At 65.7% G+C, this 57,671-nt stretch carries 48 protein-coding genes and 3 tRNA genes (1 of these 51 running past the window's edge); 26 read left to right on the top strand and 25 right to left on the bottom strand.

The annotated features are described in order from the left end of the window. The 4 genes from zwf to AC6A67_RS06725 all read left to right on the top strand — a co-directional run. A protein-coding gene (gene zwf, locus AC6A67_RS06740; RefSeq protein WP_498035785.1) for a glucose-6-phosphate dehydrogenase crosses the window boundary here: on the top strand, positions 1–51 show its end. The gene continues 1,467 nt to the left of window position 1, outside the view; 51 of the gene's 1,518 nt are visible here — the last part of the coding sequence; the start codon falls outside the window, past its left edge; it ends in the stop codon at positions 49–51. Positions 52–172: 121 nt separating this feature from the next. Next, a complete protein-coding gene (gene pgl / locus AC6A67_RS06735; RefSeq protein ID WP_498035784.1) occupies positions 173–940 on the top strand; it encodes a 6-phosphogluconolactonase in 768 nt (255 codons plus the stop codon). A gap of 17 nt (positions 941–957) precedes the next feature. Beyond that, positions 958–1,536 carry a gluconokinase gene (locus tag AC6A67_RS06730; protein WP_498035783.1) on the top strand — a complete coding sequence of 193 codons (579 nt, stop codon included), beginning with the start codon at positions 958–960 and terminating at the stop codon, positions 1,534–1,536. Between the two features lie 93 nt (positions 1,537–1,629). Continuing rightward, positions 1,630–2,418, top strand: a complete 789-nt coding sequence (locus tag AC6A67_RS06725) for a Cof-type HAD-IIB family hydrolase (protein ID WP_498035782.1) — start codon at positions 1,630–1,632, stop codon at positions 2,416–2,418. A gap of 121 nt (positions 2,419–2,539) precedes the next feature. Here the strand turns inward: AC6A67_RS06725 and AC6A67_RS06720 are convergent, their stop codons facing one another. Beyond that, complete coding sequence (locus AC6A67_RS06720) at positions 2,540–3,334, bottom strand: SDR family NAD(P)-dependent oxidoreductase (RefSeq protein WP_498035781.1); 795 nt, start codon at positions 3,332–3,334, stop codon at positions 2,540–2,542. 518 nt (positions 3,335–3,852) lie between these two features. Between AC6A67_RS06720 and AC6A67_RS06715 the strand changes: the two genes are divergently transcribed. From AC6A67_RS06715 to AC6A67_RS06700, 4 genes are all read left to right on the top strand, one after another. Next, entirely contained in the window at positions 3,853–4,827 is a 975-nt protein-coding gene (locus tag AC6A67_RS06715; RefSeq protein WP_498035794.1) for an ABC transporter substrate-binding protein, read from the top strand. Positions 4,828–5,072: 245 nt separating this feature from the next. Beyond that, positions 5,073–5,825: an ABC transporter permease gene (locus AC6A67_RS06710; RefSeq protein ID WP_498035780.1), complete on the top strand. Its 753-nt coding sequence runs from the start codon at positions 5,073–5,075 to the stop codon at positions 5,823–5,825. Continuing rightward, complete coding sequence (locus tag AC6A67_RS06705; RefSeq protein WP_498035779.1) at positions 5,813–6,565, top strand: ABC transporter ATP-binding protein; 753 nt, start codon at positions 5,813–5,815, stop codon at positions 6,563–6,565. Before AC6A67_RS06710 ends, AC6A67_RS06705 begins: the two co-directional genes overlap by 13 nt. A gap of 43 nt (positions 6,566–6,608) precedes the next feature. Next, positions 6,609–7,664 carry an ABC transporter substrate-binding protein gene (locus AC6A67_RS06700; RefSeq protein WP_498035778.1) on the top strand — a complete coding sequence of 352 codons (1,056 nt, stop codon included), beginning with the start codon at positions 6,609–6,611 and terminating at the stop codon, positions 7,662–7,664. 127 nt (positions 7,665–7,791) lie between these two features. Here the strand turns inward: AC6A67_RS06700 and AC6A67_RS06695 are convergent, their stop codons facing one another. Then, a complete protein-coding gene (locus AC6A67_RS06695) occupies positions 7,792–8,859 on the bottom strand; it encodes an IQM protein middle domain-containing protein (protein WP_498035777.1) in 1,068 nt (355 codons plus the stop codon). Positions 8,860–9,188: 329 nt separating this feature from the next. Here AC6A67_RS06695 and AC6A67_RS06690 point away from each other — a divergent pair, with 329 nt between their 5' ends. The 3 genes from AC6A67_RS06690 (at position 9,189) to AC6A67_RS06680 (ending at position 13,561) form a co-directional block, all read left to right on the top strand. Next, positions 9,189–10,340, top strand: coding sequence for an acyl-CoA dehydrogenase family protein (locus tag AC6A67_RS06690; protein ID WP_498035776.1), 1,152 nt, complete (start codon positions 9,189–9,191; stop codon positions 10,338–10,340). 413 nt (positions 10,341–10,753) lie between these two features. Then, complete coding sequence (locus tag AC6A67_RS06685; RefSeq protein ID WP_498035775.1) at positions 10,754–11,992, top strand: ABC transporter substrate-binding protein; 1,239 nt, start codon at positions 10,754–10,756, stop codon at positions 11,990–11,992. A gap of 282 nt (positions 11,993–12,274) precedes the next feature. Next, positions 12,275–13,561: an ABC transporter substrate-binding protein gene (locus AC6A67_RS06680; RefSeq protein ID WP_498035774.1), complete on the top strand. Its 1,287-nt coding sequence runs from the start codon at positions 12,275–12,277 to the stop codon at positions 13,559–13,561. Positions 13,562–13,825: 264 nt separating this feature from the next. Here AC6A67_RS06680 and AC6A67_RS06675 read toward each other — a convergent pair whose 3' ends face one another. The 4 genes from AC6A67_RS06675 to epmA form a co-directional block, all read right to left on the bottom strand. After that, a complete protein-coding gene (locus AC6A67_RS06675; RefSeq protein WP_498035773.1) occupies positions 13,826–14,704 on the bottom strand; it encodes a prephenate dehydrogenase/arogenate dehydrogenase family protein in 879 nt (292 codons plus the stop codon). 290 nt (positions 14,705–14,994) lie between these two features. After that, positions 14,995–15,555 carry a carboxymuconolactone decarboxylase family protein gene (locus AC6A67_RS06670; protein WP_498035772.1) on the bottom strand — a complete coding sequence of 187 codons (561 nt, stop codon included), beginning with the start codon at positions 15,553–15,555 and terminating at the stop codon, positions 14,995–14,997. Between the two features lie 195 nt (positions 15,556–15,750). Continuing rightward, the gene (locus AC6A67_RS06665) at positions 15,751–16,836 is read right to left on the bottom strand and encodes a lysine-2,3-aminomutase-like protein (RefSeq protein ID WP_498035771.1); all 1,086 of its coding nucleotides are present in this window, start codon (positions 16,834–16,836) and stop codon (positions 15,751–15,753) included. Positions 16,837–16,866: 30 nt separating this feature from the next. Further along, a complete protein-coding gene (gene epmA, locus AC6A67_RS06660; protein ID WP_498035770.1) occupies positions 16,867–17,970 on the bottom strand; it encodes an EF-P lysine aminoacylase EpmA in 1,104 nt (367 codons plus the stop codon). A gap of 456 nt (positions 17,971–18,426) precedes the next feature. On the opposite strand from epmA, the gene efp reads away from it, so the two are divergent. Continuing rightward, on the top strand, positions 18,427–18,993 hold the full coding sequence (efp, locus tag AC6A67_RS06655) for an elongation factor P (protein WP_498035769.1): 567 nt from the start codon (positions 18,427–18,429) through the stop codon (positions 18,991–18,993). A gap of 845 nt (positions 18,994–19,838) precedes the next feature. Here the strand turns inward: efp and AC6A67_RS06650 are convergent. Together AC6A67_RS06650 and AC6A67_RS06645 are read right to left on the bottom strand one after the other, a co-directional pair. After that, positions 19,839–21,329 carry a glycoside hydrolase family 15 protein gene (locus AC6A67_RS06650; RefSeq protein WP_498035768.1) on the bottom strand — a complete coding sequence of 497 codons (1,491 nt, stop codon included), beginning with the start codon at positions 21,327–21,329 and terminating at the stop codon, positions 19,839–19,841. 57 nt (positions 21,330–21,386) lie between these two features. Continuing rightward, positions 21,387–23,600 carry a glycoside hydrolase family 3 N-terminal domain-containing protein gene (locus AC6A67_RS06645; protein WP_498035767.1) on the bottom strand — a complete coding sequence of 738 codons (2,214 nt, stop codon included), beginning with the start codon at positions 23,598–23,600 and terminating at the stop codon, positions 21,387–21,389. Between the two features lie 692 nt (positions 23,601–24,292). On the opposite strand from AC6A67_RS06645, the gene AC6A67_RS06640 reads away from it, so the two are divergent. Beyond that, entirely contained in the window at positions 24,293–26,188 is a 1,896-nt protein-coding gene (locus AC6A67_RS06640; protein WP_498035766.1) for an ABC transporter ATP-binding protein/permease, read from the top strand. Between the two features lie 102 nt (positions 26,189–26,290). After that, entirely contained in the window at positions 26,291–27,562 is a 1,272-nt protein-coding gene (locus tag AC6A67_RS06635) for a glucoamylase family protein (protein ID WP_498035765.1), read from the top strand. 370 nt (positions 27,563–27,932) lie between these two features. Here the strand turns inward: AC6A67_RS06635 and AC6A67_RS06630 are convergent, their stop codons facing one another. The 3 genes from AC6A67_RS06630 to AC6A67_RS06620 all read right to left on the bottom strand — a co-directional run bounded on the left by AC6A67_RS06630 (position 27,933) and on the right by AC6A67_RS06620 (position 35,191). Beyond that, positions 27,933–31,283: a GH36-type glycosyl hydrolase domain-containing protein gene (locus tag AC6A67_RS06630; protein ID WP_498035764.1), complete on the bottom strand. Its 3,351-nt coding sequence runs from the start codon at positions 31,281–31,283 to the stop codon at positions 27,933–27,935. A 288-nt stretch (positions 31,284–31,571) separates the two neighbouring features. Then, positions 31,572–34,298 carry a bifunctional acetate--CoA ligase family protein/GNAT family N-acetyltransferase gene (locus AC6A67_RS06625; protein ID WP_498035763.1) on the bottom strand — a complete coding sequence of 909 codons (2,727 nt, stop codon included), beginning with the start codon at positions 34,296–34,298 and terminating at the stop codon, positions 31,572–31,574. A 404-nt stretch (positions 34,299–34,702) separates the two neighbouring features. Then, on the bottom strand, positions 34,703–35,191 hold the full coding sequence (locus tag AC6A67_RS06620) for a YaiI/YqxD family protein (protein ID WP_498035762.1): 489 nt from the start codon (positions 35,189–35,191) through the stop codon (positions 34,703–34,705). Between the two features lie 105 nt (positions 35,192–35,296). Between AC6A67_RS06620 and AC6A67_RS06615 the strand changes: the two genes are divergently transcribed. Then, on the top strand, positions 35,297–36,433 hold the full coding sequence (locus tag AC6A67_RS06615; protein WP_498035761.1) for an alkene reductase: 1,137 nt from the start codon (positions 35,297–35,299) through the stop codon (positions 36,431–36,433). A gap of 951 nt (positions 36,434–37,384) precedes the next feature. On the opposite strand, the gene AC6A67_RS06610 is transcribed toward AC6A67_RS06615, so the two are convergent. The 9 genes from AC6A67_RS06610 to AC6A67_RS06570 all read right to left on the bottom strand — a co-directional run bounded on the left by AC6A67_RS06610 (position 37,385) and on the right by AC6A67_RS06570 (position 44,393). After that, complete coding sequence (locus AC6A67_RS06610; RefSeq protein ID WP_498035760.1) at positions 37,385–37,783, bottom strand: DoxX family protein; 399 nt, start codon at positions 37,781–37,783, stop codon at positions 37,385–37,387. Positions 37,784–38,211: 428 nt separating this feature from the next. Continuing rightward, positions 38,212–39,252, bottom strand: coding sequence for a phosphotransferase family protein (locus tag AC6A67_RS06605; protein WP_498035759.1), 1,041 nt, complete (start codon positions 39,250–39,252; stop codon positions 38,212–38,214). A gap of 248 nt (positions 39,253–39,500) precedes the next feature. Next, a complete protein-coding gene (locus tag AC6A67_RS06600; protein ID WP_498035758.1) occupies positions 39,501–39,923 on the bottom strand; it encodes a YgiW/YdeI family stress tolerance OB fold protein in 423 nt (140 codons plus the stop codon). Between the two features lie 127 nt (positions 39,924–40,050). Further along, on the bottom strand, positions 40,051–40,785 hold the full coding sequence (gene arsH / locus AC6A67_RS06595) for an arsenical resistance protein ArsH (protein WP_498035793.1): 735 nt from the start codon (positions 40,783–40,785) through the stop codon (positions 40,051–40,053). Between the two features lie 22 nt (positions 40,786–40,807). Continuing rightward, complete coding sequence (arsB, locus tag AC6A67_RS06590) at positions 40,808–41,872, bottom strand: ACR3 family arsenite efflux transporter (protein ID WP_498035757.1); 1,065 nt, start codon at positions 41,870–41,872, stop codon at positions 40,808–40,810. 8 nt (positions 41,873–41,880) lie between these two features. Further along, the gene (arsC, locus tag AC6A67_RS06585; RefSeq protein WP_498035756.1) at positions 41,881–42,747 is read right to left on the bottom strand and encodes an arsenate reductase (glutaredoxin); all 867 of its coding nucleotides are present in this window, start codon (positions 42,745–42,747) and stop codon (positions 41,881–41,883) included. Continuing rightward, positions 42,740–43,096, bottom strand: coding sequence for an ArsR/SmtB family transcription factor (locus AC6A67_RS06580; protein WP_498035755.1), 357 nt, complete (start codon positions 43,094–43,096; stop codon positions 42,740–42,742). Before AC6A67_RS06580 ends, arsC begins: the two co-directional genes overlap by 8 nt. 117 nt (positions 43,097–43,213) lie before the next feature. Next, entirely contained in the window at positions 43,214–44,020 is an 807-nt protein-coding gene (locus AC6A67_RS06575; protein ID WP_498035754.1) for an ion channel, read from the bottom strand. A gap of 88 nt (positions 44,021–44,108) precedes the next feature. Continuing rightward, positions 44,109–44,393: a hypothetical protein gene (locus tag AC6A67_RS06570; RefSeq protein ID WP_498035753.1), complete on the bottom strand. Its 285-nt coding sequence runs from the start codon at positions 44,391–44,393 to the stop codon at positions 44,109–44,111. Positions 44,394–44,959: 566 nt separating this feature from the next. On the opposite strand from AC6A67_RS06570, the gene AC6A67_RS06565 reads away from it, so the two are divergent. Next, positions 44,960–45,406 (top strand): universal stress protein, encoded by a 447-nt coding sequence (locus tag AC6A67_RS06565; RefSeq protein ID WP_498035752.1) that lies wholly within the window; start codon positions 44,960–44,962, stop codon positions 45,404–45,406. Positions 45,407–45,927: 521 nt separating this feature from the next. Next, positions 45,928–47,247 (top strand): tyrosine-type recombinase/integrase, encoded by a 1,320-nt coding sequence (locus AC6A67_RS06560; RefSeq protein WP_498035751.1) that lies wholly within the window; start codon positions 45,928–45,930, stop codon positions 47,245–47,247. Between the two features lie 40 nt (positions 47,248–47,287). On the opposite strand, the gene AC6A67_RS06555 is transcribed toward AC6A67_RS06560, so the two are convergent. Then, positions 47,288–47,662, bottom strand: a complete 375-nt coding sequence (locus AC6A67_RS06555; RefSeq protein ID WP_498035750.1) for a hypothetical protein — start codon at positions 47,660–47,662, stop codon at positions 47,288–47,290. 783 nt (positions 47,663–48,445) lie between these two features. Here AC6A67_RS06555 and AC6A67_RS06550 point away from each other — a divergent pair. From AC6A67_RS06550 to AC6A67_RS06520, 7 genes are all read left to right on the top strand, one after another. Next, complete coding sequence (locus AC6A67_RS06550) at positions 48,446–48,640, top strand: hypothetical protein (protein WP_498035749.1); 195 nt, start codon at positions 48,446–48,448, stop codon at positions 48,638–48,640. A gap of 579 nt (positions 48,641–49,219) precedes the next feature. After that, positions 49,220–49,603 carry a hypothetical protein gene (locus AC6A67_RS06545; RefSeq protein ID WP_498035748.1) on the top strand — a complete coding sequence of 128 codons (384 nt, stop codon included), beginning with the start codon at positions 49,220–49,222 and terminating at the stop codon, positions 49,601–49,603. A 2-nt stretch (positions 49,604–49,605) separates the two neighbouring features. Then, the gene (locus AC6A67_RS06540; RefSeq protein WP_498035747.1) at positions 49,606–50,376 is read left to right on the top strand and encodes a virion core protein, T7 gp14 family; all 771 of its coding nucleotides are present in this window, start codon (positions 49,606–49,608) and stop codon (positions 50,374–50,376) included. A 100-nt stretch (positions 50,377–50,476) separates the two neighbouring features. Beyond that, positions 50,477–50,776 (top strand): hypothetical protein, encoded by a 300-nt coding sequence (locus AC6A67_RS06535; RefSeq protein ID WP_498035746.1) that lies wholly within the window; start codon positions 50,477–50,479, stop codon positions 50,774–50,776. Between the two features lie 63 nt (positions 50,777–50,839). Next, the gene (locus AC6A67_RS06530; protein ID WP_498035745.1) at positions 50,840–51,451 is read left to right on the top strand and encodes a BRO-N domain-containing protein; all 612 of its coding nucleotides are present in this window, start codon (positions 50,840–50,842) and stop codon (positions 51,449–51,451) included. A 193-nt stretch (positions 51,452–51,644) separates the two neighbouring features. Continuing rightward, positions 51,645–51,941 (top strand): hypothetical protein, encoded by a 297-nt coding sequence (locus tag AC6A67_RS06525; protein ID WP_498035744.1) that lies wholly within the window; start codon positions 51,645–51,647, stop codon positions 51,939–51,941. A gap of 52 nt (positions 51,942–51,993) precedes the next feature. Further along, entirely contained in the window at positions 51,994–52,497 is a 504-nt protein-coding gene (locus AC6A67_RS06520) for a hypothetical protein (RefSeq protein WP_498035743.1), read from the top strand. Between the two features lie 117 nt (positions 52,498–52,614). Here AC6A67_RS06520 and AC6A67_RS06515 read toward each other — a convergent pair. Together AC6A67_RS06515 and AC6A67_RS06510 are read right to left on the bottom strand one after the other, a co-directional pair. After that, positions 52,615–52,689 (bottom strand) — tRNA-Gln (locus AC6A67_RS06515). Between the two features lie 141 nt (positions 52,690–52,830). Beyond that, positions 52,831–53,055 carry a hypothetical protein gene (locus AC6A67_RS06510; RefSeq protein ID WP_498035742.1) on the bottom strand — a complete coding sequence of 75 codons (225 nt, stop codon included), beginning with the start codon at positions 53,053–53,055 and terminating at the stop codon, positions 52,831–52,833. 1,014 nt (positions 53,056–54,069) lie between these two features. Here AC6A67_RS06510 and AC6A67_RS06505 point away from each other — a divergent pair. Continuing rightward, positions 54,070–54,146 (top strand) — tRNA-Pro (locus AC6A67_RS06505). Between the two features lies 1 nt (position 54,147). Here the strand turns inward: AC6A67_RS06505 and AC6A67_RS06500 are convergent. Then, entirely contained in the window at positions 54,148–55,323 is a 1,176-nt protein-coding gene (locus AC6A67_RS06500) for a site-specific integrase (protein WP_498035741.1), read from the bottom strand. Between the two features lie 452 nt (positions 55,324–55,775). Continuing rightward, positions 55,776–55,850, bottom strand: a tRNA-Arg gene (locus AC6A67_RS06495). A gap of 722 nt (positions 55,851–56,572) precedes the next feature. Here AC6A67_RS06495 and AC6A67_RS06490 point away from each other — a divergent pair. Then, complete coding sequence (locus AC6A67_RS06490; RefSeq protein ID WP_498035740.1) at positions 56,573–56,812, top strand: helix-turn-helix transcriptional regulator; 240 nt, start codon at positions 56,573–56,575, stop codon at positions 56,810–56,812. Positions 56,813–57,671 lie beyond the last annotated feature (859 nt).

Raw genomic sequence — 57,671 nt, 5'->3', positions numbered from 1 at the left:
GCCAACCGGCTGATCGGCCGCGATGGCCGCGCCTGGCGGCCGCTGACCTGAGCCTGGCGGTCATCGGACTTGCGACGGCGCCCGGCGCTGCGCCGGTAGCGCCGCCGCCAGCGCCTTGGCGCCACTGCTAACCCGTCGAGACCGGCGCGACAGCGCCCGCAAGGAGGTCGCCTTGGCCATTGAAGAGACCATCGTCGCCGCCGATCAGGCTGGCCTCGCCGCCAGCGCCGCCGTGTGGCTGGTGGAGGCGCTCGCCGACGCAGAGGCGGCTGGCGCGCGCCGGCTGCGGGTCTGCCTGTCTGGCGGTTCGACCCCACGTCGCCTGTATGAATTGCTGGCGACGCCAGCCTGGGCCTCGCGCCTGCCCTGGCCGAAGATTGACTGGTATTTCGGCGACGATCGCTTCGTGCCGCATGACCACCCCGACAGCAACGCCCGTATGGCGCGCGAGGCGCTGTTCAACCATGCGCCGGTGGCGGCGGAGCAGCTGCGGCTGATCCCTTATGGGCCAGACATCGACCAATGCGCCGCAGATTATGAGGCGCTGCTGCGCCACGAGCTGGCCGTGGACGCCGCTGAAGATCCAGGCCGGCCGTTGTTCGACGCGATGATCTGCGGCCTCGGGCTCGATGGCCACACCGCCTCGCTGTTTCCAGGCAAACCGGCGTTGAGTGAGACTGACCGGCTGGTGGTCGCCGTGCCGGAGGCCGGGCAGACGCCGTTCGTGCCCCGCATCACCCTGACGTTTCCCGCCCTGAACAACGCCCGCTACAGCGCCTTTCTGGTGTCTGGCGCCGACAAGCGCCCGGTGCTGGCGCGCCTGCAGGCGGGCGCTGACCTGCCCGCCGCGCATATTGGCGCCAGGGAGACCCTGTCGTGGCTGCTCGACCGGGCGGCGGCGGGCGGGGCTGAGTTCGGCGGTCACGGCGCGCCCTCATGAGCGGGGCGCCGCCAGCGATGACGCGACAGGCCAAAGCTGGGGCGCAACCGGCTGCGATCGTCGTGATGGGCGTGTCGGGCGCGGGCAAGACCACCATCGGCCTTCTGCTGGCGGCGCGGCTCGGCTGGGCGTTTATCGACGCCGACGACCTGCATCCGCCGAATAATGTGGCGAAAATGGCCGCAGGCCATGCGCTGGACGACGCCGACCGCGCCCCATGGCTGGCGCAAGTGCGGCGGACAATCGACGGGGCCCGGGCAGAGGGTCGCCAGCTGGTCCTGGCCTGCTCGGCGCTGAAGCAGTGCTATCGACAACAGATTGCTGGCGCGGCGAAGGATGTCGCCATCCTGTGGCTGCATGGCGCGCCGGAATTGTTGCGCCAGCGGCTCGCCGTGCGCAGCGGCCATTTCATGGGCGCCGCCATGCTGGATGGTCAATTGGCGACGCTGCAGCCGCCTGGCCCGGATGAAGCGGTCATCGCTTTGGATGTTGCGCCCGCGCCGGAGGTGATTGTCGCCAGGGCCTTGGCGCAGCTGGCCACGCGTTTTCCGGGGCTGGCGCCTGCCGGGCACGACCGCCCCGCGCCTGAGCCATGAAAGGAGCCGCCTGTGAGCAACGGATCGCCTGAATCGCCTGTGCGCGCCTCTCCCCCCCTCCCGCGCCCCCGCCCTCAGCCATTGCGTTGGGTGGTGTCCGACGTCGACGGCACCATCGTCACCTCGACCAAGGAGGTGACGCCTGCCGTCAAGGCGGCGGCGGAGCGGCTCAGGGCGGCGGGCGTCGGCCTGACCATCGCCAGCAGCCGTCCGCCATGGGGCATGCGCCACGTCGCCGATGCGCTGGCGCTTGACGGCCCGATCGCCGGCTTCAACGGCGCGGTGATCGTCGATCGGGCCGGGGCGATCCTGCAGAAAACCGTGATCCCGGAGGCCGCGGCCCGCGCCGCCCTCGCGCTGCTCGCCGCCGAAGGCGTCAGCGCCTGGCTGTTCACCGACAGCCATTGGCTGATCCTCGACGCCGACGGGCCGCATGTGGCGCATGAGCGCCGCACCATCCGCTCTGATCCGGCGGTGGCGCCGGATTTTGAGCCGTGGATGACCGAGGCCTGCAAGATCGTCGGGGCCAGCGATGACTGGGATCATCTCGCCGCCGTGGCGCGACGCATGCAGGACGTGGTCGGACCCTTGGCCAATAGCGGCCTGTCGCAGAAATACTATCTCGACGTCACCCCGCCTGGCATCGACAAGGGCACGGCGGTGGCGTGGGCGGCGACGGCCAATGACGTGCCGCCGTCGCAGATCATGGCCATCGGCGACATGGACAATGACATCGCCATGTTCCGCGCCGCCGGCTTCGCCGTCGCCATGGGCAATGGCTCCGACGCCGCCAAACAGGCGGCCGACATGGTGACGGCCGGCAATAATGACGATGGCTTCGCCGTGGCCATCAACACTCTGCTCGACGCCGCCGCAGGCTGAGACGGCTGGCGACGCCCGCGCGCAGAGACGCCGCCAATGCGTAGCCCTGCCGGGCGCTGGGAAAGTCGCTGTAGCGATGCGGCGACCCTGAGCGGCGCAGCGTCAGGGCCGCAAACACCACCTAGCGCAGATGCATCCGCCCGGCGAAGGGCAGCGACGCCGACAGGCCGCCATCGACCGGGAAAGCATGGCCATTGACGTAGGAGGCGTCGTCGCTGGCGAGGAAGGTGGCCATGGCGGCGATCTCATGCGGCTGGCCGGGACGGCGTAGCGGGTTGAGCTGGCCGATTTTTTCCTCGGTGCCGCGCTCGCGCGCGCCTTCAAAGATCGGCTGGGTCATGCCGGTCTCGATCAGCCCCGGGCAGATAGCGTTGACGCGCACCCCTGTGCCGGTCAGCGAAGCGGCGGAGGTCTGCACCAGCGACACCACCCCGGCCTTGGAGGCGCTGTAGGGATTGCCGCCGGCATTGGCGCGCAGGCCCGCCACCGAGGCGGTGCAGATGATCGAGCCGGCCCCGGCCTTCACCATATGCGGCGCGCCATGCTTGATGGCCAGAAACGGACCGATGAGGTTGACGCGCAGGATCTCCTGCCACTGCGCCACGGTCTGCTCGAACAGCGGCACGATGCCGCCGCTGATCCCAGCATTGGCGAACACCACGTCGAGGCCGCCGAGCTGGGCGACGGCGCTGGCGGTGTAGTCCATCACCGAGGCCTCATCGCCGCTATCCCCGGCGAGCGCCGCGATATCCAGACCCTCCGCGCTGGCCAGCGCCGCCGTCTCCTCCACCGCAGCGGCGTTGCGGTCGACGGCGACCACCCGCGCCCCTTCGCGGGCGAAGCGCAGGGCGCTCGCCCTGCCGATGCCGCTGCCTGCGCCTGTGACGATGGCGCGTTTGCCCTTCAGTAATGCCATGGCGTTCTCCCTGCCCCGCGCCGCATGGACGCAAGGGTCGTTGTGGTCGCAAGGGTCGTTGTGGTCGGGACAGCCGCCCGACCGCGCTACGCCGGTCCGGGCGTCATTGCCCTGGCGCGACGCCGCCTCATACCAGGATGCGAAGATGCTGACGCATCCGCATCCAGACATGCTCAGGCGCCGCACGGGCTTAGCCAGAACCCGATGAGTGAAGCTCATCGGGTTCTGCAATCAGGGCATGAAGCCGCCCGCCATCAAACGCCACGGCTTGTGGCCCGGCAACCGCGCCTTTCGACGGGAGCCCGAACCACCCTTATTCACATTTTTGCGCGTATTTTATTTATTTACCCTTACAAGGATGATGAAATATGCTAGCTGGACGCATCCCATGGAGGAGTTTGCGCATGCGCCCGAACCAGCAGCAGTCAGTCACCACCCGTCACAGCCTGTCCGGCGTGTTCAGCAGGCTGGCCCCGACTGGCCACAAGTTTGCAGCGGCGGCGGTCCTCGCGCCATTCATGTTTGCGTCAGCCGCCGAGGCGGAGACGCCGGTGCGCATCGGTTACATTCCGGTGATCGGCGCCGCGCCGATCGTGGTGGCCGACAAGGAAGGCTGGCTGAAGGATGCGGGCGTCAAGCCGGCGTTCACGGTGTTTGAGTCTGGCCCCAACATGATCCAGGCGCTCGCCTCCGGCACCATCGACGTCTATGTCGCGGGCATCGCGCCGCTGGCCGTGGCCCGCGCCAAGGGCATTGACGTCAAGGTCGTCTCGGCCACCGCAATCGAAGAGATGACGGTGATGGCTGGCCCGAAGCTCGCTCCGTATTTCGAAGGCGGCAAGAAGCCCGCCGAAGCCTTCAGCGCGTTCCGCGCCAGGGAGGGCAAGCCGGCCCGCCTCGCCACCCAGCCGCCGGGCTCGGTGCCAGACACCACCCTGCGCCACTGGCTCGACCGGGTGAACAAGGTCGACAAGGCCGATTACGAGATCATTTCCATGGGCATCGACGCCACCCAGCAGGCGCTGCTGGCTGGCGCGGTGGATGGCGCGACGGTGCGCGAGCCGGCCGATTCGATCATCGCCGCGCGCAATCCGGCGATCAAGATCGTGGCGCTGGGTGGCGACATGTTCCCGATCCAGCCTGGCACGGTGATCGGCGTCTCCGGCAAGTTCCTCGCCCAGCATCCGGATGCGGTGCAGTCGCTGGTCAAGGCCAATATTCGCGGCATTGATTTCATCAAGGCGACCCCGGATAAGGCGGCGCCGCACATTGGCGCGGTGCTCGGCAAGGGCCTGATCTCCAACGAGATCATCCAGAAGGCGCTGGCCTCACCGGCGACCAGGCTGGAGGCTGATCCCTCGGTGATCATCGAGCCGACCGCCAAGATGCAGGCCTATCAGGTCGAGCTCGGCTCGATCCCGAAGGCCGAGCCGCTCGACGGCCTGTTCGACGTGACCTTCTATGAGAAGGCCAAGGCGACAGCGGGTAAATAATCCAGCCCCAGGCGAATAGGCCGCCCAGGCGCAAGCAGGTCCAGCCAAGGGCCTACGCCTCACCCGGCTGGGCGATCCTTTCGCGCCAGGCGCCCTTGCGGCGCTCTCGCCAGCAGTCGGTCACGATGGCGCAACATGGATTGCGCCTGTGGCCGCCTATGCTGCATGGCTATCCGCCACAGGCGTCCCATCGTCCTTATGGCGCAGTCGCAACAACCCCGGCCTGAAACGGCGGAGACATGTCCTTGAAGAATACGAGGCCGTTCATCCTTGGCGTGGCCGGCTTGCTGGCGTTTCTGGGGTTGTGGGAGCTCGCGCCCCGGCTCGGCCTGGTCAATCCCATGCTGCTGCCTGCCCCCAGCGCTATTCCGGCGGCGCTGCGTGGTGAGATCGCCACCGGCATGTGGCAATCGGCCATGGCCAGCTCGATCAGCCACTATCTGATGGGTCTGGGGCTTGGCGCTGCGGCTGGCGTGGCGCTCGGCGTCGTCACCGGCATGAACCGGGTGGCGGAAGAATCCATCTCCTGGGTGGTGCGGTTGCTGCGGCCGATCCCTGGCCTCGCCTGGGTGCCGTTCGCCATTATCTGGTTTGGCGTCAACACGCCTGCGGCCATCTTCATCATCGCCATCGGCGTGTTCTGGATCGTCTATTTCGCCACCTTCGGCGCGGTGCGGGCGGTGGACCGCGACCTGCTGGAAGTCGCCCAGGCGTTCGGCCACCGCTCGGCGCTGTCGCGGCTGTTCAAGATCATCCTGCCCGCCGCGACCCCTGGCATCTTCGTCGGCCTGCGCACGGCGCTCGGCCAGGCGTGGATGGCCGTGGTTGCGGCGGAAATCTTCGGCGTGTTTGGTCTCGGCCAGCGCATGATGCAGGCCTCCAGCCTGCTCGCCACCGATATCGTCGTTGTCTACATGCTGACCATGGCCGTGCTCTATGGCCTGATCGACACCGGCTTCATGCGTCTCCAGAACTGGCTGCTGCGATGGAAACCATAATCGACATCCGCGGCCTCGGGCTCACCTTCGAGCAGGATGGCCGCAAGACCGAGGTGCTGCGCGGGCTCGACCTGCAGATCCGCCGTGGCGAGTTCGTCGCCATCGTCGGTCCCTCTGGCGTCGGCAAATCGACCCTGCTGCGGGTGCTGATCGGCCTCGCCAGGGCCAGCTCCGGCACGGTGACGCTCAACACCCGCCCAGGGCCTGTGCCTGCGGCGCTGGTGTTTCAGGACGCGCGTTTGCTGCCGTGGCGCAAGGTGGCTTCGAATGTCGCCTTCGGCCTTGAGCATCCCGGCCTGACCCGGGCCGAGCGCCGCGCCAGGGCGATTGAGGCGCTGGAGTTCGTCGGCCTCGCCAATCTGGCCGACCGCTGGCCGCATCAATTGTCGGGCGGCCAGCGCCAGCGCGTGGCGCTGGCCCGCGCCCTCGCCGCCGGCTCCGACATTCTGCTGATGGACGAGCCGTTCTCGGCCCTCGACGCCATCACCCGCGAAAACTTGCAGAACGAATTGCTGCGCGTCTGGCAGGCCACGGGCCGCACCATTTTGTTCGTCACCCACGACATGGATGAGGCGGTGTATCTGGCCGACCGGGTCATCGCCATCGTCGGCTCGCCCGGCGAGGTGCGCTCCTCCATTGAGGTGACGGCGCCGCGCCCGCGCCGGCGCGACGATCCGCAATTACAGGCGATCATCCGCCATTTGCGCTCCGACCTTGCGGCGGATTCCGCCGCGCTCTGATCCCGGCTGACCTCCCGTCGCCGCCCCAACAAGGACAAGGCCCATGTCCAGCGCCCTTTCCCGCCGCCACTTGCTCGCTGGCCTCGGCGCGCTTGGCGCCCTTGGCGCCCTCGCCGCGCCCGTGCCGCTGACGGGCGTCTCCCGCGCGCGCGCCGCATCCCTGACGCCTGTGCGCGTCGGCTTTGTGCCGGTGATCGGCGCCGCAGCGCTTTATGTGCTCGACAAGGCGGGCTGGGCCAAGGAGGCCGGCCTCGCCATCCAGACCACCAAATTCGATTCCGGCCCGGCCGCCATCTCCGCCCTCGCCTCCGGCACGCTTGACGTGCTGGCCATCGGCATCGCGCCAGTGGCGGTGGCCTATGCGCGCGGGCTCGACGTGCGGGTGATCGCGGCGGGCGGCATCGGCGGCTCGCTGTTCCTCGCCGCAGCGCCGCTGGGGGAAGCGTTCGCCGCCGCCGCCAATCCTGCGGAGGCCTTCGCCGCCTTCCGCAAGGCGCACGGCAAACCTGCCCGCATTGGCGCGCTGCCGCCTGGCGCCATGCCGACCACGGCGTTCCGCTACTGGCTGAAGCAGCACGGCGTCGCCGCCGCCGACATCGACATCGCTTATATGGGCATCGAGGCGACGCAGCAGGCGCTGCTAGCCGGCGCCATCGACGGCGGCCAGGTGCTGGAGCCAGCCGCCACCATCGTCCGCGAGCGCATTCCCACCGCGCGCGTCATCGCCACCGCGCCGCAGATGTTCCCGGATGCGCCCGGCGTGGTCTACGCCGCCACCAATGCGTTCATGAAAGCCCATCCGGCGGCGACGGACGCGTTTCTCAAACTGGCGATCCGCGCCACCGAGCTGGTGAGCGCCCAGCCAGCGGAAGCGGCGCAATATGTGCAGCAGGCGCTGGGCTCGGGTCTGGTTAGCGCGAAGGTGCTGGAGAAGGCGTTGGGCTCGCCCGCCGTGTCCTTCGCCATTGACCCGCGCGCTATCCTGAAGACCACGACAGACGTGCTCGATTTCCAGGTCGAGCTTGGCGACTACAAGGCGGCGCCGAAGATTGACGGCCTGTTCGACCTGACGCCCTGGCGGCGGGTGACAGGCGAATAAGGCGCCCTGCACCCTAAAGCGCGCATGAATGATGCGCGCGAGTGACCAACCCGCGCGGAGCACTGATCGTCTGTCACCGCCGGGCTGGAGGCGCGCCAGTCAGAGCGCGCCAGTCAGAGCGCGCCAGTCAGAGCGCGCCGACAAAAGGCGCCGGCACGGGGTCACTGGCGGGCGCGCCGCGCGCGCGCAATACATCCGCTGCATTGTAGAAGACGCGCCGCGGCGTGAAGGGCTGCGGGCACGCGGCCACCCGATCCAGATCTGCGCCCTGGCCCTGCAGCCACAGCAGCATGTCGAGAAAATGCGTCAGGGAGGGCGTGTAATGGCCGCTCTTGTTGGTGACGCCAATGACAAGCCCATGGCGCACGGCGATCTCTCCGGCCGATCGCACCGGCCCGCCGGCATTAAAGCTGGAGTGGTGAAAAGCGTGCACGGCAGGCTCATGGACATACATGCGGTCATCGAGGGTACGCACGAATATCGCCCAGCCGCCATGCAGCCCTAGCCCCATCAGCCCGGTGTGCACCAGTTCCCCCGCCGCGTCATGCAGCAGACCATTGCGGAAAATCACCCGCCAACGCGCCCGATCGGCGCTGTCGCCATAAGCGACGCTGGAAAACACCGTGCGTATGGTGCGGGCCAGCGCCTGGGGGGTGGCGATCGCCGGGATATGCTCATCGCGCAGCCAGTCGATGTAATTGGCGCGGCTGGCGGAGGCTTTCCATAGCTCGAAGCAGTCTGGGGCGCCGTCACGCCCGGTGAAGGGATAGTGCTCCTCCACCACCGCCTCGCCCCAATATTGCGTGTTCATGACCAGGCAGCCGGACTGGGCGCCGCGGATCACCGGCTGCACGGCGGCGCGCAACCGCGCCCAGCCGGTCTTGCCATGCCCCCGGCTTTGTGAGCACACAGCAGCGCGCAGCAGCGTCTTGCCCTCGGTCATGGCGTCCTGTCGCAAGGCGCATACCGAAGGCAGGCTGGCGCTCGTCGGATGCCGCAGCGTAAAGCGATGGCACTCCTCCAGCACCAGCACCAGCACATGCATCTGTTCTGCTGCGCGCAGCCTTTGGTCTGCTGTGGCGGAGGCCTGCACAAAGGCCTCCAGCAGCCTGTCGAAATAGGCAAATTTCGCGTCGTTTCGCCGCCCGAGAAAGCCAGTCGCGGTGCGCCGCCGGAATTCCTGCAATGTCATCATGCCCGAGCCCTCTGGCCTTGCGCCGCCGCGCCCGCCGTCCTGTCGCAGTCGAGAACCCAGCAGTACGGTTTAAATCGCCTGGCAGGTCATGCCGCCGTATCCCGTTGCCGGCGAAGCCACATTCTGGCCGGCACTAGGCGCATCTCGTCGCATCTGCGGCTATCACCAGACACGGGGCATTGGCCCTGACGGCGCGCCTTGCCCACACGAACCCTGCAATGAGAAATTCGATTTGCGCGCAGGGGCAAATGCGCTATCTGGGCTGGATGCGAAAAGCCGTTTCGCAATTTGCGATCAGCGGCCGTCAACGCCATCAAGAAGGGAAGTTCATGGCTCTCGAACCGGAAACCTTCAGGCAATTGCTTGACACTGTTGAGCGTTTCGTTCGTGAACGCCTGATCCCGAATGAGGCGCTGGTCGCCGAGACCGATGAGGTGCCCGAAGAGATCCTCGCCGAGATGCGCGACCTCGGCCTCTATGGCCTGTCGGCGCCGGAGGAGTTTGGCGGCCTTGGTTTGACCATGGCTGAGGAAGCTGAGGTGGTTTACCTGCTCGGCCACGCCTCGCCGGCGTTCCGCTCGGCCATCGGCACCAATGTCGGCATCGGCTCGCAGGGCATCGTGCTCGACGGCACCGAAGAGCAGAAGCAGGAATGGCTGCCGCGCATCGCCAGCGGCGAGGTCGTGGCCTCCTTCGCGCTGACCGAGCCGGAGGCGGGCTCCGATTCCGCTTCGGTGCGCACCACCGCGCGCCGCGATGGCGACCATTATGTGGTCAACGGCGCCAAGCGCTTCATCACCAATGCGGCCCGCGCAGGCATGTTCACGCTGATGGCCCGCACTGGCGGCCCCGGCGCTGGCGGCATCTCCGCCTTCATCGTCCCGGCGGATCTGCCTGGCATCAAGATCGGCAAGCCGGAGAAGAAGATGGGCCAGCAGGGCGCCCATATTCACGACGTGATCTTCGAGAACTGCCGCGTGCCGGCCGCCAATATCATCGGCGGCAAGGAAGGTCAGGGCTTCAAGACGGCGATGAAGACGCTGGAAAAGGGCCGGCTGCACATCGCCGCTTTGTGCTGCGGCGTCGCCAACCGGCTGATCGAGGAGAGCGTGCGCTACGCCGCCGAGCGCAAGCAGTTCGGCCAGGCCATCGGCGAATTCCAGCTGATCCAGGCCATGCTGGCCGACAGCAAGGCCGAATCCTACGCCGCCTGGTGCATGGTGCGCGACGCCGCCCGCAAGCGCGACGCGGGTGAATCGGTGGCAACCGAGGCCTCCTGCTGCAAGCTGTTCGCCTCGGAAATGGTGGGCCGCGTCGCCGACCGCGCCGTGCAGATCCATGGCGGCTCGGGCTATATCCGTGAATATGCGGTCGAGCGCTTCTATCGCGACGTGCGCATTTTCCGCCTGTATGAAGGCACCAGCCAGGTGCAGCAGCTGATCATCGCCAAAAACCTGCTGAAGCAGGCGGCGAACGGCTGATCGCAACGCTTCTGGCATAGGGCGGCCGCCAGCCGCCCTGCCTGCACAATAACGGGCGCGGTCCTGCGATCGCGCCCTGACGCCACGCAGGCGACGTTACGCGGACATGCCAGAATGGCGGCCGTGGCGCGTCGCCGGCCTGCGCCAAAGGCGCGAAGCGAGGCCTGGTGAGGGAGGCTCACCAGTCCTTGCGCCCAGCGACACATCGGGGAGGATGCGGAAGCCGCCCGGACCTTGGTCCGGCGTGGACCAGCGCCTTCCCGCGCCTCTTCCCTTCCTCCTGGATTGTTCTGGGCGCATCGCGCCGCCCGCGACGCCGGTTGCGACGCCATCAGGTTGTCCTGGCTGCTGTTTGCCGCCAGGCGGCTGTCGGCGCCCGTCGGACACCGATAATAATCCAGAGGAAGACTGCCTTGACGACCAATTCCGGCTTCACCCGCCGCAGCGCCCTGCTGATGGGCCTCGCCGCCCCGCTCAGCCTTGCGGCCCCTGCCCTGCTCAGCACCCGCGCCATGGCCAAGGGCTCCTATGACACTGGCGCCGATGACAAGGAAATTCGCATCGGCCAGACGGCGCCCTATAGCGGCCCCGCCTCATATCTCGGCGTCACCGCGCGCGCCGAAGTCGCCTATTTCGACCGCCTGAACAAGAACGGCGGCATCAATGGCCGTCAGGTCAAGCTGCTCAGCCTTGACGACGCCTACAGCCCGCCGAAGACGGTGGAAGCCACCCGCCGCCTCGTCGAGAGCGACAATGTGCTGGCGATGATGGGCTCGGTCGGCACCGCCTCGCAGGTCGCCGTGCAGAAATATCTCAACGCCAAAAAAGTGCCGCAGCTGCTGGTCAGCTCGGGCGCCTCGCGCTTCAACCAGCCCAAGGCGTTCCCGTGGACCACGCCGAACTCTGGCGATTTCGCCGTCGAAGGCGCGGTGATCGGCAAATATCTGCTGGCCAAAAAACCTGACGCAAAGATCGCCGTGCTGCACCCGGTCGACGAGCTCGGCCGTGATTTCGTGCGCGGCCTAAAGACAGGCCTCGGTGAGCGCGCCAAGACGATGATCGTCATGGAGGAGATTTACGAGACCTCCGCTCCGACCGTCGACTCGCAGATCGTCAAGCTCGCCGCCACCGGCGCCGACGTCTTCGTCAATGGCGCAATTGGCAAATTCGCCTCGCAGTCAGTGCGCAAGGCGCATGAGCTCGGCTGGAAGCCGGAGCAATATGTCACCTCGGCCTCGGCGACGGTGTCGCTGCTCAAGCCCGCAGGGGTCGAGGCCAGCAACGGCCTGCGCGCCATGCGCTACATGCGCTCGGTCGGCAGCCCGAAATGGGCGGATGACGCGGCGGTGAAGGATTACCAGGCCCTGCGCGCCAAATATCTGCCCAACGTCGATCCCAACGACAACACCGGCTTTTACGGCTATTCGACCGCGATCCTGATCCAGCAGATCCTTGAGAAGTGCGGCGACGATCTGACCCGCGCCAATCTGCTCAAGGTCGCCACCGACCTGCGCGGCATGACGGCGCCGATCAATCTGCCTGGCATCACCTTCGCCACCCAGCCAGACGATTACGCCATCTACCGCACCTATGAGCTGTCGCGTTACGAGAACGACGACTGGCACGGCATCGAGGCAGTCAGCGCCAACTAACCAGCCGAAAGACGCCTTACGGGGCCTGCATTCTGCGACCTGCGCCGGAGACGGCGCAGGTTTTTTGTTTCGCGACATGCAGGGCGTGCGGCGGCGCAGGCTGGCTACCTGCCCGAGCCTGCCACGCCTGTGCTGGCGCCGCGCGCCGTGGATTTGACCAACGCCAAGGCTCCACACGTATATATGTGATGACAAATAACATTGCGGCGCGTTGTTACTGCTGTCACCCTGTCGTGAGGCTCCGGACCACAAGAGAGCCGGCCAATCGACTGGGAGAAACACATGGCCCATCATGAGTTTGACGGTAATACTGGCGCTGGTGCGACCCAAACGCCTGCCCTGACGCGGCGGCGGCTTCTCGGCCTCGGCGGCGGCTTGCTCGCCGCCAGCCAATTGGGCGGCGTCGGCGCGCTGATCGCGACGCCAGCCCTGGCCAAAGGCCAGTATGACCCCGGCGCCAGCGACACGGAGATCAAGATCGGCCACACCACGCCGTTCAGCGGCCCGGCCTCTTACGCCGGTGTCGGCGGTCGCGTGCAGATGGCCTATTTCGAGCGGCTCAACAAGCAGGGTGGCATCGGCGGCCGCAAGGTCCTGTTCATCGCACTCGACGACGCCTATAGCCCGCCCAAGACCGTGGAAGCGACGCGCCGCCTGGTGGAGAGCGACCAGGTGTTGGCGCTATGGGCCGGCGTCGGCACGGCGCCGCAGGCGGCGGTGCAGCGCTATCTCAACAGCAAGAAGATCCCGCAGCTGATGGTCGGCACCGGCGCCGCCCGCTTCAATAATCCGAAAGAATTTCCGTGGACCACGCCTGGCATGGCGCTGTATTCCACCGAGGCGCGCGTGCTCGCCCGCCATCTGATGAAGACCAAACCGGACGCGAAGATCGCGGTTCTGCACCAGGTCGATGAGCTTGGCCGCGATTATATGGTGGCGTTCAAGGACGAGCTTGGCGACAAGGCCAAGAAGATGATCGTCGCCGAGACCACCTATGAGATCGCCGACCCGACCGTCGATTCCCAGGTGGTCAAGCTGGCCAGCTCCAACGCTGACGTGTTCCTCAACCTCACCGTGGGCAAATTCGTCTCCCAGGCCTTGCGCAAGGTGCGTGAGACCGGCTGGAAGCCAGATCAATATCTGATCAGCGGCTCGGCGACGATTTCGCTGCTCAAGCCAGCTGGGAAAGACGCCGCCAATGGCGCGCTGGCGCTGCGCGCCGCCCGCAGCATCTCCAGCCCGCGCTGGAAGGATGATCCGGCGGTGAAGGACCATCTGGCGCTGCTGGCGGAATATCTGCCCAACCTCGACAAGACCGATAATATCGCCTTCGCCGGCTATTCCACCGCGGTGCTGCTGCACCAGATCCTGGCGCGCTGCGGCGACAATCTCACGCGTGAAAACCTGCTCAAGGTCGCCACCAATCTCACGGACATGACCAGCCCGATCAATCTGCCGGGGGTGAATTACAGCACCACGCCAGAGGATTATGCGCCGCTCAAGACCTATGAGCTGTCGCGCTATGAGAATGACGACTGGATCGGCATCCAGCAGCTCAGCATGAGCTGAGCGGCTGATACCAGAACCCGATGAGCATGATAGATCGGGTTCTGGCCAAGCCCGTGCGGCGCCTGAGCATTTCAGGATGTGGATGCGTCAGCATCTTCGCATCCTGGTTTGAGGCCTTACCCGATCGCGAAAAGGCTGACGCAGCTGTGACCTGCCGGCCTCACGCGCCGCTTGCGCTGGACCAAAGCCCGATGAGGCGCCCTCATCGGGTTCACGCATGAGACGACGGCGTGGCGCCGCGTCCGCTGCGCATGTAGCGGACGATCACGCCGCGTTCAGGCGGCGGGCGCCGATCGTGGCGCGCAGTTGGTCGGCGGCGGCGAAGAACTGGTCCTGCACGTCGCTGACGTAGGGGTTGGCGAGCACGATGGCGTCGAACACCGCCGGATTGTCGTGCCGCACCATGTCGACAGCCTGCATCAGCAAGGCGAAGCTGCGGGTGGCCATGCGGCTGCGCCCCGCCGCGCCGTCCGTGTCGATCTGCGCCACCAGCCGACCGATCATGTGGGTGACGCCCTGGACCATGGCCATCTCCCGGTCATGCGCCTCAGGCGTGGCGATCTGCACCTGTAGCCCCATGCGCCGCAGCACGGCGGCGAGCCGCAGGCTGCGGCGGCCGCGCAGCGGGCACAGCACGACGCGATGGCCGGCGACGCCATCGCCTGCGCTCTGCGGGCCGAACAGCGGATGCAGACCGGCGATCTCCACATGGGCTGGCAGATGCGCCAGCATGTCGGCGGCGGGCTTCACCTTGACCGAGCCCACGTCCACCACCAGCGCGCCAGGGCGCAGCATGGGGCTGATGGTCTGGCAAATCTGCGCCGTCGCCGCGACCGGCGCGGCGATCACCACGAGGTCGCAGCCGGCGACCTCGGCCAGCGAGGCCTTGCGCACCGCATAGCCGTCCGTCGCCGTCTCGCAGACGTCATAGGCGAGCAGACGCGCGTCCGCCGGCGCATGACGCGCAATCAGCCGGGCGAAGGCCCCGAAGCCGATGAGGCCGATGCTGGAGAAATGACGGCTTGCGCCTGGTCGCGCCTGAGCCATGGCTGCGGCATGCGCGCCAGGGGGTGGCTGCAGCGGCGTGACGGTCCCGGCGTGGTCGGGGGCATCGATGGGGAACAGACGATCTGGCGCAAACATCACAAGGCCCTTGGGCAGGCCGCGCGCCGGAAAGCTTGAATGGGAGAGAACATCAACCGCCGACGACGCGGCGGTTGAACATGATCATGCAGCCGCCGTTATGTGAACGGCGTATAATAGCGACCCGAAATGACGGCGGAGCTGGCGCCCCGTGCGCTGATGCATGACATGGGTGGGCCTCGTAGCCGCTGGCGGGGGCGCTGTCAAGCGAGAGGCGCTCGCCTCCCGCGTGCTTGCGCCGGGACCAGCGTCACTGGGGCCGTTGGCGAAAGCCCCTTAAGCCCCCGCCCTTAGCCGCCAGCCCGTGGCGCCATGCCCGGCAGGTCGAGGCCTGCGGCGCGGTCGTCCTCGATGTCGACGCCGAAATTCTCCAGGAAGCGGCTGACCATCATGTAAAAGCCGATGGCGAACACGAGGTGCTGGGTATGTTTGGGTCCCAGCTGCTCATACACCGGCTGGAAGGTGGCGTCGGAGGCGCGCACATTGTGCACCACGTCGTCGGTGAACAGCATCACCTGGCGCTCCAGCGTGTTGAAAGCGCTGGCGTAGGGCCCTTCGTGGATCGCCTTTATCTTGTCCTCGCTCATGCCAAGCTGCCGGCAGATCGCCTCGTGCTGGTAGACCTCATAGCGGGCGCGGCACAGCACGCCGGCGCGGACGATGGCGATCTCGCGCAGCACCGGGTCGAGATCGGAGTGGATCAGCAACTGATTGCCGAATTTGACGAACTGCCCCATCAGCCGGCCCGAATGGCCCATCATGCGAAACAGATTGAGGTCGGGTAGTTTCTGATAGAGCTTCTCGACCTCGGCGTCGGCCTGGGCGCGGTCGAAATAGGGGATGCGGGCCATGTTTCCTCCTGTGGGGCGCGATAGGCCCCTGGCGTCAGCGAGCGCCTTGTGGCGCTTTGGTTGATGGTGGTCAGCATAGGCGGGGCCGCCCGGGCCTGACCATAGGCGACGGCGATATAGCAGCGCCCGATGAGCATCAGGCAGTGATCGGTGGCCGGATCGGGGAGCGCCTGAGCCTGGCAGGTCGCCGATGCGTCAGCTTTTCGCGTCCTCGTCCTGGGCCTCGGGCGCCGTGGGTGGGTAGAGATGGGCTTGGCCCTGCGGGTCGGTGATCGTGATCCGTCCCGAACCATCTGGCGCGTCGCAGACATAATTCGGGCCGATGGGCGACTTGCCATAGCCGCCAGGAATATCCAGCACATAGGTCGGCTGGGCGATGCCCGAGAGACGGCCACGCAGCTGGCGCATCAATTCCTGGCCCTCGGCGATGCTGGTGCGCAAATGGCTGGTGCCTGGGGCAAGATCGCCCTGGTGCAAATAATAGGGTTTGACCCGGTTCTCGATGCAGGCGCGCAGCAGCGCCTCCAGCGCCGCCGCAGCATCATTGACGCCGCGCAGCAGCACGCTCTGGGCCAGCAGCGGCAGGCCGGCGTCGGCCAGTTGGGCCAGCGCGGCGCGACCGGCCTCGGTGAACTCCCGCGCGTGATTGACGTGCAGCACCACCCAAACCGATTTGCCGGAGGCCTTGAGCGCGGCGATCAAGGGCGGGCCAATGCGCTCCGGCGCCACCAGCGGCACCCGCGAGTGGAAGCGCACCACCCTGATATGGCCAATGGCCGCCAGCCGCTGCATCACGCCCTGCAGGCGGCGTGGGCTGAGGATCAGCGGATCACCGCCGCTGATCACCACCTCCCACACCTCGGAATGGGCTTCCAGATAAGCGTAGATCGCCTCAAGCTCTTTAGGCGGCAGCATGGCCTCGCCGCCCGGCCCCACCATCTCGCGCCGGAAGCAAAAGCGGCAATACACCGGACACACCGAGGCCAGCTTGAGCAGCACCCGATCGGGATAGCGATGCACCAGACCATGGAGCGGACTGTGAGCGTCATCGCCGATCGGGTCGCCGCGCTCCTCGGGCAGGGTGTTGAGCTCCTCAAGGCGCGGCGCAAATTGCAGCGCCATCGGATCGTCGGGCGCATGCGGCGGGATCAGATCGGCCATGGCCGGGGTCACCGCCACGGCGTAGCGCGCCGCCACCTGCTCCAGCCCGGCGCGCGCCTCCGCCGCCGCAAGGCCAGCGGCAGCGAGGTCCTCTACGCTGGTGAGAGACTTTCCGGCCATGGTTCCCATCAATCCTGGCGCAGCACGCGCTCAGCCTTCCTGCGCCACAGGCGTCCAGATCACCTCGTCGATGCGCTCCGCCCCGGTGGCCAGCATCACCAGCCGGTCGAGGCCCAAGGCGACGCCGCTGCTGTCTGGCATATCGGCCAGAGCCGCAAGGAAATCCTCATCCAGCGGATAGCGCTCGCCATAGATGCGGGCCTTCTCGTCCATGTCGGCGAGGAAGCGCTGGCGCTGTTCGGCGGCGTCGGTGAGTTCGCCGAAGCCATTGGCCAGCTCGACGCCGCAGGCATAGAGCTCGAAGCGCTCGGCGAAACGCGCGTCATCTGGCTTGCGTCTGGCGAGGGCCGCCTCGCTGGCGGGATAATCGCACAGCAGGCTGGCTCGCCCGGCGCCGAGTTGCGGCTCGATCTTCTCCGACAGCACCCGCGAGAACACGTCCGACCAGGTGTCGTCATCGCCGGTGCGCACGCCAATGCTGGCGGCGGCGGCGCGGAAGCGGGCGATGCAGGCGGCGTCCGCAGCAGCGCTGTCAGCCGCCGGCAACAGCGGCTCGAGCGCCAGGCCGGCGTGGCGCGCAAAGGCCTCCACCAGGCTGATGCGCTCTGGCTCAAGCTGCGGGTCGCACTGGCGGCCGCGATGGCGCCACAGGCCGTCGGCTGGCGCAACGCCGGCTGCGCTGGCGACCTCGGCGGCGCGGCGCAGGATGCGGGCGCAATCGGCCATCAACGCCTCGGGCGAGCCGCCGACGCGATACCATTCCAGCATGGTGAATTCAGGGTGATGCAGCGGGCTGCGCTCACGGGCGCGGAACACATGGGCGAACGCATAAATCCGCTCCTCCCCCGCCGCCAGAAGCTTCTTCATGGCGAATTCGGGCGAGGTGTGCAGATACAGCGCCGGATTGGGCCCACCGGCCCCGTCATCGACGCGAAAGCCATGCAGATGCGTCTCATTGCCCGGCGAGGTCTGCAGGGCATTGCAATCGACCTCGACAAAACCGTCGTCATCGAAGGCGCAGCGCAAAGCGTTGACGATCCGGCCACGCGCGAGAAGGCGGGGCCGCCGCCGGGCGTGCTGGCCGGGCAGTCGCCAGCTCATGCCGGCGGAAGAGAAGGCGCCTGCCCCGCTCATGGCTCGCCCGCCTTCACCCGCGCGGCGACGCGACCCGCAAGCGTCGGCGGCGACGGCCACGCCGTACGCAAGCGGTGGCTCGCCTTTGGCCGCAAAACAATGTAGAGGCTTCCCATTCGCATCGATAACTCTATGTTGCCCGCGATCCGGAGCAGGTCAGTCGCGGTGGGTTTACCCCACTGGCGGCGGCGTGTCCCGCTCCACAGCGCTGGAGCGGCGTTCTGGCGGCCAGGCCCACGCCTGCCCTGGGGAAACTGCTCCTTCTGACAGCCTCGCCCTGCGGCTGTTCCCACGGACCGCTCACATGGTCGGGAACGCCGTCGCCGGCGCTGGCGTTCCGGCGTGTCCGGGGCAGTGGCGCGGGCGCTGGCCAACGCCCGCCGAGGATGCACAGGCAAGTTTCAGCCCCTGCGGCCCACATGCTGGCCCAGGCGGCGCAGTCACACGAGGTTGCACGTGAAGGTCATCGCCAGCTCCGTCCGGAAGGGCAATGTGCTCGAAGTCGACAATCAGCTTTACACCGTGATTTCGGCGGAAAGCTTCTTCCCCGGCAAGGGCACGCCGACCACCCAGATCGACATGCGTCGCATCTCCGACGGCGTGAAGACGTCGCAGCGCTACAAGACGACCGAGCAGGTCGAGCGCGCCTTCGTCGAGGAGCGTGAACATTCCTATCTGTACCAGGAAGGCGACCGCTACATTTTCATGAACCAGGAGAACTTCGAGCAGGTCGAAGTCCCTGCCGACGTGATCGGCGACCAGGCCGTGTACCTCCAGGAAGGCATGGTGGTGCAGCTGTCGATGTTTGACGACAAGGCCGTCGCCATCACTTTGCCGGCCCGCGTGGTGCTGGAGATCGTCGAGACCGAGCCGACCACCAAGGGTCAGACCGCCTCCTCCTCCTACAAGCCGGCCATCCTGTCGAACGGCGCCCGCACCACCGTGCCGCCGCATATCGAGGTTGGCACCCGCGTGGTGATCCAGACCGCCGACGGCACCTATGTTGAGCGCGCCAAGGGCTGACGCGGTTCAAAGCAGTTACGCAGGAATTTTGGGGGGAGGCGTTTTCGCCTCCCCCTTTTTTTTTGCGCGCGGCGATGGGACAGGTCGCGCCCTGGGCGCTTGCTGCGGACCTGGTCACGCCTTCCGTAGGATAAAATTGCCAGCACGCCCAGGGCGTTGCAGCGGCGACCTGAATCATGGTCTGCGCAGCCCGGCAGGCCTCGGGCCGCATTTAGCGAGATCAGATTCTATCAGATGACCTTACGTCGTCTCGAGGGCGCCACAGGGGCTCATGGGCCAGCTGGGGGCGTGAATGCTCCCGCCGATGGCTGCAACGCCGCCATCGCTATTTTGAGTCCAGTCTCAGCAAATTGGCATGTCGGGCGGAATCAATCCATGAACACTGGTCAAAATCGACCAGCGATCCAAACGCCCATGTCTGGCAGAGACTTACAGCCCAATGATCGCACCGCGACTGACCACCGAGGTTGCGCAGGCAAGGGACAGCCACGGCTTAGGTGAATCAGAAAGCCCACGCGCCGCGCCATCTCCCTGCGCGGATTCGGCTTTCGGCCCGGGCCTCATCCTGATTCAGAACATGAGCGCCCGTCAGGCGCCGCGCTGCAACACCTGAATCAGCCTGCCAACACATGCCGCCAACCCCTGGAACCGGCTCATCAATTCGGCGCTGTTGAATCAATATCTTAAGCGCCAGAAGCGTCGTCCACGGCGAAAACCTTCGGAAACGGTCCTATGCGTGCGGGGAGCATCTCATCATTGTCACCCTGACGGGCAGCCCTTCGCGACGCCAGCCCCACGCGAGGACAGCATGGGCCGCAATGGTGAAGGTTTCGTTGCGGGCGCACTCACCCGCCAACATTTTTGCCGCCCTGCCCGATCGCCGCCTGCGCCGCCCGCCGCGCCGCCGCCGCGGTCAGAAACGCCGCATAGCTCCAGCTGAGATGGCGGGCGGATTGCGGGGCGCCGCTGTCGCGGTTGACCTGCTCGGCCATGGCGCCATCGGCTGGCGTCACGGCGCGCACGGCGGCGAAGCCCATATCGCCAGCCCGCAGCAGCCGCTGCGCGATGTCGGCTGGCGTCAGCGACGCGCCGTCTGCTGATCCGGCCGCCGCCTCACCAAACCAAAGGGCCGCCGACGGCGCAGCCTGGGTGACGCCGGTCGCCACTGCGACAGCAAGGCGATAGCGGAACTCCGCCGCAGCCAAAGTGATCAGTGGCCACGCCCCGCCGTCGAAATAGACGTCGGCGGGATTGCGCCCGAGATGCGGCGCGCAATCGGCGCTGCGCTGCTGGTTGAGCCCGAAGGCCCCGGCATAGTGCTGCTCCAGCCGGATCAGCGTCGCCTGGGCCGCTGGATCACACACACTGAACGGGCCATCCGCCAGCCCGGCGTGGGTTACGCCAAGCAGCACCGAGCCATCGAGCAGGCGGGCGAGCGACACCGGCGCGCCGCCGGGGGCGGCCATGCGGCTGATGATCCAGCCATCGCCGTCGCGCAGCCCGCCGAGGCGCGCCCACAGATCGTCAGCCGCCATGGCCCACAGCCGCACCCGGCCGGCCAGCCCCTGCCCGGCCCCGCCCGCCTCCACCCAGGCCACGCCAGCGCGCAAAGCGGCGTATTGGGTCAGCATGGTGTGCAGGTGGAACGCCTCTTCCTCCTCCCACAGATCGACGCAGGGCAGGCCAGCGTTGCGCGAGACGCAGTCGAGGTCGCCAGCGATCAGATCAGCCCAGTCGTTGGCGTCGCGGCTGGCTGCGCAGCGCAGCAGGCCGAGGGCGCGCAAGGCCACGCCGTCATATTGCGGTCGCGACCAGCGGCTGATGTCGAGGCTGGCGTCGGGGTTGAAGCGCACGTCGCCGCGCACGCTATCGCCACGCACCCCCGCCATGTCCTCGGGCGTGCGCACATATTGCAGAAACGCCGGCGCGACGCCGCGCGTCAAAGGCCCTTCGGCCAGCCGCGTCGGCCCATCCAGCTGGGTGAGGCTGCGCGAAAAGCCGACATATTGCGCCAGCTCCCAGGTGGCGAGGCGCCCATACAGCGGCCAGTCCGCCAGCAGCCGCACCGCATCCATCACCAGGGCTGCGTCGCGCAGCCAATGGAAGAAATAGTCCGGCTCCGGATCCCAGTCGGCGTCGTCGGGCGAGGCCAGCACCGAGCCCGGCGCCGGGGTGATGGCCTGGCCAAACCCGGGCCGCCGTTTCAGCAGATGCGTCGCCGATATGGCGCCGAACAGCGACGCCGCCGCACGCGCTTCCTGGGCGATGATCCATTCCGCAAGATCTGCGGCGGGCGTCGCGGGACCGGCGGGCTGTCGCTCAGGCTGTTGCTGCATCTGCATCTCCATCGCCTTGTGTGCGCGCATCCGGCGCGCCGGATCATCAACGCCCGCTCAGGCCGCCGCGCCGCCCTCGCCAGTTGGCGCTGGCGCCGCGCCGATCAGCACCTGGCGCAGGCGGCGGCCATCGTTGAACCGCGCCGCTGGCTCGGCGCAGGCCATCACCAGGATTTCGAGGAAAGCGATGGGGCGCGGCGGCGCCAGACCTTCGGCGGCCAATTGCGCCAGCGAGGTCTCGAACACCACCTCCCCGGTCGCGCCAGGCGCCAGCGTCAGCCGCGCGAAGTCCCGTAGCAGAATGTCGGGCCGCGACCGGCCAGGGCTGCGCGCCCGCACAAACAGAAACACCGTCTCGGTGGCCGCGCCGTCCCAGCCATCTGCACCGGGCGCCGCCGTCGCGGGCAAGGCATCTGGACGCCCCCCAGCCTGGCGCGCCCCGTCGTGCTGCACGCTGAGGCTGATGCGCAGCGGCGCGGCCGGGTTGGCGGCGTCGACGGGGCTCACCGACAACGCGCTCCAGCGGAAGCGGGCATAGGACAGGCCGTGGCCGAAGGGGAACTGCGGGCTGAACGGCAGATCGGCGTAGCCAACCGAATAGCGGTTGCCGTCCTCGTGTGGCCGGCCCGTGGTGTGGCGAGCGTAATGCACCGGGATCTGGCCGACGGCGCGCGGCCAGCTGACGGGCGTCCGCCCCGAGGGGCTGACCGCCCCGGACAGCACGTCGGCGATGGCCGCGCCCGCCGCCTGGCCAGCGCCCCAGATGGCGAGCACCGCGCAGGGCGCGGCGAACAGATGCGGGGCGACCAAGGGGCGCCCGCTGGCCAGCAGCGCCACCACCGGCACGCCCGCATCCAGCGCGGCGTTGACCAGCGTCTGATGCTGTTGCGACAGCACCGGATTGGCCCGCGCCGCCGCCTCGCCGCTCTGGCTCGCCCGCTCTCCAATGCAGACGATGGCCACGTCGGCCCCGGCCAGCGCATCAGCGGCGGCCAGCGCATCGTCTCCGCACCAGGCGACGCCAGCCTGCGGCCAGGCCGCCCGCACCCCATCGAGAATGGTGACGGTGGCCTCGACGTCGCCGCTCCCGGCCCAGGCGCCGTGCATGTCGACGGCTGAGGCGGCGAGATCACCGAGCACGGCGATGCGCCTGAGATCTGGCGGCAGCGGCAGCAAATCCTGCGGGTCACGCAACAGGGTGAGCGCGGCGCGCGCCGCTTGCCTGGCGAGATCGCGGCGCGCCTCGCGTAGCTCTGGCGGAGATGGCGGGCACTGCCGGTAAGGATCGTCGAACAGGCCCAATTGCTGCTTCAGCCGCAGCACCCGCAGCACGGCGGCGTCAAGGGCGGCGAGGCTGACCAACCCCTCTTCCACCGCCTGGCCGAGGTGGCGCAGATACAGGCCCGACACCATGTCGATATCGACGCCCGCGTTGAAGGCCAATGCCGCTGCTGCGGCTCCATCCTCGGCGGCGCCATGGGCGATCAGCTCGGCCACGCCATTGTAGTCGGCGATGGTGACGCCGCCGAAGCCCCAGCGCTCGCGCAACAGCCCTTGCAGCATGGGCGCGTTGGCGTGCATCGGCACGCCGGCGACGGCGGGAAAGGCTGGCATCAGCGCCGCCACCTGCGCCGTCACCGCTGCGTGGAACGGCGGCAGATAATCGGCGGCCAGCGCATGCTCCGAGACGTCGACGGAATCATATTCGCGTCCACCTTCACCGGCGCCATAAGCGGCGAAATGCTTGACGGTGGCGGCCACCCTTGTGGGGTCGGCAAGATCATCGCCCTGGAAGCCCGCGACCTTGGCGCGCGCCATGCGGGCGTTGACCAGCGGGTCCTCGCCGGCGCTCTCGGAGATCCGGCCCCAGCGCGGATCGCGGGCCACGTCGACCATCGGCGCGAAAGTCAGGGCGACGCCATCCTCCGCCGTTTCGCGCGCCGCCGCCGCCGCCGTCTTTCGCCACAAATCCTCGTCAAACGCCGCAGCTTCACCCAGCGGGATCGGAAACACCGTGCGGTGGCCATGGATGACGTCGAGGCAGAACAGCAGGGGCACGCCGAGCCGGGTGGCGTTGACCGCCTTGTGTTGCAAGGCGCGCGCCAGCTCGCCCCAGAGGTTGAGCACGGCCCCGGTGCGCCCCTGATCGAGGTCGCGCAGGCCGTCTGGCGGCCCAGCCGGGCCGGTGATCACCGCATCGGCGCTGACCATGTGCAGTTGGCCGATCTTCTCATCCAGCGTCATGGCGGCGAGCAGGCGTTCAGGCGTCATGCCTCCCGCCCGACCCTGGGCAGCTGGCGCGCCGGGGCGGGGCGTGGGCGGAACGGCGCCAGACTGGGCTTCGGATCGCCCTCCCCGCCTCGCTTCCGACTCGGCTCGCGACATGACGCCTCCTGGGCTGTTGCGCTGTGAGCGTCGCATTGCCTGGCCGGGCGGGTTGCGACGCAGCCTGACCGCAGACACAGGCGAGCACGGCGCGGCTGATTTGCCAAGGCGTTTGGCCAGAGGGATTGGAAAGCCGCTTGCCAGGTCTTCGCGGGGCGCGTTGCAGTCGCTTCACGAAGGCGCCAGACTTGGTCGCAGGAATTGCGCGCACAAAGCGTGCCAGCTTGACTGACATTGAGGCCGCCGCTAGCCCTGCTTTGCTCCCTTTAACCACGTCAGCCGGGCGAAAATGGGCTATAGTGACGACTTTCCGGCGTTTTTGCGCCGCGATTGAGCAGCATAAGCCTCATTTGGCGCCGAGCGGCTATCTGGCGCGTTATCCCTGCGGCGCGATGGTCCAGGACGCCGCCAATGCACCCGCGTTGGGGCATGGGGGCGAGCGGCCTCGAATACAGGTCGCGGTCTGACGTCACAGCCCGTTTGCAGGCGGCGCAAGTGGGCAAGCGCATCTGATATTCCGGTCTGGCCGCTTGAGGCCCTGACGCGCGAGCCCGCGCGGCAAAGCGTGGGAGCAGTGAATGGCGCGAGCCAGCGACGTCAAGGCGCCCTCGGCGACGACCCCGCCCAATGGCGCAGCCGGTCCTGTCGCCGACGACAGTCCGTCCGGCGGCCTCGACAGCCTCGCCGGCCTGCCACAGGATAATCCGCGCGTATTGTTCGCCGATGTGGTGTTGCTGGTGCGCTCGGCGCTGGTGTCGCCCGAGCGAAACCAGCTTGGACTGCTGATTCTCGGCATCGTCGCCATTGTCAGCGGCGTCGCCTATATGCAAATCCGGCTGAACGCCTGGAACCAGCCGTTCTATGACGCGCTGTCAGCGCGCAATTTCAGCGCCTTTCTGAGCCAGCTGGGCCAGTTCACCATCATCGCCGGCATCCTGCTGTGCCTCGTGGTGGCGCAGACCTGGCTGCAGGAGATGCTCAAGCTGGTGCTGCGCAAGCAGGCCACCCGCGACCTGCTCGATCAATGGCTGAAACCAGGCCGCGCCTATCGCATCAGCCGCGCCGGCGAGATCGGCGTCAATCCCGACCAGCGCATGGCCGAAGACGTCCGCCACCTTACCGAGCTGTCGGCGCAGCTGGCGGTGGGGCTGTTCCAGTCGACGCTACTGCTGATCAGCTTCGTCGGCGTGTTGTGGATGCTATCGCGGTCGGTGGTGTTCTCATGGAATGGCCAGGAGTTCGCCATCCCCGGCTATATGGTGTGGGCGGCGCTGTTTTACTCGGGCGCGGCCTCGTGGCTGAGCTGGCTGTTTGGCCGCAAGCTGATCAGCTACAACAGTGAGCGCTACGCCCGCGAGGCTGATCTGCGCGTCGCCATGGTGCGCGCCAACCAGCATGTCGACGCCATGACGCTGGAGCGCGGCGAGGCCCATGAACGCGCCTCGCTTGAGCAGCCGCTGAACAATGTGCTCGGGGCCATGCGCAATCTGGTCTCGGCGTTAACGCGGCTGACTTGGATCACCTCTGGCTACGGCTGGTTCGCTTTGGTGGCGCCGATCATCGTCGCCGCCCCGGCCTATTTCAGCGGCAAATTGAGCTTTGGCGCGCTGATGATGGCGGTGGGCGCCTTCAACCAGGTGCAGCAGGCGCTGCGCTGGTTCGTCGACAATTTCGCGGTGATCGCCGACTGGCAAGCGACGCTGATCCGGGTGGTGTCCTTCCGCCAGGCGCTGATCGCCCTCGACAGCCAGACGCCGGACCCGGCAAGGCCGCGCATCCACCGCGTCGACAGCGACGGCGAGGAGCTGGCGTTGAAGGGAGTGGAGTTGCACTGCAACAACCACATCGCCCGGCTCAGCGAGGATGTGGTGGTGCATCCGGGCGACCGGGTGCTGATCGTCGGCCCGACCGGGGTGGGCAAGACCACCATGTTCCGCGCCATGGCCGGGCTGTGGAGCCGGGGCGCTGGCGAGATCATCGCCCCACCCCGCCAGGAGATCGTCTTCCTGCCGCGCGTGCCGTTCCTGCCCCAGGGCAGCTTGCGCGATTCCGTGCTCTACGCCTGCAGCGGCCAGGTGGCGGATGATCGCATCGTCGCGGCGCTGGAGCGCGTCGGTCTCGGCAAATATGCCGACAGCCTCGACAAGACAGGGGCATGGGACCGCGAATTACCGCTGGAGGACCAGCAGCGTATGGCGCTGGCCCGGGCGATGATGCAGCATCCACGCTGGGTGATTATGGATGAGGCGCTGCATGATGTCGGCGCCGACGCCAAACATGGCCTGCTCGGCATCTTCGACAAGGAGATGGCTGGCATTGGCCTCGTGTCCACGGCATCCGACGACGCCAACCAGTCGCTGTTCACCCATGTGGTGCGGCTGGAGCGGGTGGAGCGCCCCAAGGGGGCCAAACAGGCGCCGGACGCCCCAACAATGGACGCATCTCGCAACGCCGACGCCGGCGCGCCGGCCTGACGCCGCATTGACGTGACCAGCTCCAGGGCCAGCCCTGGAGCCATGCCAGATAGCCGCGCCGGCCTGAGCCTGAGGCCGGGCGTAAACCGCAGGAGCAATGATATGAGCGATGGGCTTTACCGGATGGCGCCAGTGCGGCGCGGGCTCAGCGATGCGGAATTGCTCGATGAGACCCAGCGCAACACCTTCCGTTATTTCTGGGACTTCGCCCATCCGGTCTCCGGCCTCGCCTATGAGCGCACCGATTTCTTCCATTCGCGGCCAGACACGGCGGCGGTGGGCGGCAGCGGCTTCGGACTGATGGCGATCCTCGTCGGCGTGGAGCGCGGCTTCGTCACCCGGGCGGAGGCGGCGGAGCGCGTGCTCAGGGTCGTGCGTTTCCTGATCAACGCCCCGACCTATCACGGCGCCTTCCCGCACTGGCTGAATGGCGCGACGGGCGCGACCGTGCCGTTCAGCCGCAAGGACGACGGCGCCGACAGCGTCGAGACGTCCTATCTGATGATGGGCCTGCTCTGCGTCCGGCAGTATTTTCACCGTGACGATGCGGTCGAGAGTGAAATCCGCCACTGGGCCGACATTCTGTGGGGCGAGTGCGAGTGGAGCTGGTTCACCCAGAATAATCAGGCGGTGCTGTTCTGGCACTGGAGCCCCAACCATGGCTGGGTGCTCGATCATGAAATCCGCGGATGGAACGAGTGCCTGATCACCTATGTGCTGGCGGCGTCGGCGCCACGCTATCCAGCGCCGCCGCGCGTCTACCATCGCGGCTACGCCGAGGCGCGGGTGTTCGACAACCGCCGCGCCTATGAGAGCATCGAGCTGCCGCTTGGCCCCGACTGGGGCGGGCCGCTGTTCTTCGCCCATTACACCTTCATGGGCCTCGATCCGCGTGGGCTCAAAGACCAATACGCCGACTATTGGGCGCAAAACGTCGCTCACACCCGCATCAATCGCGCCTATTGCATGCGCAATCCTGGCGGCTTCAAGGGCTATGGCGCCAATTGCTGGGGGCTGACCGCCACCGAGACCGACCAGGGCTATCGGGCGCTGTCGCCGACCGAAGACATGGGCGTCATCTCCCCCACCGCCGCCATCAGCTCGATGCCCTATACGCCCGATGAATCGCTGGCGGCGCTGCGCTGTTTCTATGAGGAGAAGGGCGGGCGCATCTGGACCGACCTCGGCTTCGTCTCCTCCTTCAGCGACGCCCGCAACTGGGCCTCACAGACCCACATCGCCATCGACCAGGGCCCGATCATCTGCATGATCGAGAACTACCGCAGCGGCCTGTTGTGGGAGCTGTTCATGAGCTGCCCGGAGGTCAAAAACGGCCTCTCGCTGCTGGGTTTCCGACGCGACGCTGCGGCGTAGGTGGTGGCTTGGTGGTCCGGGGCGTGGATTGTGTGAGGCGAAGGAGGTGCTGGTCCGGCGAGGTCGCTGGCGCCAGCAAGAGCGTGGATGCCCGTGACGAGCACGGGCATGACGGCGGGAGGTTTTGAAGGGCGCCCATAGCCCGGACGTTTTTGAACCGCCACTGGGAGACAGTCATCTCGCCTCGCAATGTCCCAAGGCGCCAAGTCTCCCGGCCAACCAGTCATCCACCCACCCAGCCATCCACCCAGCCACCCAGCCACCCAGCCACCCAGCCACCCAGCCACCCAGCCGTCATGCCCGTGCTCGTCACGGGCATCCACGTCTTTCTCGCGCATCTGATCCAACCCAACCACCCGCCCTCGCGCGCTCAGCCCGTGGACGTCCATTGCCCGGGATCACTGCGCAATTGCGCGGTCAGCGCGGGCGGCGTTGGTGATTTGCCGCGCCAGACGCCCCAGTCGCGGCGCAGGCCGAGGACGTCGCGGACCAGCAGGTTGAGGAACAGGCCGGGGCCGCTGGAGTAGATGCGCCAGCCGCCGTCGGCGGCGATGGTTCCGGCGCGGACGCGGTCCCATTCGGCGTCGGCCTGGGCGCGGTTGTCGAAGGCGGCGTCGGAGCTGCTGAAATAGGCGTTGCGCTGGCGTGGGCTGGCGTTGGCCACCACCGCGCTGGCGTCCACCGGATTGACCTGCGATAGCGCCGCGACCAGCGCCTCCTGCAGCGCGGCGCAGCCCTGGTCATCGCGCGCCGCCTCCAGCCGCGCCGCCAGCGCCTGGGCGTATTGAATGTGGCTGTGGGTGTACATCAGACCGATCTCGCGCCCGAAATAAGCGGCCGACTCCGCCCGGCGGAAGATGGTCTCGACGCCGCCGTGATAGGGCAACGGCCGGTCCATCAGCCGCACCCCGTCTGGATCCGCCAGATGCGCATGGATCAGCGCCAGATGCGCCTCCGCCTGTTCCGGCGTGAACAGCCCGCCGGCGATGGCCCGCACCATGGGCAACATCGAGTAGCGCACGCCGGTGCGATCGTCGGATGGGTGCAGCAACAATTCAGGCAAGGCGCCGTCGAAGCCCGCATCGGCGAACAGGCCATAGCCGGCGATCACCCCGTCGCGGATCAGCAAATGATTGACCTCGCGTTGCATGGTCTCAGCGTCGGCGCGCAGGCGCGCAGCCTGCTCACGCTCGCCGGCGCGCGTCAGGATGGCGGCATAGCGATTGAGTTGCTGATACAGCAGCGCCACCGTCCAGCTGCTGACCATGCGCTCTTTCAGCGACGCATCGGAGGGCTGCAGCGAATCGTTCCAGTCGCCTTCGCCCAGCCGGATCAGATGCGTGCCAGGCAGATATTGGCTGGCGATGGTCTCAAGCAACACATTGATGTGGTCGGCCAGCGTATCGCTGTGGGCGCTCGCCGTCGCATCCTCATAATTGCGCCAGGGGATTTGCGCCCTGAGGCAGGCCAGATCGCCGGTGGCCTCGATGTAATCGCAGACCATTTTCAGCGGCCAGACGATGACGTCGCCGTGGCTTGAACGGTCGCGGATGAAGGAATAGGGCGGCAGCATGAACCACTGCGACCAGTCGCCTCGCCCAGCGTATTGCTCGGCGAACACCGCCAGCATGATGGCCCGCGCCTCGGCGTCATGGCCGAGCGCCAGCAACATTTCGATCGGCCCCTGGCAGACATCGCGCGTGCCCCAGGCCGCGCCGGTGTATTGCTCCAGCCCGTGCGGCACGCTGACGTGCACGATGGCGTTGTTGACCAGCCACGGCGCCGCAAGCGATAGCGCCGCGCCGCGCCCCGGACCGGCGATGGCCAGATCGCGGGTCATGCGGCTCCAGTAAGCGGCCACCGCCTGTTGCTCGGCGTCCGCGTCCCAATGCGCGGCGGCGACGGCGAGCGCCACTGCCCCGGCAGCGTCGCTGAGGCTGCCGGTGATGCAGAAGCTGAACGCCGACACGGCCGTGGTCTCCACCACCAGCCATGGCTCGCGCGTCTCGCCTGCGTCAGCGTCAGCGAACAGCAGTTCGGAGCCGCCGATGCGGGCGACGGCGGCGGCGTCGCCCGCCTGCCAGATATAGACGGATTCCGGATAATTCTGGCCCCACAGCGAGCCCGGATCAGGGCGCAGCAGCGCCCGGCCAGCGGCGGCGTCGACCAGCACGGCGGCGCTCTGGCCATATTCGCGCTCGCCCATCACGCAATGGCCGGCGATGAGCAGCCGCACCGGCGCCCCATCGCTGGCGACGCGCCAGCGCAGCACCGGGCTTGCGGCGCTGGCGAAGGCCGTCACCGTCAGCCGCCCGGCCGGCGCGTCATAGATCCAGCGACAGTCGTTAAGGCCGATCTCGAACGCCGACGGCGTGGTCAGCAGGCGCCAGCCGTCGCCCTGATCGACGAGCAGCCGCAGTCCGCTGGCGCGGGTGATGTTGAAGGGATCGCGCGACACCGAGAACAGCTTGTGGAATGAGGTGTTGCCAAGCGTCAGCTGCGCCCCAAACACCCCATGCATCCAGCAGGTCGTGCAGAAAACATCATCGGCGGGCAGCACGCCCTGGCCGCTGCGGATCAGCGCGCCGTGGCGGCGCTGCATGGCCAGTTCCTTGTCGCGCAGCGCCACGTGGCGGTTTTGCGCGCCTTCAGCGACAAAGAATGACTCCAGAGCGCCGTCCATGTGCTCCTCGCCCAGCCGCTGCGGATACAACGCTGCGATGCTGGCGGCGTCGAGCGCCTCGCCCACCAGCGCCGGCGCCTGTTGCAGCGCCGCGCGGCGAACCGGCTTCAGGGCCAGGGCTTCGGGGGCCTCGCTGGCGTCACGAAGGCGCGCCAGCGCGCGATCGATGATGGCGAGATCCGCTGGCCCCGAGGCCGCAGGATGATCAGCCTGGAACAGGCCGAAGAACCCGACCTCCGTCGTCGCTCCAAGCTCAAGCCTCACCGGCGCCGATTGCAGCGCGGCGCAGGCGACCTCGCGCTGGTAGACCCGTGACGGCAGATCGACGCCGAACGGCAGCACCACAACGCCCTCGCCCCGGAACGACGCGCCGAACACCTCGTCGGCGTCGGTGGCGAAAGCCGCCACGGCGGTAAGGCCGCCATGCGCCGCCCACGGCCGGCGCCCCCCCTGATCCAGCGCCTGGCGCGACAGGATAACCGGGCCGTTCGCCCCATGCTCCACCACCGTGTGGTCGATATATTGCGAGGCATAGGCCTCATTGTTCATCAGGAAGCCGCGATCGCCGAGGCCAAGATCCTGCACCAGCACGACGTCAGCTGTCAGGGGCCCCGCGGCTTTATTGGCCAGAGCGATCCGCCAGGTCCACAGGGCCCCGGCGGCAGGATCATCTGGCGTGTGCAGGGCCAGCGTCACCTGCCAGTCGAGTTCACCAACGCGCCCACGCCACTGCGCCTGCGCGCCGCTGGCGGCGAAATCGCCGGCGAAGCCCGGGCCGAGCAGATCGTGGCTCACCGTCTCACCGGAAAGCCGCAGCATGATGCGGCCGATGCCCCAGGCCACGCCTGAGCCAGCGATCTGGTTGATCATCACTGGGGCAGCGCCGGGGTTGAAGCTCAGCTCATAGAGCGCGCCATTGGGCATGAAGCTTGCGGCGGCGGCGCCGGCGGCGATGCGCACAAGCCCGGCCTCAGCCTCCTGCGGCAGGCGCCAGCCTGGCGGCTGGGTGGCGGCGTCTTCCCCGGTGTGATCGCTCATGCGCTATCCCTTTCTGACGGTAACGCCAGCTTGCCTGCGCCCCTGCCCTGTCGCCGCGCGTGGCCAGTGCGGCGCCAGCCACCGGCCAAAGCAGCCGCCAGCACATGCCTCTGCGCCATGCCAACGCGCGAGAGCGCCTTTGGGTTCACTGCAGAACCCGTTGAGGTTTGCCCATCGAGTTCTGCTCAAGCCCGATCGGCGCCTGAGCCTGGCAGGCGACGCTTCAGCATCGTCGCGACCAGGTCCGCCGGGGCAGACATTGCATCGCCAAAGGCAGCGCCCGCGCGCTCAGCGGGCGGCGGCGTCCTCCAGCGGCAACCGCGCAATCATCACCGACGGATCGTCGCGATCGGCGCGGATCGAGAAACCGAGCTTGCGGCAGACGCCGAGCATGGCCTGATTATCGCGCAGCACCTGGCCTTCCACCACCTCGATGCCGTCGGCCCGCGCCCATTCGATGATCAGCCGCATCAACTCCATGCCGAGGCCAGTGCCCTTGAGCTGCGAATTGACCATGATGGCGTATTCGCCGGTCTCGTGATTGCTGTCGGCGTGCAGCCGCACCACGCCCATCATCTTGCCAGTGGCCGCTTCCAGCGCCACGAAGGCGATGGCCCGGGCGTAGTCCACCTGCACCAGCCGCGCCACGAAGGCGTGGTTGAAGTCGCGCACCGGCGCGAAAAAGCGCAGGCGCAGATCGTCCTCGGAGACGCCCTTCATGAAGTCGATGAACATCTGCTCATCTTCCGGCAGCACCGGGCGGACGAAAAACACCCGGCCATCGCGGGCGGTGATGGTGCGCTCCCATGCCTTGGGATAGGGCCGCACCGACAGGCGCGGATGGCCCGAGCCACGCCGCGCCCTGGTCGGGGCTGGCGCGACGCGAATCCGGGCGTTGAGCGCCGCGACGCCGCGGGCGTCCGACAGCAGCGGGTTGATCTCCAGCTCGCGCACCTCCGGCAGATCGACGGCGATCTGCGACAGCTTGACCAGCGTCATGCGGATGGCGTGTTCGTCGGCTGGTTCGGTGTCGCGATAGCCCTTGAGCCGCAATGAGACTCGGGTGCGGGCGATGAGCACTTCGGCCAGCTTGAGATCGAGCGGCGGCAGCGCCAGCGACACGTCATTGATCACCGACACCGCCGTGCCGCCGCGACCAAACATGATCACCGGGCCAAATTGCGCATCATCGGTGATGCCGGCGATCAGGTCGCGGGCGCTGCGCTCGTTGATCATGCGTTGCACCACGAAGCCGGTGAGCTGGCGGTCGCCGGCCACCTGCTTCAGCTCCTCCACCGCGCCCAGCACCTCATCCTCACTGCGCAGATCAAGCCGGACGCCGCCGATGCGCGAACGGTGCAGCACCTCGGGCGAGACCAGCTTGACCGCGACCCGATCGCCCTGCGCCAGCAACGGCCGCGCCGCCGCCGCCACGTCGCCGCCGAGCGGCACGAAGGCCGCCGGGATCACCGGGATCTCATAGGCCTGCAGCAGGGCCTGGATTTCGACCGGGTTGAGCCAGTCGCGGCCCTCGTCGATCACCCCGGCGATCACCCGCCGCGCCGCCTCGACGTCTGGCGCGAAATCATGCGGCAGCGCGTCCGGCGTCTCCATCAGCAGATCGAGCGCCGCGCGGTAGCGCACCAGATGCATGAAGCCGGCCAGCCCTTCAGCCTCGGTGCTGAAATGCGGAATGCCCGCCTTGTCGAAAATCGGCCCAGCCTCGGTGTCCGACGACATCCACACCGCCAGCACCGGCTTGTGCAGCGCCCTGCCCTTGCGATGCTTCAGCACCGCCTCGACGAGGGCGTTGGCGCTGACGATGGGGTCGGCGATGGCGCTGGGAATATTGATGACCAGCAGCGCGTCGACGCCCTTGTCGAGCAGCAGGGTCGGCGCCAGCCTGGCCAGCGATTCCGCATCCATATAGCCAGTGGTGTCGACGGGATTGCTGACCGGCGCCCGCTGCGGCATCACCTCTTCCAGCTTCGCCCGCGTCTCATCCGACAGTTCGGCCAGTTCGCCGTGCAAATCGAGCAGCCGGTCGTGCGCCACCGCGCCCACGCCCCGGTCATTGACCATGATGGCGAGGCGTCGGCCAAAGAACGGCCGCTGCCGGCCCAGGGTTTCGGCGGCGGAGAACAGTTCATCCAGATCGAACACCCGCAGCAGGCCGGCGCGACGGAAGGCGGCGTCATAGACGGCGTCGCGGGTGGCCAGCGCTGCGACGCTGGTCATGTCGGCGGTGGAAGGGCGCTTCTCGTGGCGGCCCGGCTTCAGCACCACCACCGGCTTGGCGCGGGCGGCGGCGCGGGCCGCTGACATGAATTTCGGCGCATCGGCGATATCCTCGACATAGACGATGATGGCGCGGGTACGGTCGTCGGCGGCGAAATAGTCGAGGCAGTCGGCGACGTCGATGTCGGCCTGTTCGCCGATGGAGATGACGCCGGAGAAGCCGATCTGGTGCTGGCCGCCCCATTCGACGAGGCCATTGGCGATGGCGCCGGATTGCGAGATCAGCGCCAGATCGCCCATGCCGGGCATGCGGGCGCCGAGCGAGGCGTTGAGCCGGGCGCGCGGCGAGATCACCCCGACGCCGCCAGGGCCGACGAGGCGCAGGCCATACTGGCGCGCCTCGGCCCGCACCGCCGCCAGAATCTCCGGCGAGCTGACGCCATGCGACGGCGGCACGAGGATCGCCGCCGAACAGCCGATGCGGCCGGCGGTGGCGACGTTGTCGACAATGGTCTCTGAGGGCGAGACGATGACCACCAGATCTGGCGGCGCGTCTTTCAGTTCATCGAGCGTGGCGGCGAAGCGCACGTCGCTGGGCGCGTCGATGCGGTTTTCAGGCGAGGCGAAGGCGGGATTGACGGCGTAGACGTGGCCGCCGAAGCCGCCGGCCAACAGATTGTTGAGCAGCACCCGCCCCAGCGACCCGGGCCTGCGGCTGACGCCAACCACTGCGACCGACGCCGGCCGGAAAACCCTGTCGAGACGGTACGTGCTCACGCTACTCCCCCTGGCTGCCTGGCGGCGCGGCTGCGGCCTGCCACCGAAATCCCGGCTGCGCTGATGATTCACGTCAGCCGTGACAGTGTTTCGTCATGCGCCGCCCGAGGCAATAGAGACCATGGGGCAGCGGGCGCACGCCTCCTGCCAGACCCCGATGCGCATGACTCATCGGTTGCTGGCTAAGCCGGTGCGGCGCCTGAGCATTCAGGATGCGGATGCGTCAGCATGGTCACATTCTGGCATCAAGGACCTGTGATCGGCAAAGCGGGCGAGCCTGTGGCGGCGGACGGTGGCAAGCAGACGTTCGCCCTTGCGTCCACAGCCGTCGCAGCTTGCACACGCCCGCGTGGCGCCAGCAAGCAACGTCGCAGTACGAGGCGCCTGAACCTTGCTGCTGCGCCTCAGGGGGCGTGGCCAGCTCGCATCAACCGCACCACCGCCAGATCGAGCGCCGACAGGAAGGCGGAGCGATCCCGCGCCGAAAATGGCTTCGGCCCGCCGGTGACCGCGCCGGCCTCGCGCAGATCCTGCATCAGATTGCGCATGGCGAGGGCCATGCCCATGGCGTTCTCGGTAAAGGCCTTGCCAGTTGGGCCGATCACCGTTGCGCCGGCGTCGACACAGCGGCTGGCCAGCGGCACATCGGCGGTGATGACGATGGCGCCAGGGCCTGCCCGTTCGGCGATCCAGTTGTCGGCGGCGTCGAAACCGTCGTCGACACGGACGAATTGCACCAGTCCATCGCGCGGCGTGTGGATGTAGCTGTTGGCGACGACGATGCAGCGCACGCCATAACGCGCGGCGACCCGGTAGACCTCGGCCTTGACCGGGCAGGCGTCGGCGTCGACAAATATGCGCAACGAACTGTCAGGGGCTGGAACATCCTGCATGCTGGGGCCGTCATCTCCGTTTGTGCCATTCTGCAACCGGAGCGCTGTGGCTTGCGGCGCAATGGCAGACGCCAGTTCATGACGGAAGCTGGAGGAAACGCAACCTTGTCGATCACCGCCCCTGCGGCTAGCCGCCCTCACCTGTTCTCACCGCTGCGCGCCGGCGTGCTTGACCTCGCGCACCGGGTGACCATGGCGCCGCTCACCCGCATGCGCGCCGGCCCGGGCGAGGCGGCGCTGCCAGTTAACGCCGTCTATTACGGCCAGCGCGCCAGCAAGGGCGGCCTGATCATCGCCGAAGCCTCGCAGGTGCATGTCACCGGCCGCGGCGCGCCCAATACGCCAGGGATCCATAGCGAGGCGCAGATCGCCGGCTGGAAGCTGGTCACCGAGGCGGTGCATGCCCGGGGCGGCCAGATTTTCCTGCAATTGTGGCATGTCGGCCGGGTGTCGCACACCTCGCACCAGCCCGATGGCGCCCTGCCCGTCGCGCCGTCAGCCGTCGCCGCTGACATCAATGTGCTGACGGCGGACCGCGCGCCCACGCCGATGCTGACGCCGCGCGCCCTGACCGACGCCGAGATTCATGAGCTGATCGGCGCCTATCGCCAGGCCGCCATCAACGCCATGCAGGCTGGCTTTGACGGTGTCGAGATCCATGGCGCCAATGGCTATCTGCTCGAACAGTTCCTGCAATCGCGCAGCAATCTGCGCACCGACCAATGGGGCGGCGGCATCGAAAACCGCGCCCGCCTGCTGCTGGAGGTGACCCGCCAGATCGTCGGGGCCATTGGCGCCGAGCGGGTCGGCATGCGGCTGTCGCCGTTTGGCGTCGCCAATGGCTCGGGCGAGGACGACCCGATGCCGCTGTACACCCATGTGGTGCAGCAACTGGCCCCCATGGGCCTTGCCTATCTGCACCTGATCGAGCCGCGCGCCAGCGGCGCGGGCCAGCGCGAGGTCAATCATGAGGGCGTGCCCTCGGCGGCGGAGCTGTTCCGGCCGCTGTGGCCCGGCGTGCTGATGTCGGCGGGCAATTACACTGGCGATGACGCCGAGCGCACAATCGCCGCCGGCCACGCCGACCTGATCGCCTTCGGCCGCTACTTCACCTCCAACCCGGATCTGCCCGAACGCCTGCGCCTCGACGCGCCGCTGACGCCCTACGACCGGCCGACGTTCTACAGCCCCGGCGAAAAAGGCTACACCGACTTCGCCCGCCTCGACGGCTCCCCGGCCTGAACGCGGGGGGCTGAAGGCCTGGCGCATGCTTGGCGCCGCGCTGCAAGAGATGGCGCGGCGCGCCGGTCTGGCGTGGGCCGCGCGCCGCATCCTGTACGGTGGGGGAGAAGTCCGGTGTGATCAGCGGGCCGGCGCCGGAGGTAAAGACGTGGATGCCCGTGACAAGCACGGGCATGACGGTGGGGGAGTTGTGGGGGGCGGGCGCAGATCGCCGTGCTGCTGGCGCTACGGCTCCCCGGCCTGAGCGCGGGAGCGGAACGCCTGGCGCAAGCTTTGCGCCGCGCTGCAAGAGATGCCGCGGCGCGCTGGCCTTTGCTTGCTCCGCGCGCCACAGCCTTCAAGGATGGGGGCGCAACGCGGCGCCATCAGCGCGCCGAAGCGTCGGGGCGTCGGGGCGTCGGAGCGTCGGAGGTGAAGACGTGGATGCCCGTGACAAGCACGGGCATGACGCGGAGAAATTGTGGAGTTCGCGGGGTAAGCCGACGCTGCTGCTGACGTTGATGACGCCACTGAGGCTCCTGACCTCACCGAGGCTGCTAACGCTAACGATGCCACCGAGGCTCATGACGTCACCGAGGTTGCTGACGCTGATGACGCCACCGAGGTCATGACGCCACCGAGGCTGATGCCGCTGCCTCGCTCCCTCGAAAGCCAATTGCTCTGCCGACGCACCTCATCGCCCCGCGTTGGCCACGCCCCCGCCGCCACCAACAGCCGTCATGCCCGTGCTTGTACGGGCATCCACGCGTTTGCGCCGCGCAAATCCGCTACCCCAGAAAAGCCAAAGCGAGCCCGCCAGGATGCGCCAGGGGCAGCGCCGTCGGACCTCACCGTTTCAGCCCCGCAAGGTCATTGACGCCCAGGCGCCCGTCGCCCTGGCACCCAGGCACCCGCCGCCCGTCACTCGCCGCTCGCCGCTCGCCGCTCGCCGACACGCCTGTCGCGGCATCGTCAACGCGACAACGGCAACAGGCTGCGTAGGGCCGGGAAGCGCAAATAGAGGCTGGCCCAGGTCATGACGCCGAGCAGCAGGCAGATCAGCTGTGGCGGCGAGCCGATCTCGCCCATACGAAAATGCGTGCTGATGGCGCCGCCGAGGAAAGCGGTGATCAATATCGCCCCCAGCACGGCGGTCTGGGGTATGGCGTAAAGTATGGCGCAGACCGCCATGATCACGCCGAGCCGCGGCGCCAGCGCCACGGCATATCCGGTGGCGTCCATCTCGGCCCGCAGCAGATCGACGGCCACGAATTGCACGGCGGCGTCGAGCGCCAGCGCCGCAACCACCAGCAACCCCAAAATCCGCCCCACCCAGACGGCGGCGAGTGAAAAACTGTCCTCAGTCGACATCGAAGCCCCCCGGCAGCCAAACCAACCCCGCGACGTTCACCACGCCGCGCCACAGCACAACTCCCAGCAGGCGCCGCCTGCCAGAAAGCCTGCCATCTTGCCCACCGCCCGCTGGACATGAGCCGGCGACGCCCCAAATATCCAGCGGATGTCCCAAAAAGTTTATCAAGTCATGTTTAAATGATTCTGGCGACCTGTACAGGGAACGGAGCGCGGCTTTACAGCATCCGTTCTGTAAAATTAAATCAAGGAATTCACTTCTGGAAGTAACCGCTCGGGAGAGACAGTGAGGGCATCGTCTATAGGCCAGTCGTCACGTCGTGAGGCCCTCGCGCGCCGCCAACAAAAAGCCGGCCCGACGACGCCGGACCGGCTGTTGCTATTTGCCCGCCTCCGACGCACGCCGGATGCAGTTGCTATGGCGCGTCTCAGCCGTCGATGGCTTCCACCGCGCGCTCCGCCATTTCGCGGGCCAGCGGCTCAAGCTTCGCGGCGTCGTCGCCAGCGGCGTTGCCGGAACGCACGCGGTCATTGATGCCCATGAAGATCACCGAGAAGCGGAACAGCGCGAAAGCGACATGGAACGGCTGCAACGCGGCGGTCGGCACGGCATGCTTGTAATAATGGGCGACAAATTCTTGCTCGGTCGGAATGCCGAGCGCCGCATGGTCAAGGCCGCGAATACCGCCATATTGTTCCGGCGTCGTCCGCCACGGAATGCAGGCGAAGGCCAGATCAGCCAGAGGATGGCCCAGCGTCGACAGCTCCCAGTCGAGAATGCCGATCACCCGTGGCTCGGTGGGGTGATACAGCATGTTGCCGAGGCGGAAGTCGCCATGGGCGATGGCGACGCGGCCATCGTCTTCCGGCATGTTCTCGGGCAGCCATTGCACCAGACGATCGAGCGCCGGCACGCGATCGCTGGGGCTCTCATTATAGGCGCGGGTCCAGCGCGAAATCTGGCGCTGGAAGTAATTGCCCGGCTTGCCGAAATCGCCGAGGCCAATCTTATCTGGCTGCACGGCGTGCAATTTGGCCATCGCTTCGGCGAGGCCGAGATAGACGGCGCGGCGCTCTTCTGGCGTGAGGCCCGGCAGGGCGCAATCGTGGAACACCCGGCCATCGAGCCGGTCCATCAGATAGAACGGCGTGCCGACCACATCGCTGCGGGTGTAGTGCAGAATGGCGCGCGGCGTCGGCACGTCGACCGGGTTCAGGGCCTCAAGGGCGCGGAATTCGCGGTCGATGGCATGGGCGCCTGGCAGCAGCTTGCCCGGGGGCTGCTTGCGCAGCACCATGCGGCGGGCGCCAAAATCGACGAAAAACGTGGGGTTTGACTGGCCGCCCGAGATTTTCGAGATGGCGAAATGCTCCGGCTGTTCGCCAAAGTACCCCTCCAGAAAGCTGCGCAGCGTCTTGCGACCTGCCTCGCCATCCAGCGCATCCGGCTCCCTGACCTGCTCGGCCATGTCTGATCTCCTGCGTTACGACCTTACGGAAGGTGATCGCATCCCCGAAACGGCGCGTCCCCACCATGGCGCGCGCCGACGCGCACGCCCTGATCCCGTCACGTAAACGCATTGATCCAAAAAGTGTACCTCCAATCCGCGCTGCGCCCGGCGATTGCAGCGGAAAATCCGTCGCAAATCGCCGGGCGCAGCTCAGAACGCCAGGGTCACAAGTTCACACGGAGCTATGGACCGTCAGTGCGCGCCCGTCAGCGCAGGATGGTGACCCGCTCGACATCAATGTCAGCGTCTCGGGTCATATGTGTGTCGACCTCACCTTCCAGCCGCAGCCGGGTATTTTCGGTGATCTTCTCCTTGGGGAATTCCTCGTCGTCGATCTCGACCTCGATCTGGCCGGAGGAATCGGCGAACAGATAGCGCTCATCCCCCAGCTTGCGGACAATCTTGCCCTCGAGGATCACCTTCTGGTCGTCCTTGGGCGTCGCCTTGATCGCCGCAATGGTGGTGGCGGCATATTTCGGCTGGCTCTTCGCCGGGGCATCAGATGGGCCAGCCCATTGCGCCACCGCTGGCGCCGCCACAAAAAGCGCGGTGGCCATGGCCGCAGCCGTGCCCAGCCTGCGCAAGGCGGCGCGACGCGCGCCAGTCTCGGATACAGAATGCTTGGTCATGGAACTACCTCCACCTGGGCAATGCATGGAGTGGATCGAGGTTCCGTTACGGCACGCATATGCCGATCACAGCCGCGTCAGGGCGCGGCGCGCTTGGGTTCGCCCGCCCCGCATCACGGCTCGTGGATTATTTTTCGTGACTCATGGCCGCCGCCGCCAGCCGGTGGGCCTCGTCCACACCGCGCGGCTGTGGCTGGGTCCGCGCGACGGCCTGCCGCCCGGCCATCTCCTTGCGCTCGCTGTAGCGGTCGGTGAGATAATCTGAACGGTCGCGGATCAGGAGCGTGAACTTCATCAATTCCTCCATCACATCGACGACGCGATCATACCAGGACGACGGCAGCATCCGCCCCGCCTCATCGAACTCCTGAAACGCCTTGGCCACTGAGGACTGGTTGGGAATGGTGATCATCCGCATCCAGCGGCCAAGCACGCGCATCTGGTTGACGGCGTTGAAGGATTGCGAGCCGCCGCACACCTGCATCACCGCCAGCGTCCGCCCCTGGGTCGGCCGCATGCCGCCTTCTGACAGCGGCAGCCAGTCGACCTGCGCCTTGAGCACCGAGGCCATGGCGCCATGGCGCTCCGGGCTGCACCACACCTGCCCCTCTGACCATTGCGACAGCGTGCGCAACTCCTGCACCTTGGGGTGATCGCTGTCGGCGCCGTCGGGCAGCGGCAGGCCGGTGGGGTCAAACACCCGGGTGTCGGCGCCGAAGCGCTGCAACAGCCGCTCGGCCTCCAGCGTCAGCAGGCGGCTGTAGGAGCGCTGGCGCAGCGAACCATAGAGCAAAAGGATGCGCGGCTTGTGGGGCGCCAGCTGGCCGGTTTCCAGCCGCTGCAGGTCGATCGGCGGCGCCAGCGCGGCGTCGAGGGCGGGAAGATCAGTCACCTTGCGGGTTCCTTTGCGCTTTGGCTGCGGGCGCGAGGCCGCGCTCGTACCAGGGCTTGCTGCGATTGACGAGCCAGACCACCGACAGCATCACCGGCACTTCGACCAGCACGCCGACCACTGTGGCCAGCGCCGCGCCGGACGTGAAGCCGAACAGGCTGATGGCGGCGGCGACCGCCAGCTCGAAGAAGTTCGAGGCGCCGATCAGCGCCGAGGGACCGGCGACGCAATGCTGCTCGCCCAGCAGCCGGTTGAGGCCATAGGCGAGGCCTGCGTTGAGGTAGGTCTGGATGAGGATCGGCACGGCCAGCAGGGCGATGACCAGCGGCTGCGCCAGAATCTGTTCGCCCTGAAAGCCGAACAAGAGCACCAGGGTGGTGAGCAGCGCCAGCAGCGACAGCGGGCCCAGCGCGGCGAGCAGCCGCGCCAGGGCGGGCTCCCCGCCCCGCGCCAGCACAAAGCGGCGCATAAGTTGGGCGATGATCACCGGAATGACGATATACAGCGCCACCGACAGCACCAGCGCGCCCCATGGCGTGGCGATGGCCGAGACGCCGAGCAGCAAGGCGACGATAGGCGCAAAGGCGATCACCATAATGGCGTCGTTGAGCGCCACCTGGCTGAGGGTGAAATGCGGCTCACCCCTGGTCAGGTTCGACCAAACGAACACCATGGCGGTGCATGGCGCGGCGGCGAGCAGGATGAGCCCGGCGATATAGGAGGCGATCTGCCCCTCAGGCAGCAGCGGCCGGAACAGATAGCCGATGAACAGCCAGCCCAGCACGGCCATCGAAAACGGCTTGACCGCCCAATTGATGAACAGCGTGACGCCGACGCCGCGCCAGTACTGGCCGACCTTGCCCAAAGCTGCGAGATCGATGCGCAGCAACATCGGGATGATCATCAGCCAGATCAGCACGGCCACCGGCAGATTGACGTGAGCCATCTGAAGGGCGGCGATGCCCTGGAACAGGGACGGCAGCAAATGCCCCAGGGTGACGCCAACGAGGATGCACAGCGCGACCCACAGGCTCAGATAGCGTTCAAAGCGCGACATGGCCTGCCTCAGATGCTCATGCGCCGGCGCAGCAGCGCGGCGCCCTGCGCCAGCGCCACAGGCTTTTCGGCGCGGATCGCCTCAGGCGCAGCCTCCGGGCTGATCACAGAAAAGCCCCTCGCCTCGAAGAATGGCCGCGCCGCGCTTGCATGCACATAAGCCTCGCGTGCCCCAAGATCGAAGGCGCGGCGCATCAGCAACAGCAGCATATTGCGCCCTGCCCGCTGGCCGCGCCGCTCCGGCAGCACCAGCAGCGGGCGCAGCAGCGCAGCCTCGCCATACAGCGCAAAGCCGGCGTAGCCGACCGGCGCGCCGTCGAGGGTCGTGTAGGCGAACAGCCGTCGCCCCGATGCTTGCTGCGCCGCTGGCTCACCGGCGGGCAAGTCCCACGCTTTCAGCTCATCGGCGGACAGGCCTGCGTCAGCAAGCACGGCGCGCAGCGCCCCCGTGGGCGCGATGGGCTGGTCGCGCAGAAAGGCTGCGCCATCTTCCTTCACCAGGCCCGGCGCCGTAAGCGGCGGCAAGAGGTCGAGCGCCAGTTCGGAAGGGCGACACAGATTGACGCCGCGCGGGCTGATGACGATGGGCCGGTTGATCAGCACCGGATGGGCGACCATGGCGTCAAGCAAGGCCTCGTCGCCGACCTCCGGGCGATCCAGCCCGAGGTCGGCGAACACGCGCTCCTTGTCGCGGACCACGGCCCGCACGCTGACGCCCATGGCGTCGATCCAGCCGCGCAACGCGTCGCGCGTCGGCGGCGTGTTGAGATAATCGACCACGTCGGGGGTAATCCCCGCCGCCGTGATCAGCCGCAGGGTGTTGCGGGACGTGCCGCAGGCTGGATTGTGAAGGATTGTCACGCGTTGTTCAGACATTGCCCTGGTCCTTGGGTGCGCAGCATGGGGCGAGCACGGCGAGCAGCGGCGTGCAGACATCGGGATGGCCGCCGCAGCAATCCGCGAGCAGATGGCCCAGCACGTTGCGGATCTGGTCGAGGCTGGCCCGATAGATGATCGAGCGGCTGCGCCGCTCGGAGCTGACCAGACCGGCGCGGGCCAGAATGGTGAGATGGCTCGACATGGTGTTGTGCGGCGCCGCCAGCCGCCGGGCGATCTCCCCGGCTGGCAAACCTTCCGGCTCATGCCGCACCAGCAATCGGAACACCTCCAGCCGGGTCGGCTGGGCCAGCGCCGACAGTGCGGTGATGATGTCTGTCTGTTCCATATGTCGAGACTTATGGACATTTGACGCGAAGGTCAAGCGGCCGCGTACCGTGGCGGCCGGCGAGGCACGGACACGTCGGCGTCTCAGGCCATGTCACCGCGTGGGTGCGGCCCAGGCCTATTCGCCCTCATCCGGAATCTTGAGCACCTGGCCGCAGGCCTTGCAGTGCACCGCGTCGGGATCATGCCGCTGCAGTCCGCATTGCGGACAGGGGAAATAGACCTTGTGCGGCCGGAAGATGGCCTGGGCTAGCCGCACAAAGAGCGATATGCCGACCAGCATCGTGACGATGGCGGTGAGCTTGCCGGCGACGCCAGGCAGCACGATGTCGCCAAAGCCCGTGGTGGTGACGGTGGCGACGGTGAAATACAGCGCATCGACATAGCCGACGATGCCTGCGTTATTGCGGAAGAAGAAGGTGTAGACGAAGCCCGTCACCACCAGCAGAAACGTCAGCAGATTAATGATGGCGTGGCTGGCGTCGCGCCATTCGCGCACGGTGCCGCGGGTAAAATGCCGCCACAGCGTGCCGCTGCGCGACAGCGACCACAGCCGCAGGATGCGTAAGAACCCAAGGTTACCGAGCGTTTCCGGGAATAGCAGGGTGACCAGGATGAACAGGTCGACCCATGTGGTGGGCTGGCGCAGCAATCGGAGCGCATCATTGGCGGCGAGCAGCCGCGCCCCCAGATCAGCGGCGACGATGGCCGCCACTGCGTAGTCGAGCCACAGGAACGACGGCGTATCGCGCAGCACAGGGGTGGCGATGAAAAAGCCGATGATCAGCAAATCAACGACGATGACGCCGATCTGGAAACGGAAAGCGGCGGGCGTTGTGCCGTAATACAGTTTGCGCAGCCTGTCACGCAGCCGCGCCAGGGGCGAGCTGGCTTCAGGCGTCGTCGGCTTGTTGCTGGCTACCATAAACCCACCCGGGACATCGTCCCATCGCAGCGGAGGCCCGACGCCAGAGGCGCAGAGGCTTGCCGCGCCGGCGCCGCTGACACGACAATCAGGCTGCGCGGTTCTTCACGGCGCCGATAATGGCGGTCAGGATCGCCCCGCCTGCGCCGCCGGTGATCAGATTGGTCAGCACGCCGCCAATGCTGAAATTGCCGCTGGCCAGCGACGCCTGCACGGCCGGCAGCACCAGCGGCACGAGCTGACCAAGCACGCCGCCGCCGACGAGGCCGGCGATGGCGTTAGCGATCACACCCATATCGATGGCTGGCGAGGTCTTGCCGACTCCAACGCCGCCGGCCGCGCCGGCGATCAGATTGATCAGAAGCTGTTCCATGACGCACGTCCCGTGTCGCGCGCAGGTTGCGTGGCCACACATGGCCACCTGCCGCAGCAGCAGGTTAGACCAAGCCCGGCGACGCGCATCAAACATCCCGGTGATCCCGCATCCTGATGCGGCGGGGCGAACGGTTCTCAGCCAGCTGGGGAACGCTTGGCTGGCTGGACGCATTGGGGAAACGCGGGGCGATCGCTGCGCAGCGATCGCCCCGCGGCAGCACGTTCAATAGCAGCGTGGACAAAAGACCAGCGCCGACAACAACTGCGCGAACAGGGGCGTCAGCGCGCCCAGACGCCAGCCTTTCTAGGGCCAGTCTTTCAGGGACAGAATTTCAGCAGACAGTTTTTTCTGCCGCCACGTCGCTCTTGCCAGTCATGCGGAGATCTATCGCCTGCAGGCCTGCGATACATGCCCCTGCCAGCGCGGCTGCGCCCAGCAGCACGGTCGTGGCGCGGATTGACCGGCCTGCGCCGCAGCGGGCGCCCGCCCAAGTAAAAACAAGGTTACTTGTCGATTTTTCAGCAACATGCACCATATCCGGGCAGCGCTACCGGAGAAAACACATGTACAGCCACATTCTGATCACCACTGACGGCTCCGAACTTGCTCGCAGAGGCATTGAACATGGGCTGGGGCTGGCGAAACCGCTGGGCGCCAAGGTCACGGTGCTGACAGTGCTGGCTCCGATCCGCTCACAAGTGGCGCAGGCGGCCCGCATGGGCGGTATCGAAGACCCGGTCGGGCACTATGACCACCAGATCGACGAGACGATGAAAGAGCGCTTCGCCGCCATCGATCACCTCGTGTCGTCCTATGGCGTGAAAGCCGAACTGGCCCACGAAATCGACAAATCCCCGGCCGAGGCGATCGTCCGCTTCGCCCGACATCACCATTGCGACCTGATCGTCATGTCCTCCCACGGCCGCCGCGGCGTGGAACGGGTGCTGCTCGGCAGCCAGACCGCCGAAGTGCTGGCCCACACCACCATTCCGGTGCTGGTGGTGCGCTAATATCGGCGCTCGATGGGCATGGCGCATCGGGTGCTGGACAAGCCCGTGCGGCGCCTGAGCCTTTCAGGATGCGGATGCCTCAGCATCTTCGCATTCTGGTAAAAAGGGCCAAACCCACCGCAAACAATTTGCTGCGCCGGCGATGACGCAGCGGGCGGCGAGCGAGCCAGGTCAGGGCGGGGCAATCTGAGGCTGGGCGATCAACTGTCGAGGCTTGGCCAGCCAACTGGCCAGCGCCGCCGCCCGGCCACGATCAAGCCCCGCCCCACGACGCCCTTGCCCAGACGCCAACGGAGCCCACACGTGCACCACATCCGCCGCAAGACGCGCGCCGGTCGCTGCCCGAACGTGAAAAATCGGATTGTGTAATGGGATTGGCTGGGGCGCCAGGACCCTCTCTTCACGGAGCAACCCCCCTCTGAAATCGTTGCTATTAAAGCATTTTTACACTTGTTTTGGGCTACCAGATTGGCCTACCACTGGGCTACCGGACCGCGTAGCACCAGCCTTCTGGACCCCTCATGGCTGCAGACAAGACCTACCTGAAGAAGCACGGCAACCAGTGGCGCGTTGTCGTCAAGGTTCCCGAACGCCTCCGTCAGATCATCGGCAAGGCCCATCTGATCCAGCCCCTTCACACTGACAACCTCACCATCGCCAACCGTGAGAAGCACCGGATTGTCGCTGACATGAAGGATATGCTCCAAAAGGCTGAACGGGAGATGCAACGGAAGGCCAGCAAGGCAGGCGATCCCCTCATGGACGAGGCGATGGACTGGCGGCAATCGTTCACGGCAGACGACCAGCACAACGACACCATTGACCTACTCATGTCCGAACGCGCCCGCGAGATTGAGGCACAGGAGGGCTTAGGCAGGGCCAAGGCGTTTGTTGACACAGCGAAAGGCCAAGCGACCCCTCTACTGACCATCGTTGATGACTGGCTTGCAGAACGCTCCATGAAGCCCCGGCAGATCATTGATTACCGCAGGGCCGTGGTGAAGTTGAACGCTTGGCTATCCAGCAACAGGCACCCAACCACACTGGAGGGCGTCACCCGCCGCATCGCAGGCAGCTACATCACCGCTGCCTTCGTTCAGGCCAATGTGAACGTCCGCACGACCAACAAGGACATTTCAGCCCTCTCCAGTTTCTGGAAATGGGCCGAGCGGAAGGGCATCGTTGAGGCCAATGTCTGGCAGGGGCAGTCCTTGCCCAAGGTTCAGACGCCCAAGAGCGAGGACAAGCGCCCATTCACCGATGACGAAATGCACAAGCTGTTCAGCGGAAACGCAAATCCGCTGATCCGGGATTTCATGTCCATTGCAGCCCTCTCCGGTATGCGCGTTGACGAGATAGCCAAGCTGCGTGTCCGGGACATTGTGAATGAGTGCTTTGACATTGTTACCGCGAAAACCACGGCAGGCGTCCGCATGGTCCCGATCCACTCAGGGCTGACCAGCATCGTTGAGCGCAGGACGGCCGGCAAGGCCCCTGACGACTGGCTCTTTCCTGAACTTCCGGAACCCAAGCCCGGATCGGCAGTGGAACGTTCGCAATATGTCGTGAAGGCTTTCGGAAGCTACCGGAAGCGCGTGGGCGTAAACGATGTCCCTCCCGGCAAGCGCCAGTCCCGCGTGGACTTTCACAGCTTCCGGCGCTGGTTCATCACCAAGGCCGAGCAAGCCCACCAGCCGCCCCACTTCATTCAGTCGCTTGTAGGCCACAAGCGCGAAGGGATGACGCTTGGGCGGTATTCAGCAGGGCCAGAAGTGGAACAGTTCAGGGCCGTGGTGGAGGCAGTGACTATGCCCGGTCAGGGAGTTGCCGCTTCGGCCTAACCCCACGCAATGAAATAACTGGCAGCCGCTTATCGCCCATTCATTTGCACGGGTATTTTTGATGCATAGTAAACAGAGTAGTGGACAGGATACCCATAAGCATTGCAGCATCTAAGCCCTTATCCATCACTGGATTTGCCTCACTCACGCTTGCAGATGAACTGCAAACATCGTTGACAATTTCTGAAATGGATACCGGTTTATTCCCGACACAAAAGCCAATTCTTCTTTTCGTTGCTTCGTCGATATGGGCAAGCCAAAACGTCGTTCCGGCTAAGACCCCATGCACATGTGCTGTTACAAGTCGCCTGTCCTTTGTGCATGACTGCACGAGTTCTCGTCCGGTTATTGATTGGCTTTGTGCAGCCGCAGGAAGAATCATTAACGCTAGGATTGCGCAAACCGCAGAGCGCATATGCCCCTCCCCCCCTTGTTTCAACTTGTCTTTAATTACCGGGCTATTCGATTGCAGCACAAGTCGGCCCGGGACGTTCTGGGCAAAAAATGTCTGACGCCTCCATATAGCGTAAGCGCCAGCGTTTCCCCCGTATGGGGTGGGCCAGCGCGATGCACACTCTCGGCCCCTCACTCCCATATCGAAGCACCACCGCCCCCACGCCGTTCCATATGGGCAGGCCCTAGTGGACCGTTCCAGCCAGCCACCGGAGCCGTTCCGATAGACTGGTCATGCCGATTTGGAACAGCGGTCAGCCGCATGTCTTAGACGTTGTGGAACGGCGCTCGCCCTGCGATTACAGGAGTTCGACGGACACTGTGTCCGCCATACACTCCATCCAAGCCACTGTGATACATACACCTATACCAATGCAACCAACCCCGGCCCTAACACAGGCCCCATCATTGGCGGCAAAGAGTGGGGGAAGGCCCCTAGAATGGCCACTTCCACCTTCCGGGTACGATCACACCAGCCGGACCATAGTTGGCGGTTTTAGGCCACCCCGCCCCACCTTCTAGGGCCATCCAATGCGGCGAAGCCGCTAGGCAGCAGGGGCAGCCCCTGCGACAATCCACAGCCCCACTATCGCCACCACCGTAGCCAAGCGATTGGACGGACTCAGGATTAAAGCGATGCTCCCGCTTCCGTGACATTTTCGATAACGAGATCAATAACTTAGCTTGACCATGCCAATCATTTTCGTAACCTGGCCCTGTTCAACCAGCGATACAGGAGCAAGTCATGAGCCTATTCATCACCACCCCGCTGTTCTCCATTCACGTCGCCCGCCAGCCTAGGGGGCAAAGCGTCGGTTGGGGCTTTGAGCGGCACAAGTCAGTTCATCATGGCGTGGGCGGATCGCTTGTCGCCCGCCTCGGCAGGCTGGAAGTCAGTACGTCGAAGGAACGGCTGAAGGAGTTCACCATCCAGTGGTGACGTTGGGTCAGGTGAAGTGGGACTATACCGAACGGATGCTTGGTATAGTCCACTATACCGTCAGCTACTGCATTGTAAATAAATGGCTTTTTTGACAGGGGATAAAACCCCCACCCTTACCGGTAGCCCCCATCATAGCTACCACTAAAGATACACTATAGTGTAACTCTAGCGTTCCATCTTCCGTATCATCTTTCTCCCTTCCTTATGTAGGTTACTAACGCTGAACCTACAGTGTCACTGAAGTGACCCCTGAAGGGGGGAAGACAAGAAAGAAGGAAGAGGAACGGACAGCTTCACGGAAGCCCTGTCACAGCTTTCTGAAGCTACCTCAGTCCCTTGTCTGGACTGCCTGTCATCAGGGTCACGGTCACACCTCTGTCATTGCTGAAGACTTCCCCGCCTCCCTTTCTCAGAGCGCTTGCGCTGATAGGGCCTCTCAAGGCTTGCCTGAAGTGTAGCCACTACACCTACGGCCAAGAGGCGGGGAGTTCACGCCAGCTTTGATTGTCCCTCTGTGTCTTATGCCCTGTTTGTTTTCCATTTTTCCTAGATCAAAACCACCGCAACCCTTTGGCAATGCAGAAGAAAATCCTCAGGCCACCTTACCTAATCACCGACAAGGACGGATCGTCCGTCTACCGCATCCCTCTGGCAGGCACTGAATTGCAGGCCCGGATGCACCCTGAAGACTGGCACAAGCTGATCGACAGCGGCATCACGCCCAACTGGTACTTGAACAAGGGCGGCGTCAGCTACAGCCGCAGGATCGGAAAGACCGTCCGCGTTGATCGTGTCGCCCGCGCCATGCTGGGCATCACAGATTCACAGTCCTTCGTCCGCTTCCACGACAAGAACCCGCTGAACCTGCGTCGGGAGAACCTGTACGTCTACACAGTGAAGACGCCAGCGGAACGGGATCGGGCAATGTCCCGCAAGACCTTCCACCGCATGAGCCGCTGACAATGTGCAACCTCGCAGGTGGCGCTTCCATTCTGTCCACTGGCTTGAGCATTGCTGGCTCAGTAATCAGCCACAATGAGCAGAAGGCCAACGCCTACAACCAGTGGCTCTACAACGTCCAGAAGGAAGCGCAGGACGAGAAGTACCGTGGTCAGGTCATTGAGTACCAGAACACGGTATATAAGCAGGAGATCGACTACGGCTTCGACGTTCTGGATTACCAGAAGGAAGAGTTCGACCGGCAGAAGAACCACCTCACCCGTTCCACTGAGATCATCGAAGAGAACCGCTTCGCTCAGTACGGGCAGATGCTCCTTCGTCAGGTTCAGGAAGGTATAGCCGCTACACTTGGGATGGACGACATTCGCCGTCAGTCCCGAAAGATGGCAGCAGGTGGCGCAGCAGCCGCAGCCGACAAGGGCATTGAAGGTATCACCGTTGACCAGATCATCGGGGACGTAGCACGGCAGGAGGGTGAAGCCCTCGCCGTCATGGGCCTGAACTATCAGATGACCATGCAGCAGCTTGATACCGAGATGCAGGGCATCAAGGCGTCCAACGATCAGCGTGTCTTCGACATGCCGATGGCTACCTATTCGCCGTCTGGCAGGATCAAAGCCCCCGCTCCCCCGGCTCCTAGCACCCCCGCTCAAATCCCACCGCAGCCAAGCAATAGCGCACTGGCAGTGAACATCGGCAGCAGCCTTGTTCAGGGCGTATCCAACTACGGCAAGTGGTCTGGGCAGTCCCTGAACAGCCTGAAGATCGTTTGATAGCCCACCTCACGCCCTCAGAACCGGACAGCAGCAATCAACGCGTCAGGGCTGGGGGCTCTCTTTTTCCATTCTCAGCATCCCCAAAGCGAAAGGGAACATGAGCACACCGCACACAATCGGCATCACCGTCCGGCCAGCCAAAGTCACGGCGCGGGGCCAGACCTTCGACGCCTTCCACGAAGGCAACCACATCACCACCAGCCGGACCCCGTTCTACGCCGCAGCACGGAAGCTGATCGAAGAGGGCCACGACGCTGACGCCCTTCTGGTCATGCGCCATGAGGGCAAGGACATGGATTGTCTGAAGCAGCGCCTTGGCGATGCGGCGAAGCTGACCGTCAGCGAGACGGCAAAACAGGGACCGCGAGTCACGGCCTATGCGCCATTCGTGACTTAAAAAATAGCCAGTTAAAAGAATTACTTAAATGTGAGTTGCGGAAAAAGAAACGCTTATCCGACAATGGTAGACGTGGGTAGATGGCGACTGCCGGACACGAACAACGCAGTTTCGACCTTCGACTTCAACCGCAACTCAATCCGCGTCGTGGAACTGGACGGGCAGCCTTGGTTCGTCGCCACGGACGTTTGCAAGGCGCTCGGCCTGACCAACACCACCAAGGCCGTTTACGTTCTCGATAGCGACGAGAAAACCCTTACCACTATTCAGGGTTTCCGAGGGCCAGCGATCAACCTTGTCTCCGAGCCGGGGCTTTACAAGCTGATCCAGTCCAGCCGGAAGCCGGAAGCCCGCGAGTTCGACCGCTGGGTCCGTCACGTTGTCCTTCCGACCATCCGCAAGGAAGGCGCTTACGTCGCTGGCGAAGAGAACATCGGCAAAGGCACTGAAGAGGACGACGAAGCGATCATCTTCCGCGCCATGAAGCTCATGGAAGCGAAGATCGAGAGGCTGAAGGCCGAGCGTGAGAAGGCACGGCTGGAGCGTGACCGCGCCATCGAAGACAAGGACGCCATGAAGGAGTCCGTGGGCACCTACCTCCACACCGTCCGTGACTACGTGAAGATGCTCGACCCTCGCATCAACCTTGGCATGGTCGCCCGGACGCTGGGTTGACCTCGGCTACTACCGCAGCCCCTCTGTCAATTGCTACCGCGTCCGTCGTGGGGCGAAGGCCGAGGGCAAGTTCGTCGAGAAGATCCACCCCGAGCGTGGGCAGACCCACCCGGTCAGCGGCGCTGGGCCTCCTCACTTGACGCGGTTGTGTGACCGCAAGTAGCCCTGTAGGGGAACTATGTTGGAGGGGGGAATGAAATTGCTCAGGGCCTTGCTTGGCGCGTATATCGCCATCGGCGTTCCACTAGGATACATCAACTTCGCCAGCTTTATCTGGCCACTAATGCGGATCAATTGGTCTGGCTGCTCATTTTCGGAGTGGTTATCTAACTCAATGAGCGTGGCATTCGCGGCCTTGATGAGTTCAATTCTGAAGGCGGTGACTTGGCTCCCGAGCCTATATCAATGGGTAGCCGTCAACGCTGGTTCAGAGACATTCTGGGAATGGCTGCTTCCGGGCATTACAGTGCCTGCGTTTTGCGTCGCCTAGTCAAACACGGCGCACGATCATCACCCTCCACGAAATCGACGGACAGCCGCTGGTGCTGGACGAAGACCTTGGCCGTGAGCTTGGGTATGAACGCCCCCGCAAAATCCGCGAGTTGATCGAAGCCAATTTGCTGGAACTTTCGGGGTACGGCCCCCTTGCGCCCCGCCGCAGGGCGCAACTCCGAGCCAACGGCGCGACCCATTACGTTGACGCCTACTACCTGAACGAAGAGCAGGCCCTGCTTCTCTGCATGTTCTCGGGCGCGGAGAAGGCCAAGGAAATCCGCAAGCAGATCATCGCGGTCTATCAGGCGTGGCGGAAAGGGAAGCTCCAGTTTTCCATGCCGGACTTCTCGAACCCCGCTGAAGCTGCTCGGGCATGGGCGCTTGAGTATGAGCAGAAGAAGGCGCTCGAAGCTGAAGCCGCAGCCCTGACCGAAGAGGTGGACACCAGCTCACAGACGCTGGCGAAGAACGCCGGCACGGTCCCGCGCTTCATGGCTACGCTGGATCACCGCATCAACCAGATGCAGGTGTCGAAGACGCATGAAGGATGAACGATTCGCTCTGGGCTACCGTGGCCTACCGGAATGGCCTACCGTTGGGCTACCAAGGGACACAAGCCCATCCGGCAACTCATTGAAATCGTTGAATTATAAGGGATAAAAATTCACTGGCTGGGGCGCCAGGATTCGAACCTGGGAATGGCGGTACCAAAAACCGCTGCCTTACCACTTGGCTACGCCCCAACTGCGGCGGAACATAAGCTGCGGGCGCAGGCCTGACAATCTGCATCTGTGGCCCGCGTGGCCTGCTGTGAATAACAGCGGCCGCCGCGAACAAAACCCAGGGCTACGGCTGCGCCCGCGCCGTTTTGCCCAGACAGGCGATTACATCTGGGCCGGCACGTTGAGACGGGTCATGGCGGCGTGCTGCACGGACTGGGGATGGGCAAGGCGGATTTGATCAATGCCCCAGGCGAGGCCAACCAGCACGGTCAGCGCGGCAAGGCCTGCCCGCGCCATTTTGGGGGCTGGCAACAGAAACGCCAGCATCGCCAGCACGCCGACGCTTGCGATCACAACCAGCACACTGCTTACAATCGACGCCGCCACACGCACACTCCACTTTCACCAGCACCGCCCGCCGTACGCATGGGCTCGCCGCAATTAAACCTGCGAGACAGCGACAAGTTCCACACCTGACCACAACATAGGCCAGAGTTTTTTCTTGCCGCCTCGCCGGAATTGTCAGGATGAAAAAGGTTAACGCTAGGTTAACACTGATTCGCCACCATTCCGGCCCGCTCACGTCATAACTGTGCCCGCAGTTCTTCATGCTGGTGGTGCGCCAGCGCACATGGTGGCCCTGCGAGGCAAATGGCTGCTCGCGAAACCGGCGTCGCCGGAGCTTCCGAAGGCGGTCAGACAGCCGTCGCCCGCCACCGCATTGGCCGGCCCCTCCCCCCACTCGCCCGCGCCAGATATCGGCGAGCTCGTCAGTATGAGGTCTGCTGTCTCGCAACCCGCCTGCGGCGCCAGCCCTCGTCGACGCCGCCCGCAACACGCACATGTCCAGCCTGGCATATTGGAGCGGCGCCCCCGGCGTCGGGAGGCTCGCGCACCGTGGGGCGACCGCGGGCATGAGCAGGGCCGAGAGCGATCTCGCTGCGCGATGCGTCGTATCTTACGAGGATCGCAGAGCACGATGAGAGCACGTCATGGCGCCGTTGCCCCGGCCCAGAAACATGCGGTCGCTGGAACAAATGCACGCAAACACCGAGCCGGGCTCAGCCGGCTGCCCCAGCCACTTGCCCCAGCCACTTGCCCCAGCCGTCTGCCCCGGCCGCTTGCCCCGCCTTAACCAGGCGCCGCCTCGCCCCCCTGCCCATGCGGCTCATGCCTCGTATGGTGCTACAGCGCGCGCCACGCCCCGCACTTGCAGCAGCAAAAACCGGCGCATCCGCCACATATCCCCAGGCCGCAGCGCCATTTCGGTGAAAAAATCCAACAGGTTCCGGCACGACGCCCGTGGCATCAACAGGGCGGCCGAAATTCAGCCGGGCGCCGCTTGCAGCCCGGAAATCTCCCGCGTATAAGGCACTCACGTTGGCGGCGACGCCAGCAAGTCGGAGTGTAGCGCAGTCTGGTAGCGCACCTCGTTCGGGACGAGGGGGTCGGAGGTTCGAATCCTCTCACTCCGACCATTTATTTCAAGGGGTTAGCCAGAGCCCCAAAATGGTACGGCAATAGATACGGCAATGGAACGTGTAATGTTGCGGCCTTTCTGCCCTTGGCCTTGGTGAACGCAGCCGCCACGCCCGATTGATAATCAGGGTGATGATGCGCATAAGTCTTCTCAAGTGTCTCGCGGGTCATGCCCAGGTAGCCTGACGCTTCCCACATGTCCGCTCCGCCTTGCATGAGCCATGTCGCGGCAGTGTGTCGCAGAGTGTGGCGAACAATCCCTGCACCGCCCTCCCCCAGCACATCATCAGCGAGTCGCCGGAACGCTTTCTTCGGGTCCGCAGGCTTCCCGTTGTATTCCACCACGTAGCGTGCGCCGTTCTTGCGCCAGCGCTTCAGGTGTCCCAGCAGGCCAGGGGGTAAGCGAATCGGCGGAGCCTGCTTGTTGGCTGCAACTTTCTCCCCTTCAGCAGCGCGATAGAACACGCCAGCATCCAGATCGATCCAGGGCAGCCCTGGCTCCTTCACAAACGACGCCTGCCACGCACGCGCCGAGCGCGAGCCTGTGTACAGCGCCATCAGCAGGAATCGCGCCACGTGCCGCATGGGCCGCTTGGCCGTCACCCTGCCCCGCTGCACCTCTTTCCGGCGGTATGCCTCCCACACTAGCCGCGCCACCTGGCTGCGGTCCAGATGCTGCGTCCTGCCCTTCGGCTTGGGCGGCAGCGTGACCTTCACAGCCTCGCGGCAGACGTTATCAGCAATCGCCATATTGATGGCGGCTCGCAGATCCTCTAGCTCCCGGCGCGCGGCGTTCGGGGTGCTGCGGCTATCGGTGTAGGCCTTGCATGTGTTGCGGGATACATCGTCCAGCGAACGCTCGCCCCACCAGTCCAGCAACGCAGCAATCCGCGCTGCCAATTCTTTGGGGCGACGCGCGGACTCCTTCTTATTGGAAAGGTAGTGAACCAGCACTTCCGCAATGGGAACGTCTGCCGCCGCGCGGTGCCTATCCTGACGCTCGACCAGGTATTTGCGCGCTTTGTAGGCGTCTAGCGCTCGGTCAGCTCCGACAGCATCGTCCGCAGCGCAGTGCGTGCTAACCTGGCGCGATCCGTCGAGGATGATCCAGACAGCGGCGCGGTCGTTTGCGGCTGGGCGGAGCCACAGGCGGGGTTGTTTGCGGCGCGGCGGCATGCGGACAACATCTCCTCTATCGAAGCCAGGGTGGTGAACTCCTTTCCGGCCACCAGCCATGTCGTAAGCCTGCCGCGGTCACGCTCCTTACGCAAACCGGGCAAGGTCATCCCGCCAGCCGGGAAGCCCAGCCGCAAGGCGTCAGCGAGCCGCAAGGGCGTGTCAGGCCCGATGTTGTCATTGGCCGCGCCATGGGGCGGGGCAGCTTGTGCTGTCATCGCATCTCTCTTGGACACAGGTTCCCGGTCGCCGGAACGGTTGAACCGGCGTCAAACTTCAATCGCCGTAGGCGGCGTTACTCGTCAGGAAGCCTAAAAAGGCGTGGCCCTATTCGGGCGCGTGGCTGCGATGGGTTGCGATGCGATGCCACTGAATCGCTTTAATCACAGCAGCCTCAAAAAAGTCAATACCAGGGGCGCATTTTTTCTTGACAACGTACCCTGGCTATGAATTGGCGCCCCCGCCCGGGCTCGAACCGGGACCCTGCGGTTTAGAAGACCGCTGCACGTCCGTCGTGCTACGGGGGCACAGTGCGGCTGACGTGTGTGGTGCCACGCCAGCCGCGCCCGTCCTCGGGATTTCCGCCGTTTCGGGCCGGCGGATCCGCAGCGTGTGGTGCCGCAGCGAATTTCAGTGTGAACGCGCAGCGGTGCGGTGCCCAACCCGCTACCATTCACTCCGGCCTTCCGGCCGGGTTATTCCTAGGTGCTCCGGGGGGTATAGGGCAGCTGGCGGACGGCGCTACGCCGCTCTTAATCTCTGCCCCGCCCTCGCCAGCACGCGACCGATAATGGTCACTCCGGGACGCTCTGATGACGCGCCAGGCGTCGAGGTTCGGCGCCATGCACCCCAGCCACGCCGCTCAGCCATTGGCAGGTTCATGTCAACCGGGATGTAGTCCACGTGGTCAAAACTCATCGTGCCGTCATGATTCAGAACAACTGCCTCGGTGCCGGGATGCAGAGCATAGTCTGCGACGTCGACCAGAACCGGCTCGCCCTGAACGAACATGAGGCTGGGTGCCGCGCCCGCTGCCATGCCATCCGCAAGGCCTGCCAGCCATTCAAGCGCAGCTGCACCCTGCTCTGGCGCCGCAACGGGCGCGGCTCTTAATCTCTGTGCTTGGTGGAGCACGACGGCGGTGGCGGCGTGGGACGTCTGAGTCTCCTTGCTCTTCAAATCATCTAACGTTATTCAGAATGTCAGATGTCATGCGTGCCGTCAAGCAAATTGAACAAGGTTATTCATTTTGTCCATTACACCTGAGCAATGCCGGGCTGCACGAGCCATTTTGAATTGGTCGCAGGGAGCGCTATCGGAGGCCGCTGGCGTAGCACGTGCGACCATCGCTGAATTTGAAGGCGGACGGCGCGCCCCAATCGCCAACAACCTCCTAGCCATCCGCATCGCCCTAGAAGCCGCCGGCGTCATCTTCCTCGACGCTGGCGCGACCGTGGATGGCGGGCCTGGTGTGAGGCTGCGCGGGTGACACAGCCGCGCCAGGCATTCTTGTCCGCGCGCACGCAAGAAACCCCGCCTTTCAGCGGGGCCTCTCTGCGAGGGCTACTTGTGCCCTCCATCGTCATCCCAACGGGCGAGTGCGCTCAGATGGCCTTTTTTGGCTCTGGCTTCCGCTCAGGCGCAGGCGTAACCAAAGGCCGCTGCTCTTCGGGAATGTCATCCCGATTTTGGCCAGCCTTTTGACTGCCATTGTGATCTTTTGGCGGAACCGACTGCCGGTCACTTTGCTGGTCAGATTGCTGCCGGGAGTCTGGAGAATTTTGATTTGCGTGTGCCATGTTTCCCTCCTGGGAACTGGCTACCGGGCCGCAGCAAAAGGATAGGGCTGCACGGCCAGAGTGGCGATTTTCTGCCACCTGTCTGTTATAGGTACCGAATGCGGTTTATCGGTGTCCGCCCTCTACGGCACATAAACTTTAAAATAATGACAATAATTTAGGGTAGCCTTGGCGTTTATGATACACTGTTCCTGCGGCCCTGTTTTATGCGGGAGGAACGTGTGATGGCACTACATTGGTCCAGGCAGATTCGGACGCGCGCGGGCAGAGGGCCGGTCGACATTCTTTGGGCAACTGACTTCCCGCACATCTATGAGATTTACAGCCCCGTCGGCTCTACGTCGGTTCTATATATCGATGGCCAGGAAATCAGTGCTGGCAAGGACACTGGGCGACTCGTGGCGGCAGCCCAACTACACCAGGATGATTTCCACCGGGCCGTTGAGCGAAAGTGGTTCTCGTACGGCGAAGCTGCAAAGCGTCACCACTGATCATAGAGCCGCCCACGCCCTAACCCCTTGCGCCACAACGGTGCAAAATTGCGTCGGG

It is taken from the genome of Camelimonas sp. FR25 (assembly GCF_059740505.1).
This window is presented reverse-complemented; position numbering and strand designations above follow the sequence as displayed.

Bases quoted from the DNA above. Each gene is read 5' to 3' on its own strand.
- AC6A67_RS06700 (WP_498035778.1), top strand. From the start codon at position 6,609: ATGTCCAGCGCCCTTTCCCGCCGCCACTTGCTCGCTGGCCTCGGCGCG.
- AC6A67_RS06525 (WP_498035744.1), top strand. From the start codon at position 51,645: ATGAAATTGCTCAGGGCCTTGCTTGGCGCGTATATCGCCATCGGCGTT.
- AC6A67_RS06695 (WP_498035777.1), bottom strand. From the start codon at position 8,859: ATGATGACATTGCAGGAATTCCGGCGGCGCACCGCGACTGGCTTTCTC.
- AC6A67_RS06645 (WP_498035767.1), bottom strand. From the start codon at position 23,600: ATGACGCCTGAACGCCTGCTCGCCGCCATGACGCTGGATGAGAAGATC.
- AC6A67_RS06570 (WP_498035753.1), bottom strand. From the start codon at position 44,393: ATGGAACAGCTTCTGATCAATCTGATCGCCGGCGCGGCCGGCGGCGTT.
- AC6A67_RS06650 (WP_498035768.1), bottom strand. From the start codon at position 21,329: ATGCAGCAACAGCCTGAGCGACAGCCCGCCGGTCCCGCGACGCCCGCC.
- AC6A67_RS06675 (WP_498035773.1), bottom strand. From the start codon at position 14,704: ATGTTTGCGCCAGATCGTCTGTTCCCCATCGATGCCCCCGACCACGCC.
- AC6A67_RS06600 (WP_498035758.1), bottom strand. From the start codon at position 39,923: ATGACCAAGCATTCTGTATCCGAGACTGGCGCGCGTCGCGCCGCCTTG.
- AC6A67_RS06580 (WP_498035755.1), bottom strand. From the start codon at position 43,096: ATGGAACAGACAGACATCATCACCGCACTGTCGGCGCTGGCCCAGCCG.
- arsC (WP_498035756.1), bottom strand. From the start codon at position 42,747: ATGTCTGAACAACGCGTGACAATCCTTCACAATCCAGCCTGCGGCACG.
- AC6A67_RS06715 (WP_498035794.1), top strand. From the start codon at position 3,853: ATGTTTGCGTCAGCCGCCGAGGCGGAGACGCCGGTGCGCATCGGTTAC.
- AC6A67_RS06670 (WP_498035772.1), bottom strand. From the start codon at position 15,555: ATGGCCCGCATCCCCTATTTCGACCGCGCCCAGGCCGACGCCGAGGTC.
- AC6A67_RS06530 (WP_498035745.1), top strand. From the start codon at position 50,840: ATGGTAGACGTGGGTAGATGGCGACTGCCGGACACGAACAACGCAGTT.
- AC6A67_RS06535 (WP_498035746.1), top strand. From the start codon at position 50,477: ATGAGCACACCGCACACAATCGGCATCACCGTCCGGCCAGCCAAAGTC.
- arsB (WP_498035757.1), bottom strand. From the start codon at position 41,872: ATGTCGCGCTTTGAACGCTATCTGAGCCTGTGGGTCGCGCTGTGCATC.
- AC6A67_RS06555 (WP_498035750.1), bottom strand. From the start codon at position 47,662: ATGCGCTCTGCGGTTTGCGCAATCCTAGCGTTAATGATTCTTCCTGCG.
- AC6A67_RS06550 (WP_498035749.1), top strand. From the start codon at position 48,446: ATGAGCCTATTCATCACCACCCCGCTGTTCTCCATTCACGTCGCCCGC.
- AC6A67_RS06565 (WP_498035752.1), top strand. From the start codon at position 44,960: ATGTACAGCCACATTCTGATCACCACTGACGGCTCCGAACTTGCTCGC.
- AC6A67_RS06620 (WP_498035762.1), bottom strand. From the start codon at position 35,191: ATGCAGGATGTTCCAGCCCCTGACAGTTCGTTGCGCATATTTGTCGAC.
- AC6A67_RS06635 (WP_498035765.1), top strand. From the start codon at position 26,291: ATGAGCGATGGGCTTTACCGGATGGCGCCAGTGCGGCGCGGGCTCAGC.
- AC6A67_RS06560 (WP_498035751.1), top strand. From the start codon at position 45,928: ATGGCTGCAGACAAGACCTACCTGAAGAAGCACGGCAACCAGTGGCGC.
- AC6A67_RS06640 (WP_498035766.1), top strand. From the start codon at position 24,293: ATGGCGCGAGCCAGCGACGTCAAGGCGCCCTCGGCGACGACCCCGCCC.
- AC6A67_RS06500 (WP_498035741.1), bottom strand. From the start codon at position 55,323: ATGCCGCCGCGCCGCAAACAACCCCGCCTGTGGCTCCGCCCAGCCGCA.
- AC6A67_RS06730 (WP_498035783.1), top strand. From the start codon at position 958: ATGACGCGACAGGCCAAAGCTGGGGCGCAACCGGCTGCGATCGTCGTG.
- AC6A67_RS06665 (WP_498035771.1), bottom strand. From the start codon at position 16,836: ATGGCCGGAAAGTCTCTCACCAGCGTAGAGGACCTCGCTGCCGCTGGC.
- AC6A67_RS06575 (WP_498035754.1), bottom strand. From the start codon at position 44,020: ATGGTAGCCAGCAACAAGCCGACGACGCCTGAAGCCAGCTCGCCCCTG.
- AC6A67_RS06705 (WP_498035779.1), top strand. From the start codon at position 5,813: ATGGAAACCATAATCGACATCCGCGGCCTCGGGCTCACCTTCGAGCAG.
- AC6A67_RS06540 (WP_498035747.1), top strand. From the start codon at position 49,606: ATGTGCAACCTCGCAGGTGGCGCTTCCATTCTGTCCACTGGCTTGAGC.
- AC6A67_RS06610 (WP_498035760.1), bottom strand. From the start codon at position 37,783: ATGTCGACTGAGGACAGTTTTTCACTCGCCGCCGTCTGGGTGGGGCGG.
- AC6A67_RS06720 (WP_498035781.1), bottom strand. From the start codon at position 3,334: ATGGCATTACTGAAGGGCAAACGCGCCATCGTCACAGGCGCAGGCAGC.
- AC6A67_RS06630 (WP_498035764.1), bottom strand. From the start codon at position 31,283: ATGAGCGATCACACCGGGGAAGACGCCGCCACCCAGCCGCCAGGCTGG.
- AC6A67_RS06605 (WP_498035759.1), bottom strand. From the start codon at position 39,252: ATGGCCGAGCAGGTCAGGGAGCCGGATGCGCTGGATGGCGAGGCAGGT.
- AC6A67_RS06680 (WP_498035774.1), top strand. From the start codon at position 12,275: ATGGCCCATCATGAGTTTGACGGTAATACTGGCGCTGGTGCGACCCAA.
- epmA (WP_498035770.1), bottom strand. From the start codon at position 17,970: ATGAGCGGGGCAGGCGCCTTCTCTTCCGCCGGCATGAGCTGGCGACTG.
- AC6A67_RS06545 (WP_498035748.1), top strand. From the start codon at position 49,220: ATGCAGAAGAAAATCCTCAGGCCACCTTACCTAATCACCGACAAGGAC.
- AC6A67_RS06690 (WP_498035776.1), top strand. From the start codon at position 9,189: ATGGCTCTCGAACCGGAAACCTTCAGGCAATTGCTTGACACTGTTGAG.